The following is a 57,671-nucleotide window of genomic DNA, read 5'->3' as shown; positions in this document are numbered from 1 at the left end:
ATGATTGCCGCTATGGAAAGCGCGCAATTGTACTGTACCCGTTTCCGGCTTGCCCGCAGCAATGCGTTCTGCGGTAGATTCTACCCCATGGTCAACAGCATTGCGGAGCAAATGGACGAGCGGATCGCCGATTTCGTCGATGACTGTCCGGTCAAGCTCCGTTTCCGCACCCACGATGATGAGATCAATTTTCTTATCCAGCGATTTGGCCAGGTCCCGCACCATCCGCGGAAAACGGTTGAATACCGTATCGATTGGCACCATCCGCAGCTTCAGTACGATATTCTGCAAGTCGCTGCCGACACGACTCATATGCTCCACCGTCTCTGTAAGATCGGTACGCTTCACTTCATCAGCCAATTGCTCCAGGCGAGAACGGTCAATCAGCAGTTCACTCAGCAGATTCATAAGCACATCCAGGCGATCGATATCCACCCGAATCGTCCGTGAAGGAGCAGGAGCTCCGCCGCCAGCTCGTGCGACGCTCTTGTGATTGTGGTCTGCAGCAGCCGGATCTGCCTTTTTGGCAGGTGCAGGATCAGATGTCTTCTCGACCACCACCGGAGCCGTAGGATCTGCGGTAGCTGCGGCCCCCATCCCCCCGGAAGCCAACTGTGACAAAGTCTCATGATCCAGTGCCGTTGCTTCGGCAGAAGCGATCTCCGACAGGTTCATAATCATACTTTGGATTTCGGCAGCTTCTTTTTGAGTTATGTAATAGAGAGAGAAGTTGCGGTCAAACTTTTCTTGCTCAATATCCTGGACGGATGGAGAGGATTTCACAATCTCGCCGTAACGCTCGAGCAGATCAAACACCAGGTATGCTCTGGCCGCCTTCAACTGACAATCCTCGCGAATCGCCACATCGATGTACATGACCTTATGACCTTCACCAATCGATTGCTCCAATACGGAATATTGGAACTCATCCAATTGAATAGCCGGAGCGGCTGAACCGCCCGTTCCAGATTCGGCTGGTTGGTCAGCCCCCGAATTGCCTCCATTTTCAAAATCGCCGCGCACGATCGATTGCAATGCGGCCACGATGGCACTGACATCTTCCTTGCCCTCACCGCCTTGCGTAATATCTTCGACCATTAATTGCAAGGCATCCAAGCTTTTAAACAATGTGTCAAAAATGAACTCCTGCATTTTAAGCTTTTCATTGCGCACCAGATCAAGTACATTTTCCATCTGATGTGTCAGCGAGGATAAATCCTCAAAGCCCATCGTCGCCGCCATCCCCTTCAGGGTATGAGCGGAACGGAAGATAACCTGAACAATGCTGATATCGTCAGGGTTGCTCTCCAGCTCTAGCATTTTTTCATTTAATGATTGTAAATGATCGTTCGACTCATCGATAAACATGGATAAATATTGGTTCATGTCCATGGTGAGGCACCTCCTCCAAGAGATTCCGTTATTTCACAACTTGTACTAGCTTAGGACCGATATCATGCAGCGGCAAAACATGGCTGACGCAATTCAGTTCGATAGCCGAGCGCGGCATTCCGAACACCACGCAGGTTTCTTCACTCTCGGCAATGGTGGAAGTCACGCCAGCATCATACAATTGCTTCATGACTTTCGCTCCGTCGCTGCCCATTCCGGTCAGCAGCACGACATGTCGCTTTAACGCTTGCAGCGGAAGCAGCGATTCGTACAAGACGTCCACCGAAGGCCTGTGTCCGTTACGCGGCTCCTGCTCTGTAAGATGTACGCGGTAACCACCGCCTGGGCCGGATACGACGTTCAGATGAAAACCGCCCGGCGCAATGTAAGCTGTACCGCTATGCAGCCTTTCACCCTGCTCGGCCTCCACCACGGTCAACTGACTCAAGCTATTCAGCCGCTGAGCCAGGGACTTGGTAAAGTTCGGGGGCATGTGCTGCACGATGACAATCGGCGCCGGGAAATCCCCCGGGATTTTCTCCAGGACGGCCTTCAAGGCTTTGGGTCCGCCCGTAGAAGTACCGATCGCGACCAGATCGGTGAAGCTTGTCCGCAGGCCGGCCTCGGACGCCGGACCGGCTGTGCCCGCGGCCGCGCGTATCGGCGCGGGCGGGTCCACCGGCGCCGATACGCGCGGCGGCCGGGCTGCCCCGGCGGACGTCACACCGCCGGGCGCTTCTTGCGCGGCCCCAGCAGGTGGCCGCGCCTTCTCTGCCGGCGCCTTATCCGCACGCCGGCCTGCCGTGGCCCGGCCGCCATTCGGCGCGGCCGGGCTGGCCCCAGCCAGCCTCGTCTGTGCCCGAGGCTGGGGCGCCCGGGGCAGCGAGGCAGCAGGTGTGCCGCTGCTGCTGCCGGAGGCCCCGGGCGCTGGCGAGGCGGGTGCTGCGCCGCCGGGCGCCTCGGAAGCCGCCGCGCGTGTAGCTGGCGGCGGTGGTCCACTCACCCGCGACTTGCGCGCTGCGGGTGGCAACTCCGCCTTGGCGGCATCCAGCGCCGCCGCCCGCGCGGCCCGCCGCTCCTTCGCCAGCATGGCTACGCGCATTTGCTCGCGAAGCTCGCGCCCCACCTCTTCGATGTCATACGAGCTGGTGGTAGCCGATGGCTTGCGGATGAAGTCGAAGGCGCCAAGCTCCAGCGCCATGATGGTCTCCCGCATCCCCTGCTCATTGATCCCGGAGAGCATGATCACCGGCAAGGGCTGCTCTTTCATAATTACTTTCAGAGCATCCAGACCATTCAACTCCGGCATTTCTACATCCATGGTCACCAAATCCGGCTGAATGGCCACGACTTGTTCAACCGCTTCCCGTCCATTTTTGGCGGTGGCCTCTACACGATAGGCTGGGTCCTGCTCGATGAGATCGGATATAATCTTCCGCATAAACGCCGAATCATCAACGACCAACACTCGATAAGGCATTGCCCTCCACTCCTGTTCCTTCATACAGAATCATTTTGCTAGCTTTAACCATTTGTGCATAAATCCCTTGATTCCTGATAAAGTATCCCTCGGCTTGACTTGCGGAACATTCAGGTAATGAAACGCCAAGCGCTGAATATCCCGGGCAGCCATACAACTGGGGAAAGCGACAGAGAAAGGAACCTGCTTCTTGACCGCCTGCATGACATGAGTATCATCATGGATGTACCCGAGCGTAGGAATATCCATATCCAGAAAGCGCCGGGCTACTAGCGAAATTTTGTCAGCCACTTGCTGCGCTTCCGGCTCTCCGGTGACCCTGTTGATCACCAGTCGAAAGTTAGCCCCCTCTTCCATGCCATGCACCACTTTAATTAATGCATATGCGTCCGTAATCGCCGTAGGCTCCGGCGTAGTGACGACCAGGCACTCGTCCGCAGCCGTTATGAATTTCAGCGTTTCCTTCGACAATCCCGCTCCCGTATCGAAGATGATGTAATCCATCTCGTCCGACAGTGTTTCAATCTGCGAGGTGAAAACATTCAAATCCGATTCCGAGAGCGAAAAAAGATCGGCGAGTCCGGAACCTCCGGCAATAAAGGGCAACGCCTGAGTACCCAACTCGATGATCTCGTTAATATCTCTTTCGCCCTTTAATAAATGATACAAATTGTACCTGGACCGCACTCCCATAAGGACGTCAATGTTAGCCATCCCGATGTCGGCGTCAAAGAGCAGAACCTTACACCCCAGCGTCTTTAAGGCAAGAGCAAAATTCAACGTAAAATTGGATTTGCCCACCCCGCCCTTGCCACTGCTGACAGTAAGAATCCGAGCTGCCCCTTTGCCGGATTGGGGCGCACCAGGATTTACTCTTGCGGACACCAGCTTTCGGAGCGTCTCAGCCTGATCATTCATGGCTGCTGCTCTCCCAGCAAAATGTCGACCAGAAGCTTCTCATCAGCCTGCAGCAAATCATCCGGCACATTTTGACCATTGGTCAGGTAGCAGACCTGAAGTGGATATTGTCCCAGCAAATTGTAAATAGGACCATAACTCTCGGTTTCATCCAGCTTCGTGAAAATCACCCGAGTCAGATCATATTTACTGAAATGCTCGGTAATCCGTTTCATGTCCTGCGTCTTTGAGGTCAAGCTCAGCACCAGATAGGTTTCACTTTCGTCGGAAGGGGTCAACAAACTGTGTAACTCTGCGACGAACAGCTCATTTAGGTAATTGCGTCCGGCGGTATCCATCAGGATTAGATCGCAATGCTCCAAACGTTGCATGGCCCGCTGCACATCGCCAGGAGATTGTACAACCTCCATCGGTACGTTCAAAATGGAAGCATACGTCCGAAGCTGCTCAACAGCCGAAATTCGGTATGTATCTGCCGTAATGAACCCTACCTTCTTGCGGAGACGGAAGATCTGGTCCGCCGCCAGCTTCGCAATGGTTGTCGTCTTGCCCACTCCGGTAGGTCCAGCGATGTAAACGATCCGTGTGCGCTCTCCAATGCCGGAATTGACTCTCCCTTTCAGGAACGACTGGATGGTCTCTCTCGTACGCTGCAGCACATCCTCATCGCTTAAGCTTCGCCCCGAAATCATCCACTTGTCGTACACTTCATCCACCCAAGCTTCAACCCATTCCGGTGATACTTCCTGGTCCGTCAAACGCTGGCAAATCTCCAGCAGCTTGGGTGGCAATTCCCGCTCATCCCCCTGCTTCTTGGCCAGCTGGCTCATCCACAGCTTCATCTGTCTGATCTCTTCTAGCAGTGCCTCTTCCTTCTTATGCAGCTCAGGACTCGCCTGCTCAGAAATAAGCGGTGAGGTACCGAGAGCTGAAGCCCGCTTAATGGCTTCTCCAAATTGCTCCGCCGAAATAGGGGAACCTTCCGCTCTCGACTCCATCTGAACCTTGGCAGAAGCGGGATTCACAGCAGCTGGTGGCATTGGCAACTCGTCCTGTTCTTGCAGCATCGTTGCAGTACCAGCCGCTACAGCCTTCTCTGCCGGGGATGGTGACGGGGCCAACTGTGATGACTTGCGGTAAGCCTCTGGTACAGCACGGCGAGCAACAGGCGCGGGAGCCGCAGGCTTGGGCGGCTGCTGCCTGGTTCCAGTTCCCTTCGCAGCGGGAGTGCTGTTGCTCTCCGTCGCTGCGATGACTTCAATCTTCTTCTTGCAAAACATTCCGAGAAAGCCGCCTACCTTCATATCCTTTGTGCTCAAGATGACGGCGTCGGCTCCAAGCTCATTCCTGATTTTCAGCATAGCATCAGGCATTGTGTCTACGATGTAGCGTTTTACTCTCATAAATTGACCACCCCGACACTCTGAATTTCAACATTCGGCTCTAACTCGCTATAAGACAATACCGGGATATCCTGCATACTGCGCTCGATAACCTGGCGCAAATACATACGGATCGTTGGAGAGGTCAGCAGAATCGGCTGATGTCCCGTTTGGATCAAGCGGTTGATCTGCTCGGTCAGCTTTTGGAACACCGTCTGTGTCGAGGCCGGATCGAGCGCTAGATAACTGCCCTGCTCCGACTGCTGGACACTTTCTGCAATCTTCTTCTCCAACGTAGGTCCTACGGTAATGACTCGCATCGTTTCGCCTGGCTGCGTAAACTGCTGGGTAATCTGCCGGGAAAGAGCTTGTCTGACATATTCGGTCAGCACATCCGGGTCCTTGGTATAGGTTCCGTAATCCGCCAACGTTTCAAAGATCGTCACCATATCGCGGATAGAAATCTTCTCCCGCAACAGCTTGGCCAATACCTTCTGCACATCGCCGATGGTCAACACGGACGGAATCAGTTCATCTACAAGCACGGCATAGCTTTCCTTAAGGTTATCAACCAGGGCTTTGGTCTCTTGACGTCCAAGCAGCTCATGTGCATGCTTCTTGATCAATTCCGTTAGATGTGTAGCAACTACAGACGGTGGATCCACCACGGTGTACCCTGACAACTCTGCCCGATCCTTGGTAGCTTCATCAATCCAAAGAGCCGGAAGGCCAAAGGCCGGTTCCTGGGTCTCAATACCCGTGATGCTATCGTCCTCCATCCCAGGACTCATGGCCAAATAGTGATTAAGTAATAATTCACCGCCACCTACGACATTTCCTTTTATTTTAATGACATATTCGTTCGGTTTTAGTTGAATATTGTCGCGAATACGAATCACCGGTACGACCAATCCCAATTCAAGCGCACACTGACGACGGATCATAATGATACGATCCAGCAAATCTCCGCCTTGTCCTGTATCCGCTAGCGGAATCAAGCCATATCCAAATTCGAATTCGATAGGGTCTACTTGCAGCAGATTGATGACACTCTCCGGACTCCTTACCTCTTCGATCTGTTGTTCCTCCTCCTGCTGTTCCTGCTCGACAGCGCGGCGATCGATGTTTTTCTGCATTCCGTATGCCGCGTAGATAAGTAATCCGGCGAAGGGGAGCGTGGTCCAAGGACCAATTGGGGTGAACACCCCCAGCAGGCCAATCGTTCCGGCTACAATATATAGCAGCTTAGGATAAGCCAGCAATTGTCCCGTGATATCATCACCGAGATTGCCTTCGGAAGAAGCACGAGTCACAATCAACCCCGCCGCTGTGGAGATCAGCAAAGCTGGAATCTGGCTCACCAGACCATCCCCGATGGTCAACAGCGAATAGGTGGACATCGCTTCGCCAAACTCCATACCATGGATCGTCATCCCGATGATAAAGCCGCCGATCAGGTTAATGATGAGGATAATGATACTGGCGATGGCATCGCCCTTAACGAATTTACTGGCCCCGTCCATCGCCCCGTAAAAGTCAGCTTCTCTCTCCACTTTTCTACGGCGCTCGCGTGCCTGCTGTTCATTGATCATCCCCGCATTGAGATCTGCATCAATACTCATTTGCTTTCCGGGCATCGCATCGAGGGTAAAACGTGCAGCAACCTCGGCCACACGCTCGGAGCCTTTGGTAATAACGATAAACTGAACAACCACGAGAATCAGGAAGACGACAAAACCGACAACGGGTTCCCCCTGGGAGACCCACGAGCCGAACGTGGCCACAACGTGGCCGGCTTTGGCTTGCCCCAGAATCAGCTTGGTGGTCGACACATTCAGCGCTAGGCGGAATAAAGTCGTTATGAGCAACATCGCCGGGAAAATGGAAAATTGCAGTGCTTCCTTGGTGTTCATCGCGACGAGCAGAATAATTAATGCAAGCGAGATATTGATAATCAGCAAAATGTCCAACAACCATGTCGGGATCGGAACGATCATGAGTAGAACAATACCTATAACGCCAACAAGGACAAATAACTCTTTGAATTTTTTCATCGTTGTTCCCCTCGATCCCATCATCATCTAACCTTGCCTTTAAGTTTGTATACATAAGCCAATACTTCAGCTACAGCCTGGAACAAATCGGCGGGAATGGTCTCTCCGATCTCGGTCCGTTGGAATAACGCACGGGCCAGCGGCCTGTTCTCCATCGTAATGATTCCATGCTCCTTGGCGATTTCTTTGATGCGAAGCGCCACATAATCCTGACCTTTGGCAATGACCTGCGGAGCCTCCATCTGGGTGCCGTCATACTTGATCGCGACAGCGAAATGCGTAGGGTTCGTAATGATAACATCTGCTTTAGGAATTTCCTGCATCATCCGCTGCAACGCCATTCGCCGTTGCCGCTCACGGATTTTCCCTTTGATGAGAGGATCCCCTTCCATCTTCTTATACTCATCCTTGATATCCTGCTTGGACATCTTCAAGCTCTTCTCATGCTCGTATCTCTGATACATATAATCCAGCACCGCAAGCACGATAAGGGCAGCTGCAATCTTAATGCCCAGATTCATAGTTAGACGAGCTGTAAAATTGAAAGTGTCTTGTATAGACAAATGCCCCAGGGAAGAGATGGTACCACGATACCCCCAGATTGTTGAATATACGAGATAACCGATGATAGAAAGCTTTAATAAGGTCTTTAAGAACTCTACCAGCGATCGCATAGAGAAAATATTTTTAAAGCCTTTAACAGGATCAAGCTTGCTGAACTGCATTTTCAGTGATTCCCCGGTAAGCATGAAGCCGACCTGCGCGTAGCTGGCAATCACGGCGATCACCACTACGACCAGAAAGATTGGAGCCATTAGCAATAAAATCTGAACGCCCAAGTCGCTGAACATCGTCATCACATTTTCCTGGGTCACATTCATCCTCATCCGATGGTAAAAGACGTCAGTGAACAAAATCATCAAGCGCTCTTTGATGTATCCTCCGAAAAAGGTGAGACTTAAGAAACCGGCCAACAGAATGAAGGCTCCCGTCAGATCCTGGCTTTTGGCGACCTGACCTTTTTTTCGGGCATCCTGCCGCTTCTTCGGGGTCGCTTTCTCCGTCTTCTCTCCGGCAAAAAGCTGCAGGTCCAGCGAATACCGATACGCCATTACAATCCCCCATCCTACGTCGGTCTTCGGCCGATCGTGCTGAGCAGATCATGCAAGGCATTAAACAGCACTTCGAACAAAGATTGGAACGCGTAAATGAAACTTGGCACCAGGATGAGCAATACGACCAGCCCAACGATAATCTTCACGGGAATCCCGATAACGAAGATATTAAATTGAGGGGCAGTACGGGCCAGAAAGCCCAGGGCTACATCCGTGACGAACAAGGCAACCACCAGTGGCGCGGCCATTTGGAACGCCAAGAGGAACGCATGACTGAACGTCTGGACCAGAAAATCCGCCAAGTTCCCGTTGTAGATTCTTTGAAATAAATCATTGGATAACGGTATCCAGTTATAGCTGCGAACCACGGCATCAATAAGATAGTGATGTCCGTTCATGCTTAGAAAGACGAGCGTCGCGATAATATATTTGAGATTACCGAGCACCGGCGCAGACGCCCCTGTCATCGGGTCGATAACGTTAGCAATCCCAAAACCGATCTGAATGTCGATGAATGAACCGGCCATTTGAATTACATTAAAGATCAAATTGGCCACATAACCCATGAGCAGTCCAATCAGCACTTCACGAATAATGTACAAAATATAGTTCAGATCATTGGGTACCGCCTGCTGTGTCCCGATGGTCAACAGAATCACAAGCGCGATCATTCCAGAGAACCCAACCTTGAATGTATTGGGTACTGAACGGGATGAAAAAATCGGTGTTACTACAAAAAAAGCGGTTATTCGACAAAAAATCAGCATAAACACAGAAATGCCTTGCAGTAAAGTCTCCATAATCACCGATGCCTAACCGATATAACTAGCAAGGTTATTTAGTATGCCGTATGTGAAATCAACCAGAGTCGTCAAAATCCAAGGGCCAAAGATCAATAAAGCGATCAGTACAGCGATAATCTTGGGAACGAAGGCCAGTGTCTGCTCCTGAATCTGGGTCGTCGCCTGAAAGATACTGATCATCAGTCCCACCGTTAGTGCGATAAGCAGCATTGGCGCACTGACCTTCAGCACTGTATACACGGCTTGTCCGGCCAGACCGATAATAAATTCCGAACTCATAAACCGTCCCCCCTCCCTGAAATAACCTACTGTACTTTACTTAAGGATTAAAACTGACCAGTAATGATTTAACAATCAAATACCAGCCGTCAACAAGAACAAACAACAGTATCTTGAAAGGCAATGAAATCATGACCGGCGGCAGCATCATCATCCCCATCGCCATGAGCACACTTGAGACCACAATATCTATAATCAAGAATGGAATAAAGATCATAAAGCCCATCTGAAACGCCGTCTTCAGCTCACTGATGGCGAAGGCTGGCACCATAACCGACAAAGGAATATCTTCATAGCTATTTGGCTTCTCCATCTTGGTGTAGCCCATAAACAATTGAAGGTCCTTGGTTCTCGTATGGGTATACATAAATTTCTTCATCGGTACTGCTGCCTTGTCCAATGCTTCCGTTTGTGTGATTTCTCCCTTGATATAAGGCTGAAGAGACACTTCATTAATGGTGGAAAGCGTCGGGCTCATGACGAATAGCGTCAGGAACAATGCAAGACCAATCAACACCTGATTGGGCGGCATTTGCTGCGTACCCAAGGAACTACGGACAAAGCCAAGTACCACAACAATACGGGTAAAGCTTGTCATCAGCACTATTATGGCTGGCGCAATGCTAAGCACCGTAATCAGTAGAATAATAGAAAGTGAGCTGGTGCTTGGTGTCCCCCCCGAGTCCCCGATTTGAATGTCTATATTCGGAATCGGATTGACTGGCTCGGCGGAAGCGGCGGTGACAACAAGCACACTCCACAAGGCCAGCAACAAGCTGACTATCAGCACTTTTTTCTTCATGAATCCCTCGACCGATCTGTAGATTGTTCTTCCGGCTCTTGTAGCAGTTCTTCCATCTGCCGCTTCCGATCAGGCAGCTTTCGCAGTTGTGACTGAAATACCTCATGAAAAGCGGTGCCTTCCAATTCTTCTTCTTGCGGAGGCTCTTTTTTGAAACGGGAGATCAGATTGGAAATGCCGGACGCCAGGCCTGACAGTTCAGTGCCTTCTGACTCAAACGCTTGCTCCAGTACAGCAATCTCATCCGGATCAGATACTTTATCAATCAAGGAAACATCCTCTCCCACACCGATGAGATAAACATGGTCTCCCATTTCAATAACCTGAAGAGACTTGTTTGGGCCAAGGCCAACGGCTCCCAATACCCGGATGGAGCGACTCTGAGAAAGGTACCGGTTCCGTTTGCCCAGAAAACGGGCCAATAAAATAATTAGCGCTACAATAAGAACCAGAACAACGATTACCGTAATCAAGCTTCCCCAGAGATTAACATCCCCGTTATAATACGGAGCATCCTGCTGCACCAAGGTCATGTCTAAACCCTACATTCCAAGCGTCTTGTTGATCGCTTCGATAACACGATCAGATTGGAAAGGCTTAACGATAAAATCTTTCGCCCCTGCCTGAATGGCATCGATAACCATCGCTTGCTGCCCCATAGCAGAGCACATAATAACTCTAGCATTCGGATCCATTTTCTTGATTTCCTTCAATGCAGCAATGCCGTCCATTTCGGGCATTGTGATATCCATCGTAATCAGGTCAGGATGCAGTTCCTTGAATTTTTCTACCGCCTGTGCGCCGTCCTGAGCTTCTCCCACAACCTCAAATCCGTTCTTGGTGAGAATGTCGCGGATCATCATTCTCATAAAAGCTGCATCGTCTACGATTAGAATTCGGTTTGCCATTGATTTAAAATCCTCCCTAAACTATCTACTATTGTAATTTTTGAATGCGGTCCCATTGGCTAACGATATCCGTAACACGAACGCCGAAGTTCTCGTCAATAACTACGACCTCGCCTTTGGCAATCAGCTTGTTGTTCACCAGAATATCTACAGGTTCACCAGCAAGCTTGTCCAGCTCAATAATAGAGCCTTGCGATAATTCCAGGATATCTCTGATTTGCCTTTGGGTCCTTCCTAATTCTACGGTGACCTTCAGGGGTATGTCCATCAGTAAATTCAAATTATTTTCATCAACTTGACCGAAAGGTGGATTCCCCAGGTTTGCAAACTGCACAGGTTGTACATTCAAATGACGTCCGGGAGCAGTTCCGTAATGATGTGGCTCTGTGTAAGGCTGACCTTGCGGAGGGTAGCCGTAAGGTGCAGCAGGCTGGCCATATTCGGCTGCTGGCGGCTGCTGATACACCGGTGCTGGCCCTTCTTGATGAGCCTCCGGCATTGAAGAGGGTGCCGATGCTGCAGGTGCTGGTGGCGCTTCTGGTGCTGCCGTTGCCGCTGCCTCTTGGGATGCACTGTCCGGTGTCGATCCGCTAATCAGACTATGAACCATTTCTTTGGCAAACTTCACAGTGAGCAGCTGCATAATGGTTGAATCAATCAAATCTCCAATCGTCAAGCGGAAAGAAATTTTGATCAAAGGATCTGCTTCCGGCAAGCTGCCAAGTCCATGTCCACTCGTCATGTTCAGAATATCGATACCCGGCGGCGAGATGTTCACAAACCGATTAAATATCGTCGACATCGAGGTGGCCGATGAGCCCATCATCTGGTTCATAGCCTCTTGCACAGCACTGATATGAATCTCATTCAGTTCCTCTTCCGCCGGATTTCCTTCTCCACCCAGCATCAAATCAGCAATGACTTGAGCATCGCGTGTCTTGATGACCAGAGAGTTCATCCCTTCAAAACCATCGACATACTCGACATGAATAGCTACATGCGGCTTGGGAAACTCAGCTTCGAACTGGGCTCGCGTAATGACTGATACCTTCGGGGTTGTAATGTCCACTTTCTTATTCAGCAGGGTAGACAATGCAGTCGCTGCGCTACCGAACGTGATATTGCCGATCTCCCCAAGAGCATCCTGCTCCAGCGGCGACAATACATCATCAACCGTTGGTTCCGCCGGCTTTGAGTCAGATTCCTGATTAGCCTGCTTTAGCAGAGCATCGATCTCCTCTTGGGACAAATAATCTTTACTCGTCAAGTTCCTCAACTCCTTCGGTGACAATTTCGTCAATTTGCACAGCAACCCGGTCTTTTAATGTCCCGGGGCTACCAATGTATTTAAGCCTGTCCCCAATCCGGATCTTCAGCCCTTCTTGTACCGGTTTGTTCAGCGAAATGACATCGCCTACGGAAAGTCCCAGGAATTCGCGGACCGTAAGCTGTGACTCCCCTAGCTCCGCAATAATCGGCAATTGAGCCTTGTTAACACGGTTGCGAAGCGCTTCAACTTCTTCGGGAACACGCGACTTTTTCTGCGATACAAACCAATGGTGAACGGAAAGCTTTGGCATAACCGGTTCGATAACGACATGTGGAATACACAAATTGATCATCCCGGTCGTATCCCCGATCTTGGTACTCAAGGAAATCAACGCAATCGTCTCGTTGGGCGAAACAATCTGCATAAACTGCGGATTTGTCTCTAGTCCCTCCATTCGCGGACTAATATCCACGATGGTCTTCCAGGCCTCCTGCAAGCTCTCGAATGCCCGGCTGAAAATACGTTCCATAATAATCGTTTCGATCTCTGTCAGCGTTCCAACCTTTGAAGGTGCTGTTCCCACTCCGCCCAGCAGTCTGTCCAGCATGGCGAAGGCAACATTGGGATGCACTTCCAATACCATTCTGCCTTCCAAAGGCTCGGCTTCAAAAATGTTCAGTATCGTCATTTTGGGAATAGAACGGATAAACTCGTCATAAGGAAGCTGCTCTACCTGAACTACACTAATCTGCACAAACGTGCGAAGCTGGGCCGAAAAATAGGTGGTGAGATAACGGGCAAAATTCTCATGAATCCGGGTCAAGCTCCGAATATGATCCTTGGAAAATCTCACGGCTCTTTTAAAATCATAAGACCGGATTTTCTTCTGCGTCTCTTCCTTCTTCAGTTCCTCGGCATCCATCTCTCCGGATGACAGCGCGGCAAGCAATGCGTCAATCTCATTCTGCGATAATACATCAACCAACCATCTCACCCCCTTGGAAATAACTCGTATTCGTTCGATATTAGTAGGTTTAAATTCTAGTCATAATAAATTTGGTAATATCGATCTGAATCAAATTCCCTTCCGGCAGCGATTTGTTGATCAGGTTGAGCAGCTTGGTGCTCAGATTGTCTTTGCCTGATGCGCCCGTTAGTTCCTCAGGCTTGGTGTCGGCCAATGTCTTAATAATGATTGGCTTGATTTTGTAATCCTTGATTTTGTCGAAGGATTGCTTGGAAACCTCATTATCCAACTGGAAGGCAAAATTCATAACTACCACGAAATTCGGATCTGACAAGTTCGTCTTGACATCATCGATTGTCGCTGTCACTAATACAATCTCATCCGCCGATAACTGTCTGGTTTGAGTCACGCTGTTCACGGCGCTTCTCACTTCTGTGCCGGGCTCAGGTTTATTCATTTGGTTCACCAGCAAGAAGGCAGCCAGTACGATTAGGGTGACAGCCAGTAAAATCGTCATCAGCCAAGGCAGCATTTTCTTCATGACCATTCCTCCGTTTGTTGCACTTTAATAGTTGCTGCGTGGATGCCGATTTCCCGATAATATTCCTTGACCATCGCAATCACATCGGCCGCCTTCTCCAGCACAATAATACGCTTGCCCGTTACCAGGGTGACGTATGTATCCGGTGTTTCTTCCACCGTTTCAATCATTATTGCATTAAGCCACATCTGTGAACCGTTCAAGCGCGTTACAGAAATCATGATTTCCCTCCTGAGTGATCATGGGACCGTATAAGCAGCCCGGGAAGAACGAGTCCCTCCCAGGCTACCCATTAGCTTATCGTTTCAGGTTAACAACTTCCTGAAGAACCTCATCAGACGTAGTGATAATACGTGAATTGGCCTGGAAGCCACGTTGAGCCACAATCATCTCCGTGAACTCGCCAGTGAGGTCAACGTTGGACATTTCCAATTGACCAGCAACTAACGCACCAGCACCATTTGCATTAGGCGTTGTATAAGCAGCTTCAAGATCCGCGTCTACAAGAGCATTGGGGGTCACACGGTACAAATTACCTCCCACTTTCTCCAGTCCCTCAGGATTTGTTATTATAGCTAAACCGATTGAATTGGCAGCTTCAGTTGTTCCATCAGCAGTTCGGGTTAAGATTGCACCGTCCGAGGATATCGAAAATGCAACCACGTCATCAGCAATTGGATCAAGCGCTTCTCCATCCGGGCCACAAACTAAAAAGCCATCAGAAGTAACCAATTGTCCTATAGCATCAAGATGAAAGTCCCCCGCTCTGGTAAGGAAAGGTTCACCCTCTTCGCCCATCCTAACAAGAAAAAATCCATCCCCGTCAATTCTTAAATCAAGCGGGTTGTTCGTTGTCATCGCACTACCACCGGTATGAAGTGTATCAATAGATCCAACGGACGTTCCCAAACCGATTTGTTGGGCATTTATCCCCCCAGCAACTCCTTCATTCGGAGCAGTTACTCCTGCTACTGTCTGGCTCATAATATCTTTAAACATCACTCGCCCGGCCTTAAAACCAACTGTATTTACGTTAGCGATGTTATTACCGATAACGTCCAGCTTGGTCTGAAAGCCGCGCATTCCGGATACGCCAGAATACATAGATCTTAACATTCTTCCATCCTCCTCATCGATTGTCTTGCTCTGAAGCCGCTTCAGTCGATCCGCGGTCTTCCTGGCTTCCGTACCCGGTCCAGCCAGTTAGGTCAAGAAATGATTACCGCGCTGTCAATTTGCGTGAATACATTATCCTTCATGCTGTTGCCATCCATCGCAGTCACAACCGTACGGTTATTCACATTCACGATTAAGGCCATATCCTTCATCAGGATCAGCGAATCCTTCGCCCCTTTGGCCGCCGCACTGTCAATAGCTGAACCGATTTGATGAAGCTGCTCGGGCTTCAATTCGATACCTCGCTGCTCTAATCGTTTTACCGCATGACTGCTAAAGTGCACCAGTTGTTCCTGGAGCATGTCCTTAAACGATGCTGCTGAAGCGTTGTTCGCTTGAATCGCTTTGCTCTGTTGCAGATTACCCGGTTGCAGTCTGCCGGCATAGAACTGCCCAACCTTTATGGGGACATTCATGACGGATCAGCTCCCTGCTCCGTTTCTTCCGGCACAGGTACTGAAACTTGTTCAATCTGCGAGATTTCAAGCTCCTTGGCTCCGACTTTGACATAATGAACACCACTTCGTACAACAACGGAGTCCACGATGCCACTATCCCTCTCCTGAATGACTTCAGGCTTGCCAGTCACCACATCATAATTACCTGTTTTCGTTTGGCTCACCCAGGTTACCTCTTTGCCAATCAGCCCTGATGTATTTCCCAAAGACTCACTCATCTTGCTAATCTGATCAGAAATATTGGTCAGTTGTTCCACAGAAGAGAACTGAGCCATCTGGGCAACCATTTGGGTATTATCCATCGGCGATAACGGGTCCTGGTTTTGCATTTGAGCCATCATCAGCTTCAGGAAAGCATCCTTGCCGAGCTCATTGCTTCTTTTGCTTGCCTTCTCTACATTCGCTTGTGAGTAGTTCGGCCACGACACAGAGGGTGTATACGTATTAGCCATGAAACTACCTCCTTTCCGCCTTATTTAAGCCCTGGCTACAAAGGAACTCCCATAATCCTGCTCCTTGGCTTTTACTTCGGCCATCCATTCATTCCATTCTTCGTTAAGATCATGGATAGCGAGTAAATCATCTTCCTCCAGTTGTCTGCGTTTCTCGGCTTGCTGCTGCCCTGTACCATTACCGGATTGACGTCCATCATGGTACATATGGGAGGACAAAGCGGTATTCTGCGTAACTTCCAATCTGCTGACTTGCAGTCCTTGCGATTGGAGAGCAGCTCTCAATTGCGACATTTGCTGCTCCAGAGAGTCCTTGGCAAAGGCATGTTCTGTTACGAATTGAGCCGTTAACAGCCCGTTTTGCATCGTAATTTTCACATCTACCTGACCCAAATGCTCCGGATAAAGCGAAATTCTCGCCTCAGAGACTCCTTGCAATTTAACAATTTCCAACTTGTTGACCAGGAAACTGCTCATCTCTTTGCCAAAGTTCTCGACAGGCACTGGCTTAGCCACATGCTTCGGAGCAGCAACGCCATGATCTCTCAAGGCCAATTGTCCGGCCGTTACGATATTCCCCGTATCCAGCCCGGTATCCTGCTCTCCGCCTTGAACGTCGCTTAGTACTTCTGCCGAACCCGTTGAAGTCCCTGCCACTTGCACAAATTTGGCTGCCGCAGCATCAGTTGACTGTTGTCCTTGCTGTAATATAGTAACGGGTGGGTTCGCGTTCTTCAGCATCTCTGAATGTTGTCCCGAATTGCCTTGCCCGCTTGCCTCAGTTCCTGGCTGAACAACCACTTTGGCTTGTGTGCTTAGACTCGTTAGTTCGGAAGCTCTGAGATTTGAAGCTTTGGCATCCGTCACAGCCGGAAGATCATCAAGCAGGTTTTGCAACGTCTGCAGCATCATCTTGACCTGATGCTGATTCTCCGTACCCATGGCCGACTCGTTTAATGCCAGTAACTGAACCACTGCATCCTGCACAGCAAAACGTATTGTTTCCGAGTGTTGCGCGAGTGCAGGCAAAGCAGGTGCTTCTTGATTTTTGTTCTCTGCGTTACCGGCATTCCCCTCCAGAAGCAATGCCTGGAAAGATTGCAGCCAGCCCTGAACAACAGATAACAATGCCGAATCATTTTGAAGCGCCTCATCAAGCTTGGGCAGGTCCTGCAAAACATTTTCAAGCACTGGATGCAATCCGGCCTCAGTTCCCTCAGCCTCCGCACCTTCCGTTAAACCTGTCAGCCCAACCAGAGCTAGCAGCGACATCGAGGCCTGACCTTCCTGTGATTTTGCGTCGCCCATCAGCATGGAAATAAGCTTCTGATCAAACGGAATACCGGTACCTTGACCCGCTTCCGCTTTCCCGCCAGCTCCATACCACAAAGTGTTGGTCGTTGCCTTGCCAGTGGTTACATTCGTGATTACCTGACTCATTTTCATTTTCACCTCCTTTCAAGCAAAAGTGGTTTGGCCATCCTTATTTAGCGACGAGTTGATTCAGGATTTTTACAGAAGTTTTCTCATCCGCCTTCGTCATCTCAGCCAATATATCCGACCGTGCCGCGCTGTTCACCGACTTCATGATTCTCAAGCCTTTTTCGGGGCTTATTTTGTAGGTCTGCAACACCAGCTTAGCAGCTTCGGCGGCCGGCATCGTCGAGAAGGTTTGGCTCAGCTCAGCATCGTCCAAGGCAGTCCCCTTAGCAGACGCTGCCTGATCTGTTTCCGCTTCTTTCTTCAATCTTGATTGCAGGGCAGCAATCGCCAGATCATCTGCCTCTTTAACATCCTTCAGCTTAATCGAGATGTCAGCCGCCTTTTGCGGATTCATCTTCTCTAAAATGGCCACCTTGCTCTCATTGTTCATGGCATCAAGCATTTGCAACGTTTCTTCTGTAGTTAACTTATCGAAGATAGCCGCCGCTTTGCTCGGGCTCATTCCGGAATATAGCTGTGCCAGTCTCTTGACTTCCTTCTGATAAGCCTCTGCTTCCGCCTTTTTTTCCTCCGCCTGCTTCTGCACCTGAGCAGCAGCAAGTTCCTCTTCCAGCTCTTTCACTTTCGCTTGCTGCGCCTGGGCTTGCTGAGCTGCGGCCAGCAAGTCTGTATTCTGCTTAGCCAATTGCTCCTTGAGCTGCTTCACGGTGGCATCCGTGCTCTTCTGCTGCTCTTTTTGTTCCTTCTCCTTCTGTTCGGCCGGCTGCTCCTGCTCACCTTCCATTCGCTGCGGGTCAGGAACGAAATCTCTTACGACAGGAATAGCATCGGCCCAGCGAAGCATCATGTTACGAAAATCTATATTAAATAAGGTGAGCATAACTCCCAGCAGTACAACCGTAAATAAAATCGGTGTTGCGAAGAACAGAAACCGCGAAAATCCTCCGCCTGATTCCTCTAAATCCTCTTCCAGCTCCAGATCCGTTCTAGCCATTAATCCCCCTCCTTCGACAAGTCCATGTCACCCCCGCTATCTTAACGGGCTCTCATGGCAAACCGGACAGTCGCCATCTCATCCAGCTCGTTTTGTTCCCGAAGAAGCAGTTCGTGCTGAAATTTATTTCTGGCTTTTTCCTTCGCCTTTAGCCAAACCTTCTCATCCAGCAGCTTGCCATTCAATAAGGTCTTTTTTTGCTCTACGTTTATTTCTGCCCTTTGGATATCACCGAGCTTACGCTCAATGGCCTGCTCCATGTAGTCCATATAACGCTGCAATTCCTGGAGCTTGATCATGGAAGCTTTGTTTGCCATTTCATGTTGCAGTACTGCAGCGGTCTGCTCTTGCTCCTCCAGCAATTGCTCCAAGAAACGTTGCTCGGATTGCAGCTGCCCCACCGCAGCGGACAGCATCCACTCAGCTTGCGTCTTCTCGTTTGATTTCAGATCCACAACTTTTTGGTAGACATAACGGAACTTCATCCTTTAGGGGTCATCTCCTTGCAAATTCAGAAATTAAACGTTCCTGTACTTCGGCAAGCGTTACCTTCTCATCCACCTTCTGCCTTGTGAACGCCCAAATGCTCTGGATGTACCCAATCGCTTCATCAATATCTGCATTGGACCCGGACTGATACGCTCCAATATTAATCAAATCCTCGGAATCCTTATACACCGCCATCAGCCTCTTCAAGTTCTCGGCAGCTGCATTTTGCTCATCGGTCACAATATCCTTCATAACCCGACTAATACTGGCCAGAATATCAATTGCGGGAAAATGACCTTTATTGGCAATGTTTCGGTTAAGCACAATATGTCCATCCAGAATCCCGCGTACCGCATCGGCAATCGGCTCATTCATATCATCGCCGTCTACGAGGACGGTATAGAAGGCGGTGATCGATCCCGACGGGCCTGTGCCCGCCCGCTCCATCAGCTTAGGCAACGCCGCAAACACCGATGGGGTGTATCCACGCATAGCCGGGGGTTCCCCAACGGCCAGTCCCACTTCACGAAGCGCCATGGCGTAACGGGTAACAGAGTCCATCATCAACATGACGTTCAAACCGCGATCACGAAAATATTCAGCAATGCTCGTTGCAATCAGGGCACCTTTCATACGTATCAAGGCTGGCTGGTCGGAGGTAGCGACAATGACGACCGAGCGTTCCAGCCCTTCGGGACCCAGATCCCGCTCAATAAAGTCCAGCACTTCGCGTCCGCGTTCCCCGACCAAAGCGATGACATTGACATCTGCCGCCGTGTTGCGGGCAATCATCCCCATCAGGGTACTCTTTCCGACACCAGAGCCGGCGAATATCCCTACACGCTGTCCCTTGCCGATCGTCAGCAGGCCATCGATAGCTCGCACACCAATACTGATAGGTTCACGCACACGGGGGCGATTTAACGGATTAACCGGCTTACTGTAGGTCGAATGGTGACTCATTCTCGACGGCAGCAGCGACCCATCCAAAGGTTGGCCTAAGCCATCGAGCACTTTGCCAAGCAGTTCAGAACCAACTTGTATCGTAAGCGGCTTGCCTGTACCGACAACATCACAGCCTGGACCAATCGCCTGTAGTTCCCCCAGTGGCATCAGCAGCACCTTATTATCACGAAAACCAACAACCTCGGCTTGCAACGGCTGTGAAGCTTTACTGGGGTATATGTAGCACAGCTCGCCTATGCTGGCATCCGGACCTTCGGATTCGACCATCAGTCCAATCACTTGCGTAACTTTGCCGTTAACTCTTACCGGATCAAGCTGCTTGAGATGATCAATATAACGTTCAACGTTCATGCTCATCGTTCCCTTGCCCCCGATCCTCCGACTGCAACGAAATGCGAAGCAACTCTTTTTTAATCTCCGCCAGTTGAGTATCGATCCGTGCATCCACACTTCCAAACGATGAGCGGATGACACAACCCCGATCCTTCACCGTAGGGTCCGGAAGAATTTGCAGTTCCGCTTGGGAGTCGATGGCCAAGGTTAATTCCTCACGTGCGGCTTGTACAAACGCGAAGTATCCAGGGGATACACACAACGTAATGACTCCCTGCTCTTTCTTGCGGGACAAACTCTTTCGGATTAGCTCCAGCGTGTAGTCCGGCTCGAGAGACAACTGTTTGTCGATAATTTTCTCGGCAATAGCGCAGCTTAAGTCTACCAAAAACGGTTCTGCTTCCTGAATAATACGATTTTTCTCATCATAGGCATGCTCCAGGACTTCGCTGGCTTCACGCATCGTTTCCTCAACCCGAGATCGCATCGCTCCCTCGGCTTGAGCCTTGCCTTCCTCATAACCTTGATTGAAGCCCTCAGCCTTCAGAGCCTCAATCATATCCTCGTCTTGCTCACGACGCTCTTGCCACCAAAGCTCAATCTGCTCCTTGGCCTCGGCCAGTAACTGTTCAGCTTTGTCCGAAGCCTCCCTGACCTGCTGTTCCGCAAACTCCTTGGCATCACTCAGCATCTGCCGCCTGGCTCGTTCTGCCTCAATATCTTCCGGAGAAGGAACAGCTTCCTTGACCAGTTCCGGTTCGGCGGGAGAAGCTACTGTTTCCTCCGCCGCAGGAGCAGCATAAGACTTGGCTAAATCTAGTTGCTTCAATATTTCTACAGGAACATACTGCGACACCTTGATCAGATTAGACAACGATGTCATCTCCTCCGCCACGGGCAATAATAATTTCACCCGATTCTTCCAATCTGCGGATGGTAGCTACGATACGTGTTTGAGCTTCCTCAACATCACGCAACCGCACTGGCCCCATATACTCCATTTCTTCCTTGAATGTCTCGGACATCCGTTTGGACATATTGCGGAATACCGCTTCTCTGACCTCTTCGCTGGCCACTTTGAGAGCAAGCTGCAAATCGGCATTTTCCAGATCGCGAATAATGCGTTGGATCGAACGATTGTCGATATTGACAATGTCTTCGAACACAAACATCCGTTTCTTGATCTCTTCTGCCAATTCCGGATCTTGAACCTCCAAGGAATCCAGAATCGTTCTCTCTGTCCCCCGGTCTACCCCGTTCAAAATTTGTACGATCGATTCGATGCCGCCCGCGCTCGTGTAATCCTGCGTGACCGTTGCGGACAATTTTTGCTCCAGCACTCGTTCTACTTGAGAAATGACCTCAGGAGAAGTGCTGTCCATCACCGCAATCCTTCTGGCCACCTCTGCCTGCTTCTCCTGAGGAAGCGAGGAGAGAATAGCCGCAGCTTGTTCAAATTGCAAATAAGAGAGAACCAAGGCAATCGTTTGGGCATTTTCATTCTGAATAAAGTTCAAAATCTGGCTGGGATCAGCCTTTCTAGCAAAATCAAAGGGTCGAACCTGCAAAGTGGCCGTCAAACGATTAATGATATCGACGGCTTTGGATTGACCAAGCGCCTTCTCCAAAATTTCCCTCGCATAGTTGATGCCGCCTTGGCTGATATATTCCTGTGCCAGACAAATTTGATGGAATTCCGCCATAATCATGTCTTTTTCCGCGCCATCAACTGTACGGACATTGGCAATTTCCAGGGTTAATTGTTCAATTTCATCATCCCGCAAATGTTTGAAAATTTGAGCCGATACTTCCGGACCCAATGTAATCAGCAATATTGCGGCTTTTTGTTTCCCGCTTAAAACCGGGCTCGCTGTTTTTGACAATGCGTTCACCCCTATTCGTCAGCCAGCCAGGTGCGAAGCAAGTTAACGAACTCATCCGGCTTCTTCTGGGCCAGTGTTTCCAATTGTTTGCGCACTTGGTTCTCATTCGTGACTGTATCCAAATTAATTGATGGAAACTCCGGAGCGAGCGGCAATGGAATTTCTTCCTCTGCCTCCGCATCTGGCTTTCTGCGGCGACGGAACAATACGATACCGAGAGCGGTCAAAGCCAGCAATGCTGCTGCACCAGCGCCCCATACCCATGGACTGGATAAGCTTAAACCAGCCTTTTGTTCGCCTTCCGAGTGAAAAGGTTGGGACAATACCGAAACTTTTCCCTTCAATTCATCGTCTGTATAAGTAGTACCTGAATCCGCCAAGTAGGATCCGACAATATTGGATAGAATATTTTCAATCGAAGTACGGGTATTCTGATCCAAAGTTTCTTGACCTTCAGGTGGTTCAACAGCAACGTTGATGGTTAAATCTTTAATAACATAAGGACTGGCGATAATATCCTTGGTAATTCTGTTGACTTCATAGTTAATCGTCGACGAGCTTTCTTCTGACGACGATCCCCCACTTTCTTCTGCCGAAGGATAATTAACGACATCCTCTTGCCCTGTTCCGGGCACGCCACTATCTGGACTTGCACCCGTATAGCTTTTTTGAATCCGTTGAGCGCTGATTTCAATCCCTTTCATGCTCTCCGTATCCACAGGAGTAACGAGGTTATCTTTTTGACTGATCTGGTCAAAGTTGAGTTTGGAAGCCACCAATACCTCAATTTTATCGGGACCGGTCAGCTTGGATAAAAATTGTTTTACGCTTTGACGCACATCGCTTTCAAATTTCTTCTGCAGCGCCATGTTCTCCTGAACCGCCGTCGTAAGCGAACCCGTTGATCCGCCTTCCCCGCTTGGAAGGAGCACGGTGTCATCGCTGGCCGATAAGGAAATGTTCTCTGTTGGCAAGTTGGGCACAGATGTCTTGACCAGATTAAAATATCCATCAATAGCATCTTGATTAGGACGATATCCCGGCTTGAACGACAACACGATGGAAGCTGTTGCCTTCTGCTGCTCTTCCGCACTGGCGAATACATTTTCCGCCGGCAGGTTAATGAGTACCTTGGCATCGTTAATACCTTGCATCCGTTTAAGGAGCTGCTCCACTTCACCGTTCAGCGCGCTCTTGTACTTAACGTTGAACTCGTTATCAGTCATCCCGATTAAAGAGGAGCCTTGGTTAAACGATTCCAAGCCGATGGAACCGTTCTGCACGATCCCTTGCGACCCAACATCCACCTTCACACGAGCAGCATCCTTGCTGGGCACTGAGATTGTGGAGCCGTCAGGTCCAAGCTGATAAGGAATGCCGGCTGATTCCAAGTGAGTGATGATTCCCGCTGCATCGGTAGCATCCAGATTCGTGAAGGCTACCTCATACTCTGTCTTGGAGAATTGGATTGTCAGCAAAATAATGGCTAACAGAATAAAAGCAATCGTTGAGATCAGTAGTATTTTTTGTTTTTGACTGAATTGGTTCCAGTATCCGGTTAAACGATCCCGATACTGTGTAATTCTCTCATTCACAATGTCACCTCATCCGAAGCATGTTCGAGCATTAAATTTGCGTACGCATAATCTCTTGATAAGCTTCTATCACTTTATTGCGGACTTGCGTAGTCAATTGCAAACTTAACAAAGCTTGCTCCGAGGCGATCATCATTTCATCGGCGTTCACTTTGCCCAAGAGGAACTGACTGTTCACTTGCTGTGCATTGACTTCCTGAGCAGCAATCCCTTCAATAGCTTCATTCAGGAAGGAACCGAACTGCTTCATCGATTCTGCAGGAGTCTGTGATTGCGTCTGGCTGGTCAGTTGTGTTCCGGCCAATGGTTTCACGGCATCAAAGCTCATTCTCTCAATCAACATCAACACTCCCAACTACTAGTTATAAGTTATCTTTCATCTATGCTACGACTTGCCGATTTGCAACGCTTTAGTAATCATTGCTTTACTTGCATTGAGTGCGGTCACATTGGCCTCATAGGAACGAGTCGCCGAGATCATGTCCACCATCTCTTTCAAAATGTCTACATTAGGCATATATACATAACCTTCATTATCTGCATCAGGATGAGTCGGATTGTAGACCGGTTTGAATGGAGCCTCATCCTCCTGAATTTTGGTGATTTTGACCCCTTGACCAACTGCCCCCTTTCCCATCGCTGAGTCGAGAGCACTATTAAAATCAAGTTCTTTAGGAGCCATGACGACGGTTTTGCGGCGGTAAGGAACAGCCTTGCCATCCTCGATTCTGGATCGAGTCGTTTCAGCATTGGCGATGTTCGAGGAAATAACGTCCATACGAAGACGTTGTGCGGTTAAAGCCGAAGAGTTGATACTAAAACTGTCGCTGATCTTCAATGTCTATTATCTCCCTTCTACAGCAGTTCGTTTCATTTTAATGAGATAGTTCATTTGCTCGATATAGGCGTTATAACGCAGTTGATTGTTGGCAAGCTGCGTCATTTCACTATCGATATCTACGTTGTTCAGGTTGTTATTCATAACCGTGTTCTCATCCGTTGTCACTAAAGGCTCAGGGACTCCGTCCGTTGGGCCTATAACAAAATGCCTGGAATTAGTTCTTTTTCCTTGCAAATCGGGTACTCCATCTTTCATCTCCGCTTGCAGCATATTTTCAAAAGCTACATTCGAGCGTTTGAAGTAGGGAGTATCTACATTTGCAATATTGTTGGAAATAACCCCCTGCCGAAGATTCGCGGCCTGAACGGCTGTTTCCAGTCTGTCGAACCCTACTCCGTTCAACAACTGCACTTTATTTCCCTCCCCTGCTTTATCAGCTTTCCTTAATTTTCATTATTCAACAAACAGCGCGTAAATCCTCTTTTTTTCGACATTATTTTGCTAATCATTGTCTTTCTTTATCTCTTTCTTACGTCCTAGTCGAAAAAACGACTAATAACGACTAATAATGTCATATATCCTAAGTTTCACGGAGATTCGACATTATTACAATAAGAAAAAAGCCCTATCTTTCCAATTTTACATGTAATAAATTCATTAAATTATATAATAATGGTATTTTTTCAATATAAATGTAAATGCTTCAGATCATCATTTAGTAGATTTTGTCAGGCAAACAAAGGACCATCTGCCTGTATCCGGCAAAATGGTCCTTTGTTAACAATTTGTGAAAATCATCTCAGGTCCTACTCAAAATTGTTCAACTTAGCTACAAGATAAACTGACTAAGGTCACGATCCTGGGCAATATTTCCCAATTTTTCTTTCACGTATTCCGGGGTGATTATCATTTTATCAAGGGTTAGCTCCGGAGCTTCAAAGGAAAGATCCTCCAGAAGCTTCTCCAAAATAGTATGCAATCTCCGAGCTCCAATGTTCTCTGTATTAGCATTAACCGCAGCCGCGATGCGGGCGATTTCCTGTATGGCTTCCGCAGAGAACTCGATTTCCAAATCCTCTGTACGCAGCAGTTCTACATATTGCTTGGTTAACGCATTCTGCGGTTCCGTCAGAATGGAGACAAAATCCTCCAGGGTAAGGCTGCTAAGCTCCACACGAATTGGAAACCGCCCCTGAAGTTCAGGAATCAGATCAGAAGGCTTGGCAATGTGGAAGGCCCCTGCTGCGATGAACAAAATATAATCCGTTTTGATCGGGCCGTATTTGGTCATAATGGTCGATCCCTCAACAATAGGTAAAATGTCCCTTTGGACCCCCTCACGCGAAACATCAGGACCTCCACCCTGGCCACTGCGGCTGGCTACCTTATCGATCTCGTCAATAAAGATAATGCCGGTCTGCTCAGCGCGGGTCACCGCCTCTTGAACCAGATCATCCTGATCGATTAATTTGGAGGCTTCCTCTTGGGTCAATACCTTACGAGCTTCCTTGACCGTCAATTTTCTTTTTTTGGTTCGTTTGGGCAGGAGATTGCCGAACATTTCCTGCATGTTCATACCCATCTGGTCGTTACCCTGGCCAGCAAACATATCCATCATAGTCGGGGTGTTATCCTCCACCTCTACTTCTACGATGTCGTTCTCCAACTGGCCGGATAGCAGCTTGAACCGCAGCTGACGACGGCGTTCAGTCAAGTCGGCATCCTCCTTGCTCGCTTCTTGCACCGGAGTCTCGTTGGTATTTCCTCCTCCCCCAAACAGCATTTCGAAAGGATTACGCCCGCCTTTGGCTTTATTCTCAGAGGGAACGAGAATATGGACCAAACGCTCGTTAGCCAGCTCTTCCGCTTTATCCTTTACCTTCTCCGTACGCTCCAGCTTAACGGTACGTATCGCCGTTTCGATAAGATCACGGACCATAGATTCCACGTCACGGCCCACATACCCGACCTCCGTGAATTTGGTTGCCTCCACCTTGATAAACGGCGCGCCGACCAATTTCGCAAGCCTGCGGGCAATCTCCGTTTTACCTACCCCGGTTGGGCCAATCATCAGAATATTCTTGGGCACGATCTCATCCTGCACTTCTTCATGAAGCAGGCTACGACGGTAACGATTACGCAAAGCGACCGCAACCGATTTCTTGGCCTGTTTTTGTCCCACGATATATTTATCAAGCTCTGCAACGATTTGTCTTGGCGTTAAATTCTGATTTGCCATTTTACGTCCCTCCAAACTATGTTCATACCTGAGATCATAATTCTTCGACAATAATGTTCCCGTTGGTGTATACGCAAATCTCCGAAGCTACCTCCAGCGAGGCGCGCGCCATATCCTTTGCATTCATGCTTCCGGCATGGCGCTTCAGCGCGCGAGCGGCCGAGAGAGCAAAATTCCCGCCAGAGCCAATCGCAAGAATCTCATCGTCCGGCTCAATAATCTCTCCGTTGCCGGAAATCAATAACATGCCGGTCTTATCCATAACAATCATAAGAGCCTCTAATTTGCGCAATACGCGGTCTTGCCGCCAATCTTTGGCTAGTTCCACCGCAGCCCTTTGCAAATTACCGTGATGCTCTTCCAGCTTGCCTTCAAATTTCTCGAACAACGTAATGGCATCAGCAACCGATCCGGCAAATCCGGCAATGACCTGACCCCGATACAAGCGGCGCACCTTCTTGGCCGTCTGCTTCATAATTACATTTTGTCCAAATGTGACCTGCCCGTCTCCAGCTATCGCTCCCTGGCCGTTATGACGAACAGCACAAATCGTTGTGGCGTGAAAAGTCATCTCCATGGCTATGCCTTCCTTTCCTCATTGCTCATTCTATGTTATGAAATACCTTAATGTCAGCATAACCTGTTTGCCTTATAGATTGCAAAAAAGAACGGTTGTTAATCCAGCCGTTCTTGTGTGATAAAGGATGTTAAGCTTTGCAGCGCACGCTTGGCGTGTGCTTCGTTTTTTTCTGCTTTTTTGCGGTAACGGGTATCCAGCTGCGGAAAAAGTCCAAAGTTGGCATTCATCGGCTGAAAATGTTCGAAATCAGCCGTTGTTATATAGCGAGCCATGCTCCCCAGCGTTGTATCTTCCGGGAAGACGATGCCCTCTGTCCCGATGGCGGCTCTAGCTGCGTTGATGCCCGCAATCAGGCCCGATGCCGCGGATTCCACATAACCCTCCACGCCAGTCATTTGGCCCGCAAAAAACAAGGTTGGACGCGCTTTAAGCTGATAGGTCGACGACAAGAGCTTGGGGGAATTGATAAACGTATTGCGATGCATAACTCCATAACGCACAAATTCCGCTTTTTCCAGTCCCGGAATCATGGAGAAGACACGCTTTTGCTCTCCCCATTTCAGATGAGTCTGGAAGCCCACCAGATTGTATAGAGTACCCGCGGCATTGTCCTGACGCAGTTGAACTACTGCATGAGGAAGCTTGCCTGTATGAGGATTCATCAGTCCGACAGGCTTCATGGGACCAAATAACGCCGTCTGCTTCCCGCGGCGCATCATAATCTCAATCGGCATGCAGCCTTCAAAATAGATCTCTTTCTCAAACTCCTTCAATTCGGCGACCTCTGCCGTAATCAAAGCATCATAAAAGGCATCAAATTCCTCCTCTGTCATCGGACAATTCAGATAAGCCGCTTCCCCCTTATCATAACGCGATGCCAGATATACCTTGGTCATATCAATCGATTCCTTCTCCACGATAGGAGCGGCCGCATCATAGAAATAAAAATAGTCCTCACCGGTCAACCTCCGAATTTGCTCTCCTAAAGCCGGAGACGTCAGTGGACCTGTGGCAATCACAACAATGCCTTCCTGCGGAATTTCGGTGATCTCTTCATTCCGCACCTCAATCAGCGGATGCTCACGCAAAGTGCGGGTTATCTCCCCCGAGAACCCATCCCGGTCAACGGCAAGCGCTCCCCCAGCAGGGACCGCATGACGATCCGCCGCTCCCAGCACCAGAGAATCAAGCCGCCGCATCTCTTCCTTCAGAACACCAACCGCATTGGTTAACCCATTGGCTCGCAGCGAGTTGCTGCATACCAGTTCAGCAAACTGATCGGTATGATGGGCCGGGGTCTTGACGACGGGGCGCATCTCGTACAGCACAACAGGGATGCCGCGACGGGCAATTTGCCAGGCCGCCTCACTACCGGCCAAACCCGCCCCGATCACGGTTACCTTATCTTGAGTTGTCAACTTTAATCCTCCCTACTACCCATGATGTAGCTCTAAGCTGCCCAAGCGCATCTGCGCTCTCCGGGATTTACTCATCTGCACCATCATCATTCTCTTCGACTTCTTCCACATAATCGCAAGCCGTACAACGCAGTTTAACTCCCTGTTTGTTACGCTTCTCAATCATCAAGGAGCTGCATTTAGGGCATGGCTTCGGTGAAGGTCTATCCCAGGATACGAAGTCGCATTCCGGATAACGGTCGCAACCATAGAAGACCCTCCCCTTCTTGCTACGACGTTCTACCACATGTCCTTCTTTGCAAGTCGGGCAAGGTACCCCGATATCCTTCACTATAGGCTTGGTATTCCGGCAATCCGGAAACCCTGAACAAGCCAGAAACTTGCCAAAGCGCCCCAGCTTGTAAACCATGGGCTTGCCGCACTTCTCGCAGATCTCGTCGGATACTTCATCCTCGATTTCGATTTCTTTCATCTCTTCCTCAGCCACTTGAAGGCGCTTCTCGAAGGATTCATAGAACTCCCCAAGCACCCGGACCCAATCCTCGGACCCTTCTTCCACATGGTCAAGGTCTTCCTCCATATGAGCCGTAAATTCCACATTCAGAATCTCAGGGAAAAACTGCTCCATCTGCTCGATAACCAGTTCTCCTAGCTCGGTAGGCATAAATTTTTTATCTTCAATGGCCACGTAGCCGCGTTTCTGAATCGTCTCCAGTGTTGGCGCGTAAGTACTCGGACGCCCGATACCAAGCTCCTCCAGGGTTTTAACCAGACGAGCCTCGGTATAGCGCGGAGGAGGCTGCGTGAAATGCTGCTTGGGTTCGATAGCATCCTTCTTAAGCTTATCCCCCGTTTTCAACGGCGGCAGGAATTTATCGTCTTCATTGGCTTTCCCATCATCATTGCCCTCTACATAAACCTTCATGAAGCCCGCGAAACGAATCTTTGAGCCTACTGCACGAAATGTAGCTTCGCCAGCGGCAATGTCCACAGACATCGTATCCAGCACAGCGGAGGACATTTGGCTAGCCATAAAGCGATCCCACACTAACTTGTACAAGCGGTACTGATCGCGGGTCGTGAATTCCTTCACGGATTCGGGATCACGTAACGCCGAAGTTGGACGGATAGCTTCGTGGGCATCCTGAGCCCCGGCAGCCTTCTTCATATACTGACGTGGCGTCTCAGGTGCATAGGCCTCTCCATATTTCCCGAGAATATATTCCTTCGCCTCTTCCTGGGCTGACGCAGCGATTCGCGTGGAGTCAGTACGCATATAGGTAATCAAACCGACGGTGCCCTCTTTGCCGAGATCCACCCCTTCATACAGTTGCTGAGCTACGGACATCGTCTTGGCTGCACGGAAATTGAGCTTACGCGCAGCCTCCTGTTGGAGAGAACTCGTGGTAAAAGGAGCGGCCGGGTGACGAAGGCGTTCTTTTTCCTTCACATCAGCTACGCTGAATTTGGCTTTCTCAATAGCGCTCAGAATCTCCTTGACTTGCTCTTCACTCTTCAGTTCCAGCTTCTGACCATGGAACTGATGAAACTTCGCTTCAAAGGAGGTGTCTCCCGTCTTCAGCTTGGCCGTAATACTCCAGTATTCCTCCGGAACAAAAGCGGATATCTCATTTTCACGGTCCAGAATAATTTTAACCGCTACGGACTGTACCCGTCCGGCGGACAAGCCCTTCTTAACCTTTTTCCATAACAGCGGGCTGATTTTATAACCCACAAGACGGTCTAGAATGCGTCTCGCCTGCTGGGCGTTGACCAGGTCCATGTTGATCTTGCGTGGTGTTTTGAAGGCATCCTTAACAGCTTGCTTGGTAATTTCATTAAATACAACACGGCATGTTTCCGTTTTATCCATGTCCAGGGCATGGGCCAGATGCCAGGCTATAGCTTCCCCTTCACGATCGGGGTCAGCCGCCAGATAGATTTTCTTCACTTTTTTGCTGGCATCTTTTAATTCCTTTAATACGGAACCCTTCCCACGGATCGTAATATACTTCGGACTGAAGTTGTTTTCTACTTCAACGCCAATCTGGCTTTTGGGCAAATCGCGAACATGCCCCATTGAGGCCTTCACGATGAATTTGCTGCCTAGGTATTTGCCAATCGTTTTCGCCTTTGCAGGCGACTCCACGATGACGAGTGAATCCGCCACAGGTTCGTCCTCCTCTCAAACAATGCAAAGCTTCTAATTAGATGATACGCATATAGTCATATATGTGGCCACTCTCAGATAGGAATGGACTATATTAGCTGATAAACGGCACCGGGTAACTGTACCACCGTTTTTTTCATGATTAAAGATAACAGAACTGAATGCAAAAGTCCAAAATCCCACCCGGTCCGCATGAGCAATTCATCAAAACCCAGCGTTCCCTGCTCCAACATATGGTATATGCGGCGCTCCTCATCTGTCAACTCGTTTTCTGTTACCGCTTCCCTTACAGACTCTTCCAAAGACGGCAAATACGATTCGTAATCCTCCAAAATGTCACCGGCATCCGTCACTATTTTGGCTCCTTGTTTAAGCAATGCCAATGTCCCTCGACTTTTGGGTGAAGTAATTGGACCCGGTACAGCAAATACATCGCGATTAGCCTCCAAGGCTATATCGGCCGTAATCAGTGATCCACTTCGCGCATCTGCTTCGACCACCACCGTTCCCCGCGAGATTCCGGCGATAATTCGGTTGCGCTGCGGGAACATTCCCGGGTGTCCTGGCGTTCCAGGAGGATATTCGGAGACCACCAGACCCTGTTCTACAATTCTCCGATACAATGACGTGTGCTCCGAAGGGTAAGGTACATCAATGGCCGTGCCCAGCACAGCGATGGTTGGACCAGCGGCCAGTAAAGCCGCTTCATGGCAGATGCCGTCGATTCCCCGGGCCAACCCGCTGACAATGGTAATTCCCCGTGATGCCAGTTCCTCCGTGAGCATGGACGCAACCTTCCTTCCATAAGCGGTTGGCACACGCGTACCCACCAGGGCTATGGACAGACTGTTTAGCAGCTTCGACTCTCCTCTGGCATAGAGTACCCACGGAGGGCGTATCGTTTCCTTCATTAGTAAGGGGTATTCCGGATCAAGCCCCGTGACGACTTCAATATCCTTATGTTCAAGCCGCTCCCTCCATGCTTCAATCCAGCCCTCTGACCACTCGCTGGACAACTTCAAAGCCAGCTCCAAATCCAGTCCACGCTCCAGCCAGTCGGAAGAGCTAAAATGCAAGGCATGCTCCCATTCCCCGGAGGGATGATGGATGATGCGCTGCAAGGTAGCAAAACCAATACCAGGAAAGGCGTGCAGCCCTGCCAGAATCCATTTTTTCTCCATATACTTCCCCCGTCTTCGTCTCTTAAAACAACAAAAAGCAACCCTCTGCCCGTAGGCGTAGAAGGTTGCTTACCTTGCATGAAGAGGTATTAAATTCTCGAACTACCCCTCTAAGAGACATTTTTCTTGCATTATAGCAAAGCTTAGTGTGTTGTGCAAAGATTTAGGAGACCCCGTTCCTCTAAAACGCTAACCAGGGTTGCTCCCATTTCTGAAGGAGTAGGGGCCACCTTAATCCCGCAAGCCGTAAGCTTGGCGATTTTCTCCTTGGCCGTCCCCTTGCCTCCGGATATAATGGCGCCGGCATGACCCATCCGCTTCCCGGGTGGCGCTGTTACGCCGCCAATAAAGCCCACAACCGGCTTCGTCATGTTCTGCTCGATCCATTCGGCAGCCTCTTCCTCTGCCGTGCCGCCAATTTCGCCAATCATAATGACCGCATGAGTATCCTCATCCTCATTGAAGCGACGCAAAATATCAATGAATTCAGAGCCTTTGACCGGGTCCCCGCCAATACCAACGGCTGAGGATTGCCCAATGCCGCGAGTGGTCAATTGATGAACCGCTTCATAGGTTAGCGTACCGCTGCGCGATACGACACCAATATGGCCCGGAAGATGAATGTAACCTGGCATGATGCCAATCTTGCATTCTCCGGGAGTGATGATGCCTGGACAATTGGGGCCGATCAGGACTGTATTTTTTCCTTCCATATAACGCTTGACCTTGACCATATCGAGCACCGGAATACCTTCCGTGATACAAATGACAAGATCCATTTCCGCTTCTATCGCCTCCAGGATGGAGTCCGCGGCAAAAGCAGGAGGTACATATATCACACTCGCCGTCGCACCCGTAGCTTCCTTGGCTTCCAGTACCGTATTGAACACCGGCAGGCTAACCACCCTGCCCGTCTCCAGTGTAATATCAACCCGGGTGCCACCTTTGCCTGGCGAGGTTCCGCCAACCATCTGTGTGCCGTAATCCAAGGCTCCTTTGGCATGAAACAATGCCGTTTTGCCCGTAATTCCTTGGGTAATGACCTTCGTATGTTTATCGACCAAAATACTCATATTTCGAGCCTCCCCTTCATGGATAGGTGAATGACTTTAGGATACAAGCGCAACTATTTTCTGGGCACCATCCGCCATCGAGCCGGCAGCCACAATAGGCAGGCCGGAGTCGGCTAAAATCTGCTTGCCGAGTTCCACATTCGTCCCTTCCAGACGCACAACCAGCGGACGGTTCAATTCGACTTGGCGCGCGGCTTCCACGATCCCCGAAGCAATAACATCACATCTCATGATGCCGCCAAATATGTTCACGAAAATCCCCTTCACCTGGGCATCGGACAAAATGATCTTGAAGGCCTCGGTTACCTTCTCCGCCGTGGCTCCGCCCCCTACATCCAGGAAGTTGGCGGGATCCCCGCCATAGTATTTAATGATATCCATCGTCGCCATAGCCAGGCCAGCTCCATTCACCATACAGCCGATATTGCCATCCAGCGAGATATAGCTTAAATCAAATTTGGAGGCCTCAATCTCCTTCTCATCCTCTTCGGTCAAATCCCGCAGGGACAAGATGTCCTTCTGACGGAACAACGCATTGGAATCAAAGTTCAGCTTCGCATCCAGCGCCAGCACATTTCCATCGCCTGTTACGACGAGCGGATTAATCTCCGCAATAGAGCAATCCTTATCGACAAAAGCCTCATAGAGAGCAAGCATAAATTGTACTGTTTTGCCAACCAGTTCGGACGGAATACGAATGTTGTAAGCCAGGCGCCGAGCCTGATAAGGTTGTAAGCCAATGGCCGGGTCAATGACTTCCTTGAAGATTTTTTCCGGCGAGGACGCGGCCACCTCTTCAATCTCCGTACCGCCTTCTTCTGACGCCATCATCGTTACCCGGCCGGTTCCCCGATCGGCGACTGCCCCCACGTAATACTCCTTTTTAATATCACATCCTTGCTCGATGAGCAGACGCTTGATTTCTTTGCCCTCTGGACCCGTCTGATGCGTAACCAATACCTTTCCAAGCAGTTCACTGGCATACGCTCGAACTTCCTCCAGGCCCTTGGCCACCTTCACTCCTCCAGCCTTGCCTCGTCCTCCAGCATGAATCTGGGCCTTGACGACCACAACCGGAGTCCCTAGCGCTACCGCCGCCTCCACGGCTTCATCCACCGTAAAGGCCACTCTTCCCTCAGGAACGGCCACGCCGTATTGCTTCAGGACTTCTTTTCCTTGATATTCATGGATATTCATGGGTAAAAATCCTCCTATCAACAGGCGGTATTAGAGAGTTCAAATCGAGATCATTGTACCATTTATTTAAAACGCTTACCTTAAAAAGTTCACTATTTATACACAACTTTTTTATATGGTTTTCATCTCATATTGAGATGAATTAATCCATGAATAAACAGGAGTTACTCTCTCCTTTTTTATTTCATGCAAGCGCTTTTAAGTCTTGGTATAACCTATAATATAGAGCATGGATGACCGATACGAGTTCCACACCCATTCATACAAAAAATGACAAAATATCTCGATGCGAGATGAATAATAAAATGCTCCTTTTTCGTATTGAATCTGCTATTTATGTGATATACTACGTTGTTTTGATCGGAATCACTGCGTAGCTGAATAGTCTATGCAAGTTATTGTGATAACTTGACATTGTTTCCATAGCTCTCTAAAATACTAATTAATTGAACAGGAAATTAAGGAGGCACCTTATTCCATGTCAGCCCAAGTATTTGCGGTGTACTTGTGCTGTAATTTGTGGAAAGAGGTGCTTTTTGCGATGTATGGGAAATTGCATAGTGCATGCCTTTACGGAATTGATGGAGTTGTGATTGAGGTTGAAGTGGATTTGTCCAGTGGCATCCCTCAAACGCAAATCGTAGGATTGCCTGACTCTGCTGTTCGCGAGGCAGTGGATCGGGTCCGGGCAGCAATTAAGAACTGCGGATACCGTTTTCCTCTCCAACGAGTAACTATTAACCTGGCTCCTGCGGATTTAAGAAAGGAAGGGGCAGCCTTTGACCTAGCCATTGCCCTCGCCCTGCTTACGGCAAGCGATCAAGTAAGACTGCCCGCAGAGGATCGTATCTTGATTATTGGCGAGCTGTCGCTCGATGGCAAGCTTCGTCCGGTGCCAGGCGTCTTATCGATGGTAGACCGGGCACGGAGGGAGGGCTTCCACTCCGTTCTGCTTCCACGCGCCAATGCCGAGGAGGCCCTGTTACTGGAAGGAATTCGAGTGTATGCCATCTCGCATTTAAATGAATTGGACCCTGAGACTGATTGTTGCAGCGGGAAAAAAATAACTAGAGGCCGTCCTCCCCGGCAAGGAGAGAGGCAGCCCCTAGTCCTGGAAACGCTAAAGCACCTTGAGATTGAATCCAAGGTAAGCTCCAGCCCCTCTATTTCTTTGCCGCCACCGCTGGATTATAGCGATGTCGTAGGCCAGCGCCATATCAAACGTGCGTTAACCATTGCCGCCGCAGGCTTTCACAATATTGTGCTGATTGGCCCACCGGGGACGGGCAAGACGATGCTTATTCAGCGGCTTCCCTCCATCCTTCCACCTCTGAGCCCGGCGGAATCGCTGGAGGTCACCAGAATATACAGTTCAGCGGGCAAGCTGAACCCTCATGGGCAAGGCTTGATCTCCGTCCGGCCTTTTCGCTCACCACATCACACGATTTCATCAGGTGGCCTGATTGGAGGCGGGAGCATTCCCAAGCCTGGCGAGGTAAGCCTGGCTCATCACGGCATCCTCTTCCTCGACGAGCTGCCCGAATTCTCCAGGCAAGTGCTGGAAGTGCTGCGTCAACCGCTGGAGGAACGCAAGGTTACGATTAGCCGCTCGCGTGCCGCCTTTACCTTCCCCGCCCATTTTTTACTTGCGGGTTCCTTAAATCCTTGCCCGTGCGGATTTTTTGGCTCCGAGCCGCCCCTGCCAGCTTGCAGTTGCACACCTTGGCGTATCGCTCAGTACCGGGAGAAGCTCTCAGGCCCACTTCTGGACCGTATCGATATGCAGGTGGAAGTGCCAAGACCACAGCAATGGCAGGAGGATACCCAGCCCCTGAGTTCGGCTGATATGCAAAAGCAGGTGCTGAGCGCAGAACAAATTCAGCGCCAGCGATACAAAGGCACTTCAATTTCCCGAAATAGCGAGCTTTCAGGGAGCCTGCTCAAGAGGTTTGCCCCACTGGAGCAGGATGCCGCCAAGCTGCTGCAAGCGGGTTTCGAGTCTTTGGGGCTTAGTCTGCGGGCCTGCGACCGCATCATTAAGCTGGCCCGGACCATCACCGATCTGGACGGACAAGAACAGATCCGGGCTGAGCATATCGCAGAGGCGATTCAATATCGTCAGTTCGACCGGCTCACCACTCATTAACGGCGAACAACACAGCCCCTACAATCTGTTTATATAATTCCGAGGATAGCTCTTCGTATTTCTCGGATAAATCCTTCTCCCGAGCCATTCCCCAGGGGGAATCATTCCAGGAGCCCATGCCGCCAAAGACATCTGCCGAGCTGGCCGCATGAAACATGTTCAGATGCTTCTCGGGCAAGGGGATTTCCATACCGGAGGCTTTGGATGTCTCCCCCGCCAACACCAGCCCTGCTTGACGGAACAAATGAGCGAAGTTATCACACTCAATATCGTCGGCCAGCTTGGCAATTTCATCAAGCACCTTGGCGAATTCCTCTGTGTTATCGGGAAAAACAGGCTTCTCTTGGGGCGGGTTCTCCCAGCGATGCTCTACGTAATGGATATCCCAACCCTTTTTCCGGGTATTGAATGTCCATTTGGGCAGCGAATACGTGACTTCTCCATCCTCGTAAAAGCAAGTCAGCAGATTACGGCGTGCGCCAGCAAAAGCAAGCAGGTGTCTGTCCTTCACCTCGGCAGGAGTCAAAAATTTAACATCAGTAAGCTTGCGTTTAAGGGCTTGTTTATACCATTCCTCCACGTTTTTGAACGAACTTCTCTCCGGTTTATCCATGTCCAGAGCATCGAAGGTCACAGCAAGCTCGTAGGAGGGCATCTTGTATTTAATTTTGCTCTTCTGTCTCAACGCTTGCTTCGTGCTGGCTACAAGACTGCTGATTTGATACATCTCTCCGTTCATCTCTTGAATATTCCCCTCTCCGGTATTAGCTAGAATAACTGTATATTACGTCAAGCCTCCGATACAAGGAGCTTAAGAAATAACGGGCTAGGACTTCAGGGTAATTCATTCCCACTGCCGTCCTAACCCGCATATATTTCAATTCATATAAAGCTGATGCCTTAGCTTAAACAAGCATGATAGTCAGTGATTTAAAAAGCCCCTTCGATATGCTCGAGTTCTATTGTTTCGGTCCGGTCAAAGGTAACCGCGATAACATCAAACCGCACATTCGCAGCCCATTGTTTGTTCTGATGCAGATACACAGCCGCAGTGCTGCGAACCTGAGCTATTTTGCGTGGAGTCACCGCTTCCGCAGCCGTTCCAAAACCAGCAGCCCTGCCACTGCGGCTACGTACCTCAACGATAACTATCCAGTCTCCTTGCCGGGCAATCAGATCAATCTCCCCTGAACGGCAGCGCCAGTTGCGCTCCATGATTGCATAGCCAAGGGAGAGCAAATGCTCAGCAGCCGCCAGTTCCGCACGGCGCCCCCGCTCTTTCCGCTCATCTCCCACCGTTCTTTTCCTATATGGACTATTCAAGGAACAACTCTCTTTCCATCATTTTATCGGAGCGATATATAAACGTTAAAATTTCCGCGACCAGATCATAAAGCTCTGCCGGAATTTGCTGATCCAGATCCAGCTTGGACAGCACCTCCACCAGGGCGGCATCCTCCTGAACAGGAATACCATGTTCCCGCGCCTTTTCTAAAATCTGCTCGGCCAACAGCCCTCTACCCTTTGCAGCTACAACTGGAGCTTCTCCCTGGCCGGGATCGTATTTTAAAGCAACCGCCTTCTTGAAAGCCTGACCCCGCTCCTTCGCCTCTTCACTCATACCCGGTAATCCACCCCTTTATAGGGACTTGGCGCATAGGACAGGGACAGGCTGAAATCCGTTGTCTCCCCGTCTTCTGTCTCCGGCGAGATTAGCGGCTCTGCCTTTAACGAAAGCAGCTTGTAGCCTGCTCCTGCCAGTGCCATCTCAATCTCGTCATGGCGGGATTCCAGGAATACGCCGGTGGCTTCCTTCTCGCTATATAGCTTGAGTAGTACCTTCTTATCCGCAACCTGTACGTCAACCATAATTTGGCCCAGCGCTTGCATTTGCAGGTCGAACCATAAGCGGCAGTTAGCCGGGTCCAGTTCGCCCTTGCGGCCTCGCCGCGATTCAATATGCACAGCGGCGGTCTGTTGGCCGTCGGGACCGATGAAGGGGAGAAACATCGTAACCTGCGCGAACGGAGCGGTCCGATCGGTATTCAACAGCAGCTGCTGCCCGGTCAGTTGCATCACCAGCTGCCGGGCCGCCTCTTGCAAAGGCGCCGGCAGCTCGCTTGAGGCCATCGCTTGCAGCAGAAGGCCTTTCAAGCTCTCCTGCGCAGCCGTGCCGGCGGTGCCGGTCGTTGGCACGCCGCTGCTGCGGGCGGCCCCAGCGGCAGCCTCGCCAGCCGCAGGCTGCGCTGGGGCCGACGCCGCGCGTGCTTCCGGCGCGGCGTCCTTGGGCGGCGACGTGTTGGCGCCGCCCGCTTGTACTGCTGCGGCCTCCTGGCGCAGCAGCGGGGCTTCGCCCGGCGCGGCCGCAGGTACGCTGCCCGCTCCCGGGCCGCCGGGCGCCTGTGCGCCCCCGGCGGGAGCCCCCGCGGCGCCGCTTGCCTGCGGCGGCGCTTCCGGCGCTGCAGCCGGGGCCGGCGTACCGCCGCCCGGCCCGGCCGCGCGCAGCACTTGCTGCTCGTGCTCCGCACCGAGCAGCTTCAGCACGCGCCCCACCCACGGCTCCGCCGCGGGGGCGGGGTGCGTGCTTGCTGGCGCAGCACCGGCGATGCTTCCTCCGCCGGGCAACTGCGCCGTCGCCGGAGAAGCAGGGCTGCCGGCGGCAAGACCGTTTCCTCCCGGCATCGCTGTGCCGGGAGCGCCGCTTGGCAGCGGGTCACTGGCTCCCCGGCCCGCTGCCCCCCCGGCCATGCTCTCCTCCGTCATGGCCGAGCCCAGCGCAAGCAGCAACGTTTGCAGCCTCGCCGCTAGTTCGATAGGGGCCCCCGCATTTCCGGCAGATGCTCCTGCCCCAACTGCTTGCCCTCCTGCCCCGCCTACAGGCAAGCCTCCCTGCTGCGCTAACTGCACCAGCCCCGCCGCCTGATTCGGCTGAGCTCCGCCACTGGACAAGGCACTCCCTGTCCCAGGAGATGTGGCAGCTCCCATACTCGTACCCGTACCTGTACCAACTCCAGGTTGCGGCACCTGGGTGGATGCTCCTCCTTCAGGGGGACTAGCTTTCCCTGCAGCAGCCCCGCTGCTCCCGCTCTCTAGCTGACGCAGAAAAGCGCCCAACTGCTCCTCCAGTGAGGACAACAGCACATGAAGGGGAGGACCAAAAATAGCTTGATGCAACCCGGCAACCGATTCACCTGTAATCGGCAAGCCGCGGCTAAAGGCAATTCCCGCCGCCTGCACCCACTCCGACAAAGGTAACCCCGCCGGTCTTTGACCGGATACCTGCTGTAGCAACAATACATTTTCCTTCGTTAGAGGCAATCCGCTCTTCTGCATCAGTTGCAGCAGTTCCCGATTAGCCGGGGTATTTTCCAAACCTAAGGATTCCAGCGTCTTGGCAAGGGAAGCGGCGGACAGCATAGTGTTTGCCGCCATCTCCATGGGCTTTAGCACCGGCAATCCCCCTTGGGCTTCCGGCTGGACCTGGAGCAACGTGGTTTCCCCCTGACGAAGCGGGGTTTCCAGAGCTGCATGCAGCTTGACACCCTGTACCTGGATTACCGCATCCTGTCCGTCCTCCGATACGGATAATATCGTTCCGCGGACCACCTGCCCCGTTCTTAATTCCAGGGATTTGGGTTCCCCGGTCCGCACATCTCCCATCATGCTGCGCAGCAGCGGTCCGATATTCATAACTTCCCCTCCTCGTAACACCTGATATGGAAAACCCGCCTCCTGCGAGGGCGGGTCAATGACACTGGTTTAGAACAACGTTTGCTCTTCGATTAACAGATTCCGCATAAAGCTTCTGCGATGCAGCGGCGTGGGTCCAAGGGCCAAAATCTGCTCACGATGAAATTTAGTCCCATAACCCTTATGTATAGCAATACCGTACTCAGGATATTTTGCATCCCATTCCCCTTGACATAATCTGTCTCGCGTCACTTTTGCGATAATAGAGGCGGCGGCAATCGACTGACTGGTCGCATCACCCTTGATGACCGACAATTGAGGAATCGGCACATCCACCTTCTCAGCGTCAATCAGCAGAAAATCTGCGGCAACGGCCAGTTCTTCTACCGCTTGCTTCATAGCCAACCGAGTAGCTTGCTTGATATTAATTCGGTCGATGGTCGCCGCATCCACATAACCAATCCCCACCGCCAACGCCCGCTCCATAATGATATCGTATAATTGATCTCGTTTTTTTGCGCTTAGCTTCTTGGAATCATTCACTTCCTCCAGTACAAGCTGCTGGGGTAAAACGACCGCTGCGGCCACCACATCTCCAAACAAGCAACCTCTTCCGACTTCATCGATGCCAGCAATATACTGATAAGAAGCTCCATATTCCCGTTCATATTTCAACAAATCCTCCATAATGCCTCCTTACAAACCTCCACCGTGGAACTTGCCTCTAAACTACCCGATCTGATGGAAATCACCACTATGGCCTTATCTCTTATTATCGGCTTTCTGTCGTGGATTCTACAGTCATCCTGTGAAAAAACAAAATAGCCCCCGGCGAACGGCCGACGGCTATTTCTTAGTAAGGTGCTTCTAGCGAGTATCTGCCCAGCTTGCCGGCCCGAAGCTCACGAAGCAAAATTTGCGACGCCTTCTCCAAGTCCACACGTCCACCACTGACGATGCAACCGCGCTTGCGCCCCACCGCCTCCATCACGGCAACAATTTCATCGGAATTTTCCGCATCCTGCGGCGCTTCATCCAGCTCAAAGCGGGCTTGAAACGGCTCCCAATAATACCGGACAAGATATTTGACTGCAAAAAAAGCAATATCTTCAACATTCAGAATCTCTTCGCGTATCGCTCCGGTCACTGCCAGCCGATAACCTACGTTTTGATCCTCAAATTTAGGCCATAAAATCCCTGGCGTATCCAGCAATTCCATATCCGTACCAACCTTGATCCATTGCTGACCCTTGGTTACACCAGGCCGATCGCCGGTAGCGGCTATTTTTCGACCAGCCAGCCCGTTTATCAGGGTTGACTTGCCTACATTAGGGATACCTACGATGAGAGCACGCACAGCCCGCGGGTTAATTCCCTTGGCAATTTGCTTCTCAATCTTATCCTTAAGCAGTTCCTTCGCCAAGCGCGGAATTTCCTTTAGACCTTGTCCACTGGAAGCGTCCGCTTCTACGGCCAGATGACCCTCTTGCTTAAAATATTCAATCCACTGCTTCGTTACGAGCGGATCAGCCAAATCCGCTTTGTTCAGCACGATCAAGCGGGGCTTGCCCTGTAAAATCTCATCAATCATGGGATTACGGCTGGATAGAGGCAGACGGGCATCCAGCAGCTCTATCACCACATCGATCAGCTTCAACTTATCCTGAATTTGCCGGCGTGCCTTGGTCATATGACCGGGAAACCATTGTATTGCCATATTTGCTCACCTCATATTTCCAATGAACGCGCCTTCTTGTTTACCCTTAAACTAATGCCGGATGAACTTAAAATCGCTCAGCGGCCAGAATACCATATCGGCTCGACCCACAATTTCACTATAGCTAACGTAGCCGATTCTCCGGCTATCCGTACTGTTCGACCGATTATCTCCCAATACAAACACATGGCCCTCTGGCACCGTTCCATCAGGAACGTCCTGGTTAGGGAAGTTCGCTTCTATATTATATAACTCATCATTCTTATGCTTCTCATCAACGACGTCTTTAATGTACGTCTCGTCCACGATTTGTCCATTTACCGTTACCGTGTCTCCTTCTACCTGTACGGTATCTCCGGGAACTCCAATCACGCGTTTGATAAAATCCCGCCCCTCCTGAGGCACATGGAATACGATAACTTCACCATGCTTGGGAGCGCGCATATCATAAATGATTTTGTTAACGATAATACGTTCACTCGTGTGAAAATTCGGCTGCATGGACGGACCATCCACAATAAACGGTGCAAAAAACAGCCAACGGATTAAAATAACCAACACTACAGCGATGACAATGGCTTTTAGCCATTCCAGCATCTCGCCTTTTTCATTCTTATCCTTATGCACTGTTCCCGGTCCTTCCGGTTGCCCCATCTGGTCAATCGATTGCTCCGAATAGTGCTGCTCTCCCTGTTTCTCCATGGGTCGCGGCCTCCCTTATCCTCACAAATGGGTAAATGGAAAAAGTAAAAGGGCTTGAATAAACAAGCCCCTCCTGTTCGTTAATGGAATTAACGACGCACTTCTTTAATTCTCGCTGCTTTACCGCGAAGTTCACGAAGATAATACAACTTCGCACGACGCACTTTACCACGGCGAGCCACTTCAATTTTATCGATTTTCGGGGAATTAATCGGGAAAGTTCTTTCCACACCTACACCATTCGAAATTTTACGAACGGTAAAAGTTTCGCTGATTCCGCCGCCACGACGCTTGATAACAACACCTTCAAACAACTGGACACGCTCGCGAGTTCCCTCAATAACCTTAACGAACACTTTCAAAGTGTCACCAGGGCGGAAACTTGGAATATCCTTGCGAAGTTGTTCTTGCGTAATCGCTTGTACGATATTCATCTATGACTCCCTCCTTCCACTCAGGTGTTCATGCCTCTTCCGGAGAAATCTCCATGTTCTCCTTCATCATCCGCAGCGGACCACCGAATTCACAACAAACTGAATTTTATCATAAATTCCCGGACATAGCAAGAAATAATACCGAGCTAATTACGATGCCAAAGGTATTTAAGCTACGCCCTAATAACCATATTATGATATTCCAAGCAATAGATGCTTTCTTTCCATAAAAGAAACCAACCGCATCCAAGAAAAGGCTTCGATGTCATTTTTTCTAAGCATTATCTTTTTCACGCAAAAAAAGCCTCTTCAACATCAGAGGCCCTTCCTGCGGATTCCAGCGAATCAGATCAAGGCAATGGCCAGTAGTGTAAACAAGCTGAGCGTCAAAATTTGCTCTCCAGCAGGAGACGGTCCATAGCCGTATCCGTAACCGTACGGGGGAATAAAAGCTGATGTTTTCACTCGCCCTCGTCCACCAGAGACTTTCAGATAAAGATTTTCCCGGTCCACATTAACGACGGTCCCCTCATATACTTTGCCGTCTCGGCACATGACACGTACCTTTTTATTCATACAGTACAGGCAATTATAATAAATTTCGACCATGATGGGCTCTCCTTCCTTTGCAAGCTAATGCATAGTATGAAAAGCGTGGACGAACGGTATAGGCTGTTATAACAGATAGATGAATACAGCGTTAGCCCAAAATCAGCTAGAATGTGGATAACCCCAGGCTGCCTAGGAAAGTATTGCACAATGCCTTACTTTGGCAGACCGATAATCGACCACATATTGCTGGGTTACTGGCCTATACGTTATAATGAACATGACCAGAGGAACGGCAGGAGTCACAATATCGGGGTATGGCGCAGTCAGGTAGCGCGCACCCTTGGGGTGGGTGAGGCCGTGGGTTCGAATCCCGCTACTCCGATTGTTCCTAATTCCTAAATAAATGACCACTTCTTGTGCAATGAAGAAGTGGTCATTTTTGTTAATTGGTACATCTATATTGTACGGCCGCTCAAAAGAAACCAACCCGGCCTTGTCCCGGCTGCTCCAACCACTGGTGCTTATGGCTCTTGTCCAATTCCCCGCGCAGTACCTGAATCAGCTTGGCGATATCCACATGTCCTTGCCGGTGCCATTCAAGCGCTGCACTGACATACACCTCGCCAAGCTGGGCCAGGGAGAAGGATTCCGTATGCCTCGCTGCTTCCAGCGTTCCTTCTGCTCCAGCAAACAAATCAAATCCCCGCTGCTTAAGATATTGCGCACGCAAGGCTTCATCGGGCATAGTAATTTCATAAGCACGATCAAATCGACCGGCCCGGTTCATGAGTCCCGGATCAATTTTCTCCGGATAATTCGTCGTACCTATCAAGAAGATGCCTTCCTTGGAGGTGGCGCCATCCAGGGTGTTCAGGAAGAAGGAACGAACGCCCTCAGGCATGGAGTCGATATCCTCAATAATGAGGACCATCGGAGCCAGCCGCTTCGCAGCATCAAATACCTCCCGCACGGATTCGCTTGTTGTATACTCGGTAATTTGCCAGTAAGCTGCCGGACCTGGTATACTCCCGGCAATTGATTTCACCAAGGTTGTTTTGCCGTTACCAGGGTGTCCATACAGCAGAATTCCCCGCTTGTAGGGAATATCAAACTGGCGGTAAAATGTGCGATCCTCCTCAAAAAACTGATCCAATGCATTGAAAATATCCTGCTTGATCTCTTCTGCGAGCACCACCTGATCCCGGGTAACTGCTCGGGTAATCGCTTCTCCTTGACGTTCGATACCATTCCGGGTATCGGTGAAAACCGTCACCCGTTTCATCTTTTGTTGCCGTTCACGCTCGCGCACCGTGCCCAAAAATTGCTTCATCTGCTCTTCGCTTGCAGCAAATACGAAATCTTCGGTATAAATACCATTTGGGCGGAAGAACGGAATTCTCGCCAGGGCTACTCCCCATTTGGGGTAGGCGAATACGTTGTTTCGCAACGAATACTGCATTCCATACGCAGGTACGTCCCCCTCATCGTCGTAATGGAATGTACGGAGCTCCAAATCTTCAAAAACTCGGGCCACCAGTTCCACATTCTCGCTCTCCGAGCGAAGGTCCTCCTCCAGAAGGCTCCAGTATTCATTGTTCGGATCATCGCTGGCAAACAGTTCATAGCGTATCCCATAACGAGAATAAAGTGCGTCAATAATCCCTTTGATTAAATGAGCATAGGTTGCATAACCTTCAATCGTCTCGGCAGAATGAGGCTTCAGCGCGTAAATGGAGGAGAAGCTTTGTGGTTGATTTAAATTCTGTAATGTCATGATTTGGCCCCCTTCACGGCAGCAAGCGGCTTGCATTTGGCAACTACCTGCGCCAGTCCTGCTCCGGTCACACTCTCCATTATTTCATCTACATTTTTATAGGCTTGCGGCGACTCATCCAGGATGGATTCCAGTGAACGCTGGTTAACGACAATTTCATCTTCGGTTCCTACGCGGAGCGCCGCTTCAAAGTCCGCGACCTTCACCAGGCGTTTTGTCGCTGTACGTGACCGGATGCGGCCTGCTCCATGGCAGATGGAATAATAGTTGTCCGCCCCTTCCGGCTGCCCGACCATAATATAGGAAGCGGTCCCCATCGAACCGGGAATAAGCGCCGGGTGTCCGGTAGCCCGATAGGGCTTGGGATTATCAGGATGCCCAGCAGGCAACGCCCGGGTTGCCCCCTTGCGATGCACGAACACCTCGCCCTGCTCCGGATGATGCTCTTCCCAAGCGTAATTGTGCATCAAGTCATACAATGTGCTAAACTCGCATTTTGGCCCAAACACCTCGCGGAAGGCTTCGCGCATGGCATAGGCAATAAGGTGCCGGTTCGTCACCGCATAATTAAGTGCAGAGTACATCATATTCACATAGTGTCTGCCCTCTGCATGCTCCAAAGGCGCAAAGACCAGCTTGGGATCAGAGGTCCCCCATCCGTGGCGCTGCATGACCTTAAGGATAGCGGATGAGCTCATTTGGCTAACATATCCACCCCAAGCCCGCGACCCGGAGTGAATCATGACCACGATCTGTCCATCAGACAGCCCCCAGGCTTCCGCAATGCTGCGGTTCTCCTCGGCAATTTCAATCGCCTGAATTTCTGCAAAGTGATTCCCGCCCCCCAGTGTCCCGAGCTGTCTATGCGCCCGGTGCCAGGTCATATCCGGCACAAGCTCCAGCACACTTTCATCAAAAGCGAATTTACTGCTCTCCACATGCGTTAAGGATGTGGACTTTTTGGGAGTGTAGCTGTCCGGAATGTATTTTTTAGGTAGTCCATGCAGTCCTTTACGCACAATATGTTCAAGCCGAATATCGGAATAATGTCCACGCTGATTGGCTTCCATCGGCAACACCTTTTCAATGGCTTTGACCAGCTTGCGCCGCAGCTTCACATCTTTAAGATCCTCCTTGTGCAGGTTGGTCATATGCACCCGCATGCCACAGCCAATATCACTGCCTACAATACTGGGAGATACATATCCGCTCCGCGCATCCCATACCGCCGTTGTGCCGATACAAGTACCAACACCGACATGCACATCCGGAGTATAGCTCATATAGCGAATGCCCGGAATTTGCAAATTGTTGTTTGCCATTTCAAATACCTTGTAATCCAAGGATGAAAATAACTGCTGTGCCGCGTAAACCGTCAGATCGCCAGAAGGCAGCTTTACTTCATGACGAAAGGCACCTAGCTCATCTAATACTATTCCATCAATTTGAGTATTCATAAAATGTTCATTAATCCTTTCTTGATTCTTTTCATAAGTGTACATATCCTGCTCGAAGCTATATTTCGCTCACAAGTCACAAAAAAAGCCATGGACCCGTGCGCCCATGACTTCTTCCTTTTCAATCTTTCCATGCAGAAGAATTCGCTGCCAGCTACCTGGCAGTCGCTCCTTCTATAGCCATAGCCGTAAAGTGACATACCACGGAATAACATAACCATCCCGTGATAAGCCACCCTCTCTTCTATGTCTCCCGTATGAGGCTGAAGAAACGATGAGCAGTATATGAAAATGCATTTACATCAAAACCTACATTAAAACCAAGCGACCTTGCACCATAAACTTCCATCATTTCCTTCAACCTCCCTTCATTTAATGTAACTCATCTTAAGCTAATTTCTTTTTCAATGTCAATGCTTTTATCAGGAAATAGGATATAAGACCTATCTTGAATTCACTTTGAATTGCTTAACTTGTAAAAATACGGACCGCATGCCGATTCGTGAGTTTGAACATAAGTCCAGTTGAAGTGCTTATCAAATAGGTATATATCTTGTTCTTCATCAAAGTCTGCAGCAACCACTTTATTGGCATTACTGTATTGCAGAAGCACGGGTGAGTTCTGATACATAACATATAACTCCTCTTTAGCTTCAACGTCAAAGGCTTCCCTTGCCTCGGCTTCTTTCAAGCAAGGCTGTTGTTCATAACTGAAGATATGCCACTTATATTGACTATAGTAAATGGCCTCTTTAACTTCATCGCTGATATTTTGGGCAAACGTATTCTCCCATAACTCTATAATTTCTTGATCTCCTTCATATATTTCTGATATGACTACTCCCTTTTCCCGCAGATTCTTTCTGAACAAGTAATTCTTTTGCACAAATTCAAGTGACAAATATATTCTTTTCAGTTCATCTTCCAGTTCATCCTCGGGCAAATGGTCTAAAAGCTCAATAATCCGTTTCTTAATCATAAATTCCCCTCATCTTTCTATGATAGGCAAACTTAATAGCTTGTACGCTGATGCGTGAACACATTATTATATCAAGTAGCCAGCTTATTTTTTTGAAAATGCTTCAAAAAAGCTCTTTCTGTCATTCGATGATAGGCAACTAATTCCCCATTATAAATAACATTAAAAACTCCGTAAGGAGTAGGCGATAACTCCATCATCTGTGCCCGATCTTGAATTTGAATAATATAAGGATGAATATTAGCCGTATTTGCCGCTTTGATGAGGTTATCTGTAGCTATTTCCAAATAGGGACATTGATCTGTTCTTAATATCGTCAGCCCTGCGGAAAACCTTGCCAGACGTTCATTCCAATTCGTAGGAAAATATGGCAATGAGGTATCTTCAAACGAATATATGTATAGTTCAAAGGAATAAGGTCCACTTTCAATAAAAGAAAAGCCGTTTTTTATAAATAGCTCTTTACTGGGCGCCCAGCCCGTATCAGCATTCGTTAATACAGCTACACCTTTCATTTTCCGTTGTCTGGCTTCTTCCAAACATAATTGCACTAGCTGAGATCCTAATCCGGTTCCTGGGGAACTCACCCATATACAGTGAATGACCATATAATTGTCCGCATGGATGACTCTCCAAGACGATTCCCCAGGAGCATATTCTATAAAACCCAATGTCTTTTTCCCGTCTTTGATTTGCAAATATTCCAAGCCTTGATCAAAATTTGCTTCAGTCCATTTTGTTTTTTTGAGATAACCCAAATGATTTTTCATACTTCTCATACAGTAACAACCGTTTTGTTCAATATTATTCTTGACGATCTTTAGGCGTTGATCCATCGAAATTTTCCTTTTCATTTAGTATTTAGTTCGATTGTTCATAATTTCGTGCAATGGGTTATCACAATTATTCCTTCTACCCAAGCTTCATTTATCCTTACCCTACCTATTATACCATCATCTACTATCATAGTTGAGAACAAATGTTCGATGTTTTAACAATCCTAAACTTGCTAATTTCGTTTAGCATTATTGTATTTACGAAAATAACCCAGCCCTAAATAAACTCTTATCTTAGGCTGGGTTATTGCTGTATGAGTTTTCTTTTTTGATTATTCGTCTGACAAACCAAAAGACCAAGAGGTCCCGAAGCATGAACACGCGGTTAAGTGAAGTCTCCGACGATTTTTAATTTTTAAATTACTGCATTCATTAGCATTTGATTAGCCAAAGAAACCTTATAGTTTTATCCTCACAAACCGCCGGGATGACGACGCTGACGCAACAGCAGCAAGATGAAGAAAGGCGCGCCAATCGCGGCCGTGAACACACCCGCCGGAATATCAAGCGGCTGGAACAGCGTGCGCCCGGCCGTGTCGGCGAGCAACAGCAGCAACGCGCCTATGAGCGCGGATGCCGGCAGCAGCGCCCCGTGAGAAGCGCCGACCAGCCGCCGCGCAATATGCGGCCCGATCAGGCCAATGAAGCCGATCGCACCGACAACCGCAATCGCCGAGCCGGCCAGCGCCACGGTTACGAGCAGCAGCCCGAGCCGCTGCCGCTGTAAAGCTATGCCCACACCGGTGGCCACCTGCTCGCCGAGCTGGTGGACGTTCAAATTGCGGGCATTGGCCCAGGCGATAGCGCCGAAGATCAGCGTCCAGGGCAGCAGAGTAAGCACCTGCTGCCAGGAAGCGCCATATACGCTGCCGATCAGCCAGATGTATGCCTTGCTGGCGGAGGTGACCGGGCTGAACGCCAGCAGCAGCATCGTCACGGACCCCATGCCTGCGGACACGCCAACCCCGATCAGGACAAGGCGGGCGGGAGCTACCCCGTTTTTCCAGGACAACGCATAAACCAGTCCGGACACCAGCAAGGCCCCGGCCATCGCCGCCACAGGCAGCCAGCGAATGCTGATTGCCCCGCCGGAGAAGGTAATAAAGGCCACCGCTGCTGCGGAAGCGCCGCTCGTCATCCCAAGCACATCCGGCGAAGCGAGCGGATTGCGGATAAGGCCTTGCAGCACCGTGCCAGCCAGGCTGAGTCCCGCGCCAGCCAGCAGCGCCAGCGTCAAGCGGGGAAGGCGCAGCATGCCGATGACAAAGGCGGAATCTCCGCCGCGGAAGAAGATCGTCTGCAGCACCGCCAGCGGCGACTCCCATTTGCTGCCCAAACAGGCGCCCAGCACGAAGAAGATCAGCAGCAGCCCCGACAACAGCAACAGAGTAAGCGTCTTTCGTTTGCGGGCAGCAGCCAAAGCGGGCAATTTGCGGTCAGGCATCGGTACGGGATGCGTCATACTTCCCCCTCCTTTGTGTGAACTCGGTGCGGGCAATATAGATGAATAACGGCATGCCGATCAAGCCGGTGACGACACCAAGCGGCAGCTCGCTTGGCTGCACCGGGAAGCGGGCGGCAAGATCGGCCAGCAGCAGCAGACCTCCTCCGAATACAGCGCTATACGGAATGACCCACCGATAATCATTGCCGGCAAAATAGCGGGCAAAATGCGGCATTACCAATCCGACAAAGCCGATGGCACCGGCAGCGGCAACCGCACTGCCAGCAAGCAGCACGATGGCCGCAGCCGCCAGAGCCTTCACCAGCGAGGTACGCTGTCCAAGACCTCTGGCCACTTCCTCACCGGCGCTGAGAATCGTTAGCGAGTAGGCCAATGTCAGTGCCAGGACACTGCCGACCAGCATATAGGGCAGCACTTGGAGCAAGGTGTCCATATCTTTGCCCGCAACGGAGCCGGCTAGCCAGAACAGCACATTTTGCAGCCCGGATTCATCCAGCGCCAGCACGCCCTGGGTCAGCGCGCTGAAGAGCGCGCTAAGTGCCGAACCGGCCAGGATCAGGCGGATCGGCGTCAGTCCGCCGCCCAAGGAACCAAGCACATATACCAGCAACGCGGCCACGGCTGCGCCAGCAAAAGCAGCCCAGATCAGCTGAGACAGCGAGGTCAGCGGCAATAGCGTCAGCGCCAGCACAACGGCCAGCACGGCGCCAGAATTGATGCCAAGCAGTCCCGGCGAAGCGAGCGGGTTGCGCGTCAGCGCTTGCATCATCGCTCCGGCCATCGCCAGTGAAGCGCCGACAGTCAACGCGAACATCGCGCGCGGCAGCCGTGTTGTAACAATAATCATTTGATCGCTGTCGGCCGGATCGTAATGAATCAGTGCCTGCAGTGTTTTGAGGGGGGCGATCGATGTTGTGCCCAGCGCAATGCTGGCGATGAAGGCGAGCAATAGCAGCAGCAGCGCGGCCAGAAGCCCGAGCAGTCTGCCGCTATTATGTTTAAAAAGTGGCTTCACCATGATCCTCCTTCTTGTTGACTTGTATGTGTGGGCTTCTGCGGCCAAAAATGCGGAAACGGCAAGCCGCAGCTCCTTTACAAGGAAGGCCGCAGGCGCTTGCCGCCGCATCTAACCTATGCATCAACAGTCTCTATTTATTCAGCCCGTAAATTTCTTTGAGATCCTCAAGCATTCCCTCGGCAGCCAACGGACCGGAACCATTGTTCCAGATCGCGGTGTCCACCTCGTAGACACGGTTGTTTTTGACAGCTTTAATATTGCTCCAGAGCGGGTGCGAAGTCCATTCTTTGCGCAGATCAAGCCGGCCGTCATCCCGCGAGGTGCTGGTTTGGTCAAAAATAATGTCCGCGTCCATTTGCGGAATATTCTCCTTGGACACCAGCTTGACGCCCCAATCCTCGCCTTGCTGCTTCGCTGGTCGGGCAATCCCCAGCTCATCCAGCACCAGCGCGGAGAAGCCTGTATAAACGATACGCGCATGGTCGGCACGGAAATCGACGATTCCGGCTTCCAGCTTCAGGTTGTCGCCCATTTTCTCTTTGAAGTCGGCGACTTCACTTTCCCAATGCTGCAGGAACGCCTTTTCTTCCTCCTGTTTGTTTAGCGCTTCAGCCGTCAAGGCCAGAGAATCTTTCCAGATATGCACCTCTTCGGTCATAACCGTTGGGGCAATGGCCTCAAGCTGACTATAAATTTCTTCATGCCGGGTTTTGGACGCGATAATGATATCCGGCTTGAGCGCAGCAATTTCCTCCAGATTCGGCTGGTTCTCCGAGCCCAGGTTTTCAACACCGTCCATTTGCTCGCGGATATAATTGTACCAAGGCTGTTCAATCCACGACTCCACAGCGCCTACTGGCTTAACGCCAAGCGCCAGCGCCGAATCCGTCGCCCCCTGGAACAGGGTAACGACCCGCTGCGGCGTTCCGGAAACAACCTCTTCGCCCATCGCATGCTTGATCGTCCGTTCCGCATCCGCGTTTGCAGGCGCTGCCGACTGTTCTGTCGGTGCTTGCTCTGCCGGCGGCGCCGCAGCCGTATTGCCTCCGTTTTGCGCGCAGCCAGCCAGCAGCGCCAGCATAGCCGTCCATAATAACAGCATTTTTAACCCAAACCCTCTGTGCTGCTTGTCCTTGTTGAGATATTGCATGAACCTGATTCCCCCTAATTCTCTATAATCAATAGTTGATCACGAGTGATATTGATTATCATTATCGCATGGGGGTGCTTGCTTGAAAATGAACTTATGCGTCATCCCTTTTGCATATTTGCGACGCCGTATCCGTCTTGCTCTGCCGGACTTCGCCAGCTTCCGCAGCAAGCTGCCAGGTATTGGCCGGGTGAGTCACCTTGGGGCAAGCCGTGCAGAAATCCGCTTTGGCGGATACGCGATGGTACAAGCAGCAGGTCTTCCGCACCCGGGGCTGCGGCGATTCACTCTCCGGCGCTGCTCCAGTCTCTCCTTCGGCTCCGTAAAAGAACGCCAGCGGCTGACGCCGCTGCCCAAATGCCTCTGCAGACAGCTCTTTTAGCAGAAAATGCAAATCCTCGGCAATACGGGCTGCTCCGACCTGCCCGACGGCTGCGGGCAATTTTTTCTCATACAAGGAATAAATGCGCACTGCCGTATTCTCCCATAGAATGGTCTCCGGCAGGCCCGAATAGCGGGAGAGCGCTTGCCACAACGGAGTCAAATGAAGGCGGAGGTAGCGCTCGGCGGCTTCAAGACGCCACAGCTCCCTCGTCCTTCCGGCGGGGCTGGTAGCGAACAGCTCCCCGCACACCGAGAGCCCTTTCAGCCATGGAACGCCAGCGCCCTCTCCAACGCGCAGCAGCACGGCATGCAGCGGAAGCTCCAAGGCCCGGTCATAGCAGGTCAGCGCATAAAAAAACGGCACAGCGGACAGGGCCGCGTACCGTTTGGCCAGCATCGAAGCGGCGATTGGCCGCGAATCAGTGCCAAGCCGGGCTGCCAGTTCATCAAGGTAGATAAGACAGTTCTCTTGCTCCAAAAACGCCGCCGCAGTGATCGGAGCCGATGGCGGAGAGGCCGGAGAAGGCTGTGGATCAGCCAGAGGACAGGCCTCCTCTGTGGCGGTTAACCCGAACTGCTGCAGGTCCGCTGCTTCCTGCGGTGAGAGCGGAACGAGACGACTCATAAGCGCCTGTCCTGTCTTGTATTTGTATGGATGAATATTTCCGCGTTCATCGGCATATCCCCTTTGCACAAAGTCAATTCATTTATTTCTTCCGGCAAGCACCCTGGTCTTCAATCGTACGAATTCATAGGCCCAACCCATAAGGCGCTAGCGGGAGGACAACAAGGTCTCGGCGATTTCGTCAACAACCCTGCTCATAGCCAGTGGACCATAATACCCCGTCCAGAGCGCCGTATGGAAATGGCGCACCTGGCCGGCTCGTACGGCGCTCATCTGTCTCCACACCAGGCTTTGCTGGTACTGCCGAAGCTGCTCCCGATTCGTATTGTCAGTCAATACGAACAGGCGGTCCGCGCTGAGCTGAGACAGCTCCTGCAGCGGAATCAGGGAGCTGGTGCCTTCCTGGTGCGAAGCAAACGACGGTAGGGCAAGGCCCAAATCGTCGTACAGCAGCCGTGCCGTACGGTGTCTTTCGGAATGCACTCGAATTCCGCCATCCCGGGGCCGGATCAGGGCCACCGTCTCCGAACCGCCATCGCCACCAATCCGGCCGTTGCCAATTCGGCGGCGCAGTCGCTCCACCTTGGCGTTATAGGCATCGATCTGCTCCAGTGCCTGCCACGTTCGCCCAACGAGCTCTCCAAAGCGCAGCAGCGACAGCCGCCAATCTTCGTTGCGGTCCAGCATGATGGCTGGCGCAATCGCGGAGATGTCAGCATAATGTTCCTCCTGGAAGGAGGTACACACAATCAAATCCGGTTCCAATGCCGCCAACACCCGCAAATCGGGCTGCTCCTTTTTCCCAAGATCAGCAATCCGCCTCAAAGACTTCCGCAGATCGGCTGGCAATCCGCCCGTTTCTATGGTGCACATGGCGCTGCCTACCGGGACAATGCCTAAGGCCAGCAGCTGGTCGGCATATTGATAATCAAGCACGGCAATCCGCTGCGGCTGGCGTTCAAGCTCAAGCCTCCCCCGCACATGAGGAACCAGCAGCTTGCCGTCTGGGTCCATGCGGGCGATCCCGCTCGTACATGCCAAGGTCAGCGACAATAAGGCCTGGAACGCCTGCAAAGCGCTCCCCTTTTGATGATAACGATTCTCACCAAACGGGACAATGACCGATTGCGACGGAAAAGTTGGAGAAATCCGACAGGCCGCATTTGAAGGGTTATGCTCCTGCAGCCATAATTGCCTGTAGCTGCGGGGGGACAAGCCCGTGTATTTTTTAAACAAACGGCTGAAATAATAGCTGTCCGGATACCCGACCTCCTCGGCAATCCGAGAGATTGGCAGTTGATTTTTGATGAGCAGCAGCTTGGCCTGCTCGAGCCGAATGCCGATGAAATGCTCCATCGGGCTGTGACCAAAGCGCGTTTTGAATCCCCTTTGCAATTGCCGCGGGCTTGTCCCAAGACGCTCCGCCAAGGAGGCCAGCGTCCATAGCTCACTGTAATGGGCTTCCATATATCGCACGGCGGTGTCGACCAGATTTGCTTCCGCCTGCTTAGCCTGCTCTGCATTCCCCTCCCGCTGCTCCAGTTCCTTTAGAAGCAATGACACAAAGGAATAGAACTGCTGCTTGGCATCCAGCCGTGACAGCGGGTGCTTCTCTTGCCATAGCTGATGGATTTGTCCAGCGGTGTTCCGCCAAGCGCTCTCCACTCCCGCTGGCACCAGATAGCAGGAATGGAAGTCCCGCACAGCCTGCTCTGGATCATCAAGCTCTGTAGGCAAAACAGTTGGCAGCACTGCTTTATATAAGAATAAGAAATATTCGTAGCCTTGCGGCGAAGCGTCAACCCGCAATTCACTCCCCTTGCCGACATGAACGACCGGAGCAGCCAGCGAGCTGTGCCGCAGGCTCCCTGCTTCGATTCGTGCCTCTCCGAAAGCCGAAATGAGAAAAAGCCCCGCCGGAGCGCGATAGCTGAATCTCTCGCCAGGCTCCAGCCGTCCAAGGCGGATATCTGCAATATGCAGATCAGCCTGTGCCCAAAGTATCATCTGATCCCTTGCCGACACTCTTCCCGCCTCCATTATCTAAGTTATTTAAAATCTATTATAATTTTGACAAGAAGCAGGAGCAACCTATTCTCTTAGGCAAATTTGAAAGGACGATGAATTATGGACAAGGAAAAATAGATTTTATTCATTAGCCTGTTTTCTACTTACCTTGTAAAAACCCAAATTTTATCTGTTATCACCTCTTCTACTCCGGCATTGCTGTGCTTTGGTCAGCGTATTAATGTATAGATTTTAGGCATCCCTATACCGAAATGTTTTTAAGGCCAGTAAGCAAGCTGCGATCGCCCCTAACAGAATAAGGCCTGTGTTCATCCAATAATCGCCCCATGATAAGTTAAATGCACTTCGCAAAGCACTCACGAACCATTGAAACGGGTTGTATCTATTGAGCACTTGAATAAAGCCCGGAGCACCGTCCAAGGAGTATAAGGCACTGCTGCTCAACATAAGTGGTAATGTAATCATGTTTGTTAGGAGGCTTACATTGTTTTCCGTTCGGCTAAGGCTTGCTATGACAAAACTGAGAAATACATAGCCAAGTGCCGCAATCAGCAAGGCTGGAAGTATGGCGAGAACTGTTTTAATCGAAATACTTAATTGAAGGGCTAATGCTCCAGACATCATAACAAGTACTGCGCACAGAAGGGAAATGATAGTCCATGCACCGGATACGCTGCATACATATCTCCAAAGCGGCATAGGCGTTACTCGCAGCAAATTATATACCCCTCTCCGGCGTTGTGTCAGTATGGCAAAAGAGGTGGTTGTCAGGGCGTAGAACAAAACGCTGACCGCCATCATGCCTGTTAATATGTGCTCCGGATCATCCGGGGTTTTTATAAATAATCCCAGGCCAATTGCGCCGCCAACGGGAAGAATCAATGACCATAGCAGTAAAAAAGGATCACGGCTTGCCGACTTGAATGTAAGGCTGAATACAGTTTTCATGCTACTCCCTCCCTGCTGGTGTGCTATCTGTCAATGCCAGATACAAGCTTTCAAGATTTTCTGCTTGATATTGTTCTACTAGTTTTTCCGGAGCTCCTTGGGCTACAATCACCCCCTCATGCATCAAAATGATGCGGTCAGCCATACGAGACACCTCTTCCATATCGTGCGATGAAAAGAGTACAGTTGTGTTATTTTCTGCTAGCCGCTTTATCATCCTTCTTACTTCGTGCCGGGCACGGGGATCAAGTCCCGCTGCGGGCTCGTCAAGTATAATTAAATCTGGAGTGTGCAAAGTGGTCACGGCAATGGCAAGCCTTTTTTGCTGCCCTCCAGACAGGCGTGAAGCAAGTGTTTTCCGCGCTTCCTGTAAATGGCTTTCCTCCAGCTTGGTCTGAATTTGTTCCTTATTCATTCGCACATTGTATAACGCCGCAAAAATTCTTAAATTTTCTTCGGTGCTATATCCCTCAAAAAAGGGGGTTGACTGCAATTGAACGCCTATATGTGCCTTATAATCCTCCCTCCAGCGCGTAATGGTTCCGGCATCTGGCGGCAATATCCCCAGGAGCATTGCCAAGGTCGTTGATTTTCCGGCGCCATTTGTTCCAATCAGCGCAAGAATTTCACCTTGCCGGATTTCCAAATCAATCCCTTTCACAACCTCTCGGTGATGAAATTGCTTGCGTACTCCTTTCGCTTCCATTAAGATCATTTTCAAACCTCCATTTAATTAACGTTGTTTATTCAATGTTGAGTATGAGGGGAAATTTTTTCTCCCTCTGCTACGAGGGAGAGCTTTTTAGTGTTCCTTCTCCAAAAGGGCCAAGGCCTTATCCACAAAATCCTGCTGTTGCTTTATAATAGCGAACATGTTCTCCATGATCAGAAGAACCATAGGAGGAATTATGTGCTGCATCGCCGCATCCTTAGCTTCTAGTCCACGTTTCACAGCCATATATTCATCATTTAAAGCAACACGCTGCTCTTCAAGCGCCTTTCGACATTCCTCTGCTGATAGCTTCTCGTAAAAGGACAGCCCGGAATATAGTGTTGAGGGATATAAAACGGATGAAGCCCTTAACGAGTCCTTAATTAACGTTTGAAGATAAGTTCGTCCGGTGTCCGTAATGGAGTAAATCGCCTTTTGGCGGTGTCCGGTCTGTTCAATGCTGGTAACTGCAACATAGCCCTCTTGCTCCATTTTTTTGAGCGCATGATAAATAGAACCTATCAATACCCCGCCCCAACGCTCTGCGTCCGTCATTTGCAATGCCTGCTGAATATCATAGCCAGACATTGGCTGAACATCTAATATTCCAAGTACAAGTAATCGTGTCAATTCATTTCACCCCACTTACTCAACG

57 protein-coding genes and 1 tRNA gene (1 of these 58 only partly in view) are annotated in these 57,671 nt (G+C 50.4%); 2 read left to right on the top strand and 56 right to left on the bottom strand.

Annotated features, from left to right (window positions below):
- From C557_RS0105990 to sucC, 35 genes are all read right to left on the bottom strand, one after another.
- Window positions 1-1,392, bottom strand: partial view of a chemotaxis protein CheA gene (locus C557_RS0105990; RefSeq protein ID WP_018750935.1) — the 5' portion only. 699 nt of this gene lie to the left of the window's left edge; only the first 1,392 of its 2,091 coding nucleotides appear in the window; its start codon is at window positions 1,390-1,392; its stop codon lies beyond the left edge, outside the window.
- A gap of 28 nt (window positions 1,393-1,420) precedes the next feature.
- On the bottom strand, window positions 1,421-2,872 hold the full coding sequence (locus tag C557_RS0105985; protein ID WP_018750934.1) for a protein-glutamate methylesterase/protein-glutamine glutaminase: 1,452 nt from the start codon (window positions 2,870-2,872) through the stop codon (window positions 1,421-1,423).
- Window positions 2,873-2,902: 30 nt separating this feature from the next.
- Window positions 2,903-3,790, bottom strand: a complete 888-nt coding sequence (locus tag C557_RS0105980) for a MinD/ParA family protein (protein ID WP_018750933.1) — start codon at window positions 3,788-3,790, stop codon at window positions 2,903-2,905.
- A complete protein-coding gene (gene flhF / locus C557_RS0105975; RefSeq protein ID WP_018750932.1) occupies window positions 3,787-5,193 on the bottom strand; it encodes a flagellar biosynthesis GTPase FlhF in 1,407 nt (468 codons plus the stop codon). The genes C557_RS0105980 and flhF overlap by 4 nt, the downstream gene beginning before the upstream one ends.
- Entirely contained in the window at window positions 5,190-7,226 is a 2,037-nt protein-coding gene (gene flhA / locus C557_RS0105970) for a flagellar biosynthesis protein FlhA (RefSeq protein WP_018750931.1), read from the bottom strand. The genes flhF and flhA overlap by 4 nt, the downstream gene beginning before the upstream one ends.
- Window positions 7,227-7,249: 23 nt before the next feature.
- Complete coding sequence (flhB, locus tag C557_RS0105965) at window positions 7,250-8,338, bottom strand: flagellar biosynthesis protein FlhB (RefSeq protein WP_018750930.1); 1,089 nt, start codon at window positions 8,336-8,338, stop codon at window positions 7,250-7,252.
- 14 nt (window positions 8,339-8,352) lie between these two features.
- Window positions 8,353-9,141, bottom strand: a complete 789-nt coding sequence (gene fliR / locus C557_RS0105960) for a flagellar biosynthetic protein FliR (protein WP_026263324.1) — start codon at window positions 9,139-9,141, stop codon at window positions 8,353-8,355.
- Between the two features lie 12 nt (window positions 9,142-9,153).
- Window positions 9,154-9,423: a flagellar biosynthesis protein FliQ gene (gene fliQ / locus C557_RS0105955; RefSeq protein WP_018750928.1), complete on the bottom strand. Its 270-nt coding sequence runs from the start codon at window positions 9,421-9,423 to the stop codon at window positions 9,154-9,156.
- 40 nt (window positions 9,424-9,463) lie between these two features.
- Window positions 9,464-10,225: a flagellar type III secretion system pore protein FliP gene (fliP, locus tag C557_RS0105950; protein WP_018750927.1), complete on the bottom strand. Its 762-nt coding sequence runs from the start codon at window positions 10,223-10,225 to the stop codon at window positions 9,464-9,466.
- Window positions 10,222-10,758 (bottom strand): flagellar biosynthetic protein FliO, encoded by a 537-nt coding sequence (locus tag C557_RS0105945; protein WP_018750926.1) that lies wholly within the window; start codon window positions 10,756-10,758, stop codon window positions 10,222-10,224. Before C557_RS0105945 ends, fliP begins: the two co-directional genes overlap by 4 nt.
- A gap of 9 nt (window positions 10,759-10,767) precedes the next feature.
- Window positions 10,768-11,133 carry a response regulator gene (locus C557_RS0105940; RefSeq protein WP_018750925.1) on the bottom strand — a complete coding sequence of 122 codons (366 nt, stop codon included), beginning with the start codon at window positions 11,131-11,133 and terminating at the stop codon, window positions 10,768-10,770.
- A gap of 28 nt (window positions 11,134-11,161) precedes the next feature.
- Complete coding sequence (fliY, locus tag C557_RS0105935) at window positions 11,162-12,400, bottom strand: flagellar motor switch phosphatase FliY (RefSeq protein ID WP_018750924.1); 1,239 nt, start codon at window positions 12,398-12,400, stop codon at window positions 11,162-11,164.
- Window positions 12,390-13,388, bottom strand: a complete 999-nt coding sequence (gene fliM / locus C557_RS0105930) for a flagellar motor switch protein FliM (RefSeq protein ID WP_018750923.1) — start codon at window positions 13,386-13,388, stop codon at window positions 12,390-12,392. The genes fliY and fliM overlap by 11 nt, the downstream gene beginning before the upstream one ends.
- Before the next feature lie 49 nt (window positions 13,389-13,437).
- Entirely contained in the window at window positions 13,438-13,911 is a 474-nt protein-coding gene (locus C557_RS0105925; RefSeq protein WP_018750922.1) for a flagellar basal body-associated FliL family protein, read from the bottom strand.
- Entirely contained in the window at window positions 13,908-14,132 is a 225-nt protein-coding gene (locus tag C557_RS0105920; protein WP_018750921.1) for a flagellar FlbD family protein, read from the bottom strand. Before C557_RS0105920 ends, C557_RS0105925 begins: the two co-directional genes overlap by 4 nt.
- A 76-nt stretch (window positions 14,133-14,208) precedes the next feature.
- Window positions 14,209-15,027: a flagellar basal body rod protein FlgG gene (gene flgG / locus C557_RS0105915; protein WP_018750920.1), complete on the bottom strand. Its 819-nt coding sequence runs from the start codon at window positions 15,025-15,027 to the stop codon at window positions 14,209-14,211.
- A 92-nt stretch (window positions 15,028-15,119) separates the two neighbouring features.
- A complete protein-coding gene (locus C557_RS0105910; protein ID WP_018750919.1) occupies window positions 15,120-15,503 on the bottom strand; it encodes a TIGR02530 family flagellar biosynthesis protein in 384 nt (127 codons plus the stop codon).
- The gene (locus tag C557_RS0105905; protein ID WP_018750918.1) at window positions 15,500-15,997 is read right to left on the bottom strand and encodes a flagellar hook assembly protein FlgD; all 498 of its coding nucleotides are present in this window, start codon (window positions 15,995-15,997) and stop codon (window positions 15,500-15,502) included. Before C557_RS0105905 ends, C557_RS0105910 begins: the two co-directional genes overlap by 4 nt.
- A 24-nt stretch (window positions 15,998-16,021) precedes the next feature.
- Window positions 16,022-17,437 carry a flagellar hook-length control protein FliK gene (locus C557_RS0105900; protein ID WP_018750917.1) on the bottom strand — a complete coding sequence of 472 codons (1,416 nt, stop codon included), beginning with the start codon at window positions 17,435-17,437 and terminating at the stop codon, window positions 16,022-16,024.
- Between the two features lie 43 nt (window positions 17,438-17,480).
- A complete protein-coding gene (locus C557_RS0105895) occupies window positions 17,481-18,434 on the bottom strand; it encodes a MotE family protein (RefSeq protein WP_018750916.1) in 954 nt (317 codons plus the stop codon).
- A gap of 41 nt (window positions 18,435-18,475) precedes the next feature.
- Complete coding sequence (gene fliJ / locus C557_RS0105890; RefSeq protein WP_018750915.1) at window positions 18,476-18,919, bottom strand: flagellar export protein FliJ; 444 nt, start codon at window positions 18,917-18,919, stop codon at window positions 18,476-18,478.
- 10 nt (window positions 18,920-18,929) lie between these two features.
- The gene (fliI, locus tag C557_RS0105885; protein ID WP_018750914.1) at window positions 18,930-20,246 is read right to left on the bottom strand and encodes a flagellar protein export ATPase FliI; all 1,317 of its coding nucleotides are present in this window, start codon (window positions 20,244-20,246) and stop codon (window positions 18,930-18,932) included.
- Window positions 20,230-21,096, bottom strand: a complete 867-nt coding sequence (locus tag C557_RS0105880) for a FliH/SctL family protein (protein ID WP_018750913.1) — start codon at window positions 21,094-21,096, stop codon at window positions 20,230-20,232. The genes fliI and C557_RS0105880 overlap by 17 nt, the downstream gene beginning before the upstream one ends.
- On the bottom strand, window positions 21,089-22,105 hold the full coding sequence (gene fliG / locus C557_RS0105875) for a flagellar motor switch protein FliG (RefSeq protein ID WP_018750912.1): 1,017 nt from the start codon (window positions 22,103-22,105) through the stop codon (window positions 21,089-21,091). The genes C557_RS0105880 and fliG overlap by 8 nt, the downstream gene beginning before the upstream one ends.
- A gap of 11 nt (window positions 22,106-22,116) precedes the next feature.
- Window positions 22,117-23,700, bottom strand: coding sequence for a flagellar basal-body MS-ring/collar protein FliF (gene fliF, locus C557_RS0105870; protein WP_018750911.1), 1,584 nt, complete (start codon window positions 23,698-23,700; stop codon window positions 22,117-22,119).
- Window positions 23,701-23,731: 31 nt separating this feature from the next.
- Entirely contained in the window at window positions 23,732-24,043 is a 312-nt protein-coding gene (gene fliE, locus C557_RS0105865) for a flagellar hook-basal body complex protein FliE (protein WP_018750910.1), read from the bottom strand.
- A gap of 42 nt (window positions 24,044-24,085) precedes the next feature.
- Window positions 24,086-24,538 carry a flagellar basal body rod protein FlgC gene (gene flgC, locus C557_RS0105860; RefSeq protein ID WP_018750909.1) on the bottom strand — a complete coding sequence of 151 codons (453 nt, stop codon included), beginning with the start codon at window positions 24,536-24,538 and terminating at the stop codon, window positions 24,086-24,088.
- Between the two features lie 6 nt (window positions 24,539-24,544).
- Complete coding sequence (gene flgB, locus C557_RS0105855; protein ID WP_018750908.1) at window positions 24,545-24,952, bottom strand: flagellar basal body rod protein FlgB; 408 nt, start codon at window positions 24,950-24,952, stop codon at window positions 24,545-24,547.
- A gap of 418 nt (window positions 24,953-25,370) precedes the next feature.
- Entirely contained in the window at window positions 25,371-26,780 is a 1,410-nt protein-coding gene (gene hslU, locus C557_RS0105850) for an ATP-dependent protease ATPase subunit HslU (protein WP_018750907.1), read from the bottom strand.
- 34 nt (window positions 26,781-26,814) lie between these two features.
- A complete protein-coding gene (gene hslV, locus C557_RS0105845) occupies window positions 26,815-27,357 on the bottom strand; it encodes an ATP-dependent protease subunit HslV (RefSeq protein WP_018750906.1) in 543 nt (180 codons plus the stop codon).
- A gap of 98 nt (window positions 27,358-27,455) precedes the next feature.
- The gene (trmFO, locus tag C557_RS0105840; protein WP_018750905.1) at window positions 27,456-28,778 is read right to left on the bottom strand and encodes an FADH(2)-oxidizing methylenetetrahydrofolate--tRNA-(uracil(54)-C(5))-methyltransferase TrmFO; all 1,323 of its coding nucleotides are present in this window, start codon (window positions 28,776-28,778) and stop codon (window positions 27,456-27,458) included.
- Between the two features lie 67 nt (window positions 28,779-28,845).
- Window positions 28,846-30,948, bottom strand: coding sequence for a type I DNA topoisomerase (gene topA / locus C557_RS0105835; protein ID WP_018750904.1), 2,103 nt, complete (start codon window positions 30,946-30,948; stop codon window positions 28,846-28,848).
- Between the two features lie 89 nt (window positions 30,949-31,037).
- Window positions 31,038-32,129: a DNA-processing protein DprA gene (gene dprA, locus C557_RS0105830; protein ID WP_018750903.1), complete on the bottom strand. Its 1,092-nt coding sequence runs from the start codon at window positions 32,127-32,129 to the stop codon at window positions 31,038-31,040.
- 143 nt (window positions 32,130-32,272) lie between these two features.
- Window positions 32,273-33,202, bottom strand: a complete 930-nt coding sequence (gene sucD, locus C557_RS0105825; protein WP_018750902.1) for a succinate--CoA ligase subunit alpha — start codon at window positions 33,200-33,202, stop codon at window positions 32,273-32,275.
- A 36-nt stretch (window positions 33,203-33,238) separates the two neighbouring features.
- Window positions 33,239-34,399, bottom strand: a complete 1,161-nt coding sequence (gene sucC / locus C557_RS0105820) for an ADP-forming succinate--CoA ligase subunit beta (protein ID WP_018750901.1) — start codon at window positions 34,397-34,399, stop codon at window positions 33,239-33,241.
- A 541-nt stretch (window positions 34,400-34,940) separates the two neighbouring features.
- Here sucC and C557_RS0105815 point away from each other — a divergent pair.
- Window positions 34,941-36,545 (top strand): YifB family Mg chelatase-like AAA ATPase, encoded by a 1,605-nt coding sequence (locus C557_RS0105815; protein WP_026263323.1) that lies wholly within the window; start codon window positions 34,941-34,943, stop codon window positions 36,543-36,545.
- On the opposite strand, the gene C557_RS0105810 is transcribed toward C557_RS0105815, so the two are convergent.
- From C557_RS0105810 to C557_RS0105765, 9 genes are all read right to left on the bottom strand, one after another.
- Window positions 36,532-37,284, bottom strand: coding sequence for a hypothetical protein (locus tag C557_RS0105810; RefSeq protein ID WP_018750899.1), 753 nt, complete (start codon window positions 37,282-37,284; stop codon window positions 36,532-36,534). The two genes, C557_RS0105815 and C557_RS0105810, sit on opposite strands and share 14 nt — an antisense overlap.
- A gap of 191 nt (window positions 37,285-37,475) precedes the next feature.
- The gene (locus C557_RS0105805) at window positions 37,476-37,841 is read right to left on the bottom strand and encodes a YraN family protein (RefSeq protein ID WP_018750898.1); all 366 of its coding nucleotides are present in this window, start codon (window positions 37,839-37,841) and stop codon (window positions 37,476-37,478) included.
- A 19-nt stretch (window positions 37,842-37,860) separates the two neighbouring features.
- Window positions 37,861-38,166, bottom strand: a complete 306-nt coding sequence (locus tag C557_RS0105800) for an EscU/YscU/HrcU family type III secretion system export apparatus switch protein (RefSeq protein WP_018750897.1) — start codon at window positions 38,164-38,166, stop codon at window positions 37,861-37,863.
- The gene (locus C557_RS0105795) at window positions 38,163-40,235 is read right to left on the bottom strand and encodes a flagellar hook-length control protein FliK (RefSeq protein ID WP_018750896.1); all 2,073 of its coding nucleotides are present in this window, start codon (window positions 40,233-40,235) and stop codon (window positions 38,163-38,165) included. The genes C557_RS0105800 and C557_RS0105795 overlap by 4 nt, the downstream gene beginning before the upstream one ends.
- Before the next feature lie 69 nt (window positions 40,236-40,304).
- Window positions 40,305-40,922: a ribonuclease HII gene (locus C557_RS0105790; RefSeq protein ID WP_018750895.1), complete on the bottom strand. Its 618-nt coding sequence runs from the start codon at window positions 40,920-40,922 to the stop codon at window positions 40,305-40,307.
- A gap of 166 nt (window positions 40,923-41,088) precedes the next feature.
- Window positions 41,089-41,952 (bottom strand): ribosome biogenesis GTPase YlqF, encoded by an 864-nt coding sequence (gene ylqF / locus C557_RS0105785; RefSeq protein ID WP_018750894.1) that lies wholly within the window; start codon window positions 41,950-41,952, stop codon window positions 41,089-41,091.
- Window positions 41,953-42,003: 51 nt separating this feature from the next.
- Window positions 42,004-42,654 (bottom strand): signal peptidase I, encoded by a 651-nt coding sequence (lepB, locus tag C557_RS0105780; protein ID WP_018750893.1) that lies wholly within the window; start codon window positions 42,652-42,654, stop codon window positions 42,004-42,006.
- An 89-nt stretch (window positions 42,655-42,743) separates the two neighbouring features.
- A complete protein-coding gene (gene rplS / locus C557_RS0105775) occupies window positions 42,744-43,088 on the bottom strand; it encodes a 50S ribosomal protein L19 (protein WP_018750892.1) in 345 nt (114 codons plus the stop codon).
- Window positions 43,089-43,433: 345 nt separating this feature from the next.
- Entirely contained in the window at window positions 43,434-43,697 is a 264-nt protein-coding gene (locus tag C557_RS0105765) for an LSm family protein (RefSeq protein WP_018750890.1), read from the bottom strand.
- Window positions 43,698-43,948: 251 nt separating this feature from the next.
- On the opposite strand from C557_RS0105765, the gene C557_RS0105760 reads away from it, so the two are divergent.
- Window positions 43,949-44,022: transfer RNA gene (locus tag C557_RS0105760), tRNA-Pro, on the top strand.
- A gap of 90 nt (window positions 44,023-44,112) precedes the next feature.
- Here the strand turns inward: C557_RS0105760 and C557_RS0105755 are convergent.
- The 12 genes from C557_RS0105755 to C557_RS0105695 form a co-directional block, all read right to left on the bottom strand.
- The gene (locus C557_RS0105755) at window positions 44,113-45,414 is read right to left on the bottom strand and encodes an AAA family ATPase (protein ID WP_018750889.1); all 1,302 of its coding nucleotides are present in this window, start codon (window positions 45,412-45,414) and stop codon (window positions 44,113-44,115) included.
- Window positions 45,411-46,871, bottom strand: a complete 1,461-nt coding sequence (locus C557_RS0105750) for an RtcB family protein (protein WP_026263320.1) — start codon at window positions 46,869-46,871, stop codon at window positions 45,411-45,413. The genes C557_RS0105755 and C557_RS0105750 overlap by 4 nt, the downstream gene beginning before the upstream one ends.
- A gap of 454 nt (window positions 46,872-47,325) precedes the next feature.
- Window positions 47,326-47,850, bottom strand: a complete 525-nt coding sequence (locus C557_RS0105745; RefSeq protein WP_018750887.1) for a DUF4275 family protein — start codon at window positions 47,848-47,850, stop codon at window positions 47,326-47,328.
- A 71-nt stretch (window positions 47,851-47,921) separates the two neighbouring features.
- The gene (locus C557_RS0105740; RefSeq protein ID WP_018750886.1) at window positions 47,922-48,686 is read right to left on the bottom strand and encodes a GNAT family N-acetyltransferase; all 765 of its coding nucleotides are present in this window, start codon (window positions 48,684-48,686) and stop codon (window positions 47,922-47,924) included.
- Between the two features lie 412 nt (window positions 48,687-49,098).
- Window positions 49,099-50,148 (bottom strand): FecCD family ABC transporter permease, encoded by a 1,050-nt coding sequence (locus tag C557_RS0105735; RefSeq protein WP_018750885.1) that lies wholly within the window; start codon window positions 50,146-50,148, stop codon window positions 49,099-49,101.
- A complete protein-coding gene (locus tag C557_RS0105730; protein WP_018750884.1) occupies window positions 50,123-51,169 on the bottom strand; it encodes a FecCD family ABC transporter permease in 1,047 nt (348 codons plus the stop codon). Before C557_RS0105730 ends, C557_RS0105735 begins: the two co-directional genes overlap by 26 nt.
- A 130-nt stretch (window positions 51,170-51,299) precedes the next feature.
- The gene (locus C557_RS0105720) at window positions 51,300-52,319 is read right to left on the bottom strand and encodes an ABC transporter substrate-binding protein (RefSeq protein ID WP_018750882.1); all 1,020 of its coding nucleotides are present in this window, start codon (window positions 52,317-52,319) and stop codon (window positions 51,300-51,302) included.
- Between the two features lie 94 nt (window positions 52,320-52,413).
- On the bottom strand, window positions 52,414-53,328 hold the full coding sequence (locus C557_RS0105715) for an IucA/IucC family C-terminal-domain containing protein (protein ID WP_040676419.1): 915 nt from the start codon (window positions 53,326-53,328) through the stop codon (window positions 52,414-52,416).
- Between the two features lie 147 nt (window positions 53,329-53,475).
- Window positions 53,476-55,353: an AraC family transcriptional regulator gene (locus tag C557_RS0105710; protein WP_018750880.1), complete on the bottom strand. Its 1,878-nt coding sequence runs from the start codon at window positions 55,351-55,353 to the stop codon at window positions 53,476-53,478.
- Between the two features lie 234 nt (window positions 55,354-55,587).
- Complete coding sequence (locus tag C557_RS0105705; RefSeq protein WP_018750879.1) at window positions 55,588-56,304, bottom strand: ABC transporter permease; 717 nt, start codon at window positions 56,302-56,304, stop codon at window positions 55,588-55,590.
- Window position 56,305: 1 nt separating this feature from the next.
- Window positions 56,306-56,965 carry an ABC transporter ATP-binding protein gene (locus C557_RS0105700; protein ID WP_240472924.1) on the bottom strand — a complete coding sequence of 220 codons (660 nt, stop codon included), beginning with the start codon at window positions 56,963-56,965 and terminating at the stop codon, window positions 56,306-56,308.
- Between the two features lie 141 nt (window positions 56,966-57,106).
- A complete protein-coding gene (locus tag C557_RS0105695; RefSeq protein ID WP_026263317.1) occupies window positions 57,107-57,646 on the bottom strand; it encodes a PadR family transcriptional regulator in 540 nt (179 codons plus the stop codon).
- Window positions 57,647-57,671: the final 25 nt, after the last annotated feature.

The organism is Paenibacillus sanguinis 2301083 = DSM 16941, assembly GCF_000374825.1.
Lineage (GTDB): Bacteria > Bacillota > Bacilli > Paenibacillales > Paenibacillaceae > Fontibacillus > Fontibacillus sanguinis.
The sequence above is the reverse complement of the archived record's forward strand: the minus strand, read 5'-3'. Positions and strand labels throughout refer to the sequence as shown.

Excerpts from the sequence above, each read along its gene's own strand:
- C557_RS0105985 (WP_018750934.1), bottom strand. The coding sequence starts at position 2,872 with ATGCCTTATCGAGTGTTGGTCGTTGATGATTCGGCGTTTATGCGGAAG.
- C557_RS0105980 (WP_018750933.1), bottom strand. The coding sequence starts at position 3,790 with ATGAATGATCAGGCTGAGACGCTCCGAAAGCTGGTGTCCGCAAGAGTA.
- flhF (WP_018750932.1), bottom strand. The coding sequence starts at position 5,193 with ATGAGAGTAAAACGCTACATCGTAGACACAATGCCTGATGCTATGCTG.
- flhA (WP_018750931.1), bottom strand. The coding sequence starts at position 7,226 with ATGAAAAAATTCAAAGAGTTATTTGTCCTTGTTGGCGTTATAGGTATT.
- flhB (WP_018750930.1), bottom strand. The coding sequence starts at position 8,338 with ATGGCGTATCGGTATTCGCTGGACCTGCAGCTTTTTGCCGGAGAGAAG.
- fliR (WP_026263324.1), bottom strand. The coding sequence starts at position 9,141 with ATGGAGACTTTACTGCAAGGCATTTCTGTGTTTATGCTGATTTTTTGT.
- fliQ (WP_018750928.1), bottom strand. The coding sequence starts at position 9,423 with ATGAGTTCGGAATTTATTATCGGTCTGGCCGGACAAGCCGTGTATACA.
- fliP (WP_018750927.1), bottom strand. The coding sequence starts at position 10,225 with ATGAAGAAAAAAGTGCTGATAGTCAGCTTGTTGCTGGCCTTGTGGAGT.
- C557_RS0105945 (WP_018750926.1), bottom strand. The coding sequence starts at position 10,758 with ATGACCTTGGTGCAGCAGGATGCTCCGTATTATAACGGGGATGTTAAT.
- C557_RS0105940 (WP_018750925.1), bottom strand. The coding sequence starts at position 11,133 with ATGGCAAACCGAATTCTAATCGTAGACGATGCAGCTTTTATGAGAATG.
- C557_RS0105925 (WP_018750922.1), bottom strand. The coding sequence starts at position 13,911 with ATGAAGAAAATGCTGCCTTGGCTGATGACGATTTTACTGGCTGTCACC.
- C557_RS0105920 (WP_018750921.1), bottom strand. The coding sequence starts at position 14,132 with ATGATTTCTGTAACGCGCTTGAACGGTTCACAGATGTGGCTTAATGCA.
- flgG (WP_018750920.1), bottom strand. The coding sequence starts at position 15,027 with ATGTTAAGATCTATGTATTCTGGCGTATCCGGAATGCGCGGCTTTCAG.
- C557_RS0105910 (WP_018750919.1), bottom strand. The coding sequence starts at position 15,503 with ATGAATGTCCCCATAAAGGTTGGGCAGTTCTATGCCGGCAGACTGCAA.
- C557_RS0105905 (WP_018750918.1), bottom strand. The coding sequence starts at position 15,997 with ATGGCTAATACGTATACACCCTCTGTGTCGTGGCCGAACTACTCACAA.
- C557_RS0105900 (WP_018750917.1), bottom strand. The coding sequence starts at position 17,437 with ATGAGTCAGGTAATCACGAATGTAACCACTGGCAAGGCAACGACCAAC.
- C557_RS0105895 (WP_018750916.1), bottom strand. The coding sequence starts at position 18,434 with ATGGCTAGAACGGATCTGGAGCTGGAAGAGGATTTAGAGGAATCAGGC.
- fliJ (WP_018750915.1), bottom strand. The coding sequence starts at position 18,919 with ATGAAGTTCCGTTATGTCTACCAAAAAGTTGTGGATCTGAAATCAAAC.
- fliI (WP_018750914.1), bottom strand. The coding sequence starts at position 20,246 with ATGAGCATGAACGTTGAACGTTATATTGATCATCTCAAGCAGCTTGAT.
- fliE (WP_018750910.1), bottom strand. The coding sequence starts at position 24,043 with ATGTTGATTGAGAGAATGAGCTTTGATGCCGTGAAACCATTGGCCGGA.
- hslU (WP_018750907.1), bottom strand. The coding sequence starts at position 26,780 with ATGGCAAATCAGAATTTAACGCCAAGACAAATCGTTGCAGAGCTTGAT.
- hslV (WP_018750906.1), bottom strand. The coding sequence starts at position 27,357 with ATGGAGATGACTTTTCACGCCACAACGATTTGTGCTGTTCGTCATAAC.
- dprA (WP_018750903.1), bottom strand. The coding sequence starts at position 32,129 with ATGGAGAAAAAATGGATTCTGGCAGGGCTGCACGCCTTTCCTGGTATT.
- sucD (WP_018750902.1), bottom strand. The coding sequence starts at position 33,202 with ATGAGTATTTTGGTCGATAAACATACGAAGGTCATTACCCAAGGAATT.
- sucC (WP_018750901.1), bottom strand. The coding sequence starts at position 34,399 with ATGAATATCCATGAATATCAAGGAAAAGAAGTCCTGAAGCAATACGGC.
- C557_RS0105815 (WP_026263323.1), top strand. The coding sequence starts at position 34,941 with ATGTATGGGAAATTGCATAGTGCATGCCTTTACGGAATTGATGGAGTT.
- C557_RS0105810 (WP_018750899.1), bottom strand. The coding sequence starts at position 37,284 with ATGAACGGAGAGATGTATCAAATCAGCAGTCTTGTAGCCAGCACGAAG.
- C557_RS0105800 (WP_018750897.1), bottom strand. The coding sequence starts at position 38,166 with ATGAGTGAAGAGGCGAAGGAGCGGGGTCAGGCTTTCAAGAAGGCGGTT.
- C557_RS0105795 (WP_018750896.1), bottom strand. The coding sequence starts at position 40,235 with ATGAATATCGGACCGCTGCTGCGCAGCATGATGGGAGATGTGCGGACC.
- C557_RS0105790 (WP_018750895.1), bottom strand. The coding sequence starts at position 40,922 with ATGGAGGATTTGTTGAAATATGAACGGGAATATGGAGCTTCTTATCAG.
- ylqF (WP_018750894.1), bottom strand. The coding sequence starts at position 41,952 with ATGGCAATACAATGGTTTCCCGGTCATATGACCAAGGCACGCCGGCAA.
- lepB (WP_018750893.1), bottom strand. The coding sequence starts at position 42,654 with ATGGAGAAACAGGGAGAGCAGCACTATTCGGAGCAATCGATTGACCAG.
- rplS (WP_018750892.1), bottom strand. The coding sequence starts at position 43,088 with ATGAATATCGTACAAGCGATTACGCAAGAACAACTTCGCAAGGATATT.
- C557_RS0105765 (WP_018750890.1), bottom strand. The coding sequence starts at position 43,697 with ATGGTCGAAATTTATTATAATTGCCTGTACTGTATGAATAAAAAGGTA.
- C557_RS0105755 (WP_018750889.1), bottom strand. The coding sequence starts at position 45,414 with ATGACATTACAGAATTTAAATCAACCACAAAGCTTCTCCTCCATTTAC.
- C557_RS0105750 (WP_026263320.1), bottom strand. The coding sequence starts at position 46,871 with ATGAATACTCAAATTGATGGAATAGTATTAGATGAGCTAGGTGCCTTT.
- C557_RS0105745 (WP_018750887.1), bottom strand. The coding sequence starts at position 47,850 with ATGATTAAGAAACGGATTATTGAGCTTTTAGACCATTTGCCCGAGGAT.
- C557_RS0105740 (WP_018750886.1), bottom strand. The coding sequence starts at position 48,686 with ATGGATCAACGCCTAAAGATCGTCAAGAATAATATTGAACAAAACGGT.
- C557_RS0105735 (WP_018750885.1), bottom strand. The coding sequence starts at position 50,148 with ATGACGCATCCCGTACCGATGCCTGACCGCAAATTGCCCGCTTTGGCT.
- C557_RS0105730 (WP_018750884.1), bottom strand. The coding sequence starts at position 51,169 with ATGGTGAAGCCACTTTTTAAACATAATAGCGGCAGACTGCTCGGGCTT.
- C557_RS0105720 (WP_018750882.1), bottom strand. The coding sequence starts at position 52,319 with ATGCAATATCTCAACAAGGACAAGCAGCACAGAGGGTTTGGGTTAAAA.
- C557_RS0105715 (WP_040676419.1), bottom strand. The coding sequence starts at position 53,328 with ATGAGTCGTCTCGTTCCGCTCTCACCGCAGGAAGCAGCGGACCTGCAG.
- C557_RS0105705 (WP_018750879.1), bottom strand. The coding sequence starts at position 56,304 with ATGAAAACTGTATTCAGCCTTACATTCAAGTCGGCAAGCCGTGATCCT.